Raw genomic sequence first — 57,671 nt, 5'->3', positions numbered from 1 at the left:
ATACCTGAATAATGATATTTGCCTTTTGTTAAAGTATAGGCATAATCTAGAGCTATTTCTCCATTAGGCTTTAATGTCCATTTAAGAGTATCAAAACCTTTAGTATTTGTTGCTTCAATTATAAATTGATTTTCTTGTTTTGTAATAGTTGCTTTTGATGTTGATGATGTCTGGTTCTTTATAGATACATCGTCTGCTTTAAAGGTAAGAAAAGGGAAATTGGCTAAACTCGTTGCTTTATCATTATCTAAAACGGATACTAATATTCCACTAGACTCATCAAAACGAAGTGTTGTTTTTCCTCTATGAAATGTAAAAGCATCTTTTTTATCTTGCACAAATGCTTTATTTTCTGATACTCTAAAACTATTTTTAGGTTCTGTAATAGGTAAGCGTTTATCATACACTAAGCGACCTTGGTTATCAAATACTTCGATAACAAGTGCATCATTTTTAATAAATGACTTTGGCAATGCGACTACTAATTGTCCTTTTTCTCCTGCCTTTATATTCGCTTTATTTACTGTTCCTGTTTTTATAGTTCTATGTCCGTTACTTGCAGCATCTGGGTTTGCAAAGTCAATCAATTTCCAATTAATGGTGCATTGGTTAAGATTAACAAATGAAAATTTATTATGTACTTGTAAAGAGCCATCAAAATTGGCATCGATTTTATTGTTTGCTATTACAACTGGCGACCAAATTTCACGCACAGCATCAGAGCTCCCTTTTTTCTCGGCACTAGGACCAGCAATACCATCGGCAGCTTTATTGTCTTGATTATCGACTGTATATCCCAAATCATTTCTCATCAACCCTTCATCATAAAGTGCCCAAATAGTCATACCACCACCTACTTTAGATTTTTCAAACAAATCCCAATAGGTTTTTAGGTTTGCAGCCCCACCGCCATCATACAAGGCATGCAATACCTCGTTGGGAAGATATACGTGATTTTCTTCAAAGAGATTTTTCTTTATCGATTCGTAATCTGGATAATAAGTGGTATTTACAATATCCCACTTAGGGTTATAATTTGCAAAAATATCATTTGCTTTCGCTTCATTTTTTAAAGGTCTTCTGTTTTGAATATCCCATTTGGCAAATAACTCATCAAATTCTGGTGTATGTGCCATATGATTACCGTTACCCCATAAAATGATACTTGGATGATTTACATCTCGCACCACTAATTCTTTTAATATTTTGGGTCCAACTTCTTTATCTAATGGTCGCCACCAACCAGGTAATTCATCTAGTACCAGTAACCCAAGAGAATCACATAAATCAAAGAAATGGGTATCTGCAGGATAACAAACGGAACGTACAAAATTGAAATTTAAGTCTTTCATAAACTGAACATTGTCTTCCATATCTTGTTTAGAAAGTGTACGTCCTGTTTCTGGACGAAAACTATGCATACTTGCGCCTTTAAGTAAAATTCGTTTATTGTTTAGATAAAAACCATCATGATCCCGAACTTCAAAAGTTCTAAAACCAAATTTTTGTTTGTATGTATGTACTATTTCTTTCTTATTTTTTAATGCTATTTCTACAGTATAAAGATTAGGAAATTCGTGAGACCAAAGTTTTATATTATTAAAATTACCTTTAACAACAGTGTAGTTGTCTGATATTTTGGTTTCTATAGGTGCACCTACTTTATTGTTATTGGCATCGTAAATTTGTGCTAACACTGTTTTAGCGTTTTTAATACCTTTAGTAAAAACGTTCATAGTAAAATCACCTGTCATTTGGGCATCGATCGCTACGCGTTCTACAAATTCTTTAGGCACCTCCTCGATATAAACAGGACGAAAAATTCCGCTAAACAACCAATAGTCTGCAAATCTTTCGGCAGCATTTATTGATTCATTTAAAGATGCGTTATTAACGTTAACCTCAAGAAGGTTTGTCCCTTCTTTTAGATAATTTGTTATTTCAAATTTAAACTCCGTATGCCCACCTTGATGGAAACCTACTTCTTTTTTATTTAGGATTACTTTTGTATCGGTCATTGATCCTTGAAAGGTGATAAAATATCTTTTATTAGATGTTTTCTTAAAATCGAATTCATGACGATAATTACCAATACTAGTTATTCGTTGTTCTACCTTATCCATACCATACAAGTAAAACCCAAAACCTTCCATTTCCCAATTAGAAGGAACAGGAATGGTGGTCCAAAAACCACTGTTACGGCCTTTATCTATTTTAAAATCCCAATTTACAGCTGTAGTAGCGTCTTCTCCAGAAAGGTATATTTTGCGCTGGGCTTGAATACTAAAACAAAGTATGGTACTAAAAAGGAATAGGGTTAAGTGATGCCATTGATGTTTTTTCATTTTAATAATTATTTAATATTTATGATTTTTATTTTTTTACAAGTCCATTTTGTTATAGATATATTTTATTTCAATCCCCTATTATCATCTTTTACCTAAGCTGTCTTGCAATAATATAAGATCATTTAATCTATTGGTTATAGTAAATAATATGGAAATTAAAAAAAGCCCGAAAGTTTTTAAAACAGAACTTTCGAGCTCTCAAAACTAAATTGTGCTCCATTAGAAGTTCCTTTCTCTATAATATTAGCACCCGGTAAAGCCATACCAGAAGCTTCAGTTACTTTACCAGTTAAGGTAACACCTTGTGGTACAGCTAATATCTTATTTTCAACAGCAATTATTTGTTTTTCTTTTACTTTTATCGGATTTTCCGTCGAAAAGCTAAATGCTGTGCTGCATAATAAGAATATAAATATTCTCATAATAACAATTAGTTCGGTCTTTCTCATGAAAAACAGCGTCTTAGTTAAGTTAATATTAATTTTAAAATTCAAAATATTCTTTAGCGTTGTAATAAGATATATCCTGAATAATTTTACCTAGCCATTTTTCATCTGCTGGTAATTCACCATTAGCAACATCCTTACCAATTAAATTGCATAGTATTCTTCTAAAATATTCATGTCTGGGAAAAGACATAAAGCTTCTAGAATCAGTCAACATTCCAATAAAGCAACTTAGTAATCCCATATTTGATAAAGCGTTCATTTGTTTTTCCATGCCATCTTTTTGGTCTAAAAACCACCATCCAGAACCAAACTGAATTTTCCCTTTTATACTACCATCATTAAAATTCCCTATCATGGTTGCTATCAATTCATTATCAGCTGGATTTAAATTGTAAAGTATTGATTTAGTCAGTTGATTTGTTGTGTCTAAATAATTTAAAAACTGTCCTAATGAACGTGCTTGTGAAAAATCACCAATAGAATCCCATCCAGAATCCCGACCTCTCAGATTCAACATTCTAGAATTTACACTTCGTAAGGCTCCTAAGTGAAATTGTTGTACCCAGCCTCTTTTATGGTATGCTTTGCAAAGGTGTTTTAGTGTCTCACATTTAAAATAATTAATTTCATCTTGAGTAAGGTTTTTATGATTTTTAATCTTACTAAATAGTGCTTTAATATCAAAAGCGCCTGTTTCATAAAAAGGCAAAAATTCCAGACCATGATCAGAAAGGCGGCAACCGTTTTCATGGAAATAAGCAATTCTACTGTCTAAAGCCTCTAATAAATCATCAAAAGTTGAAATAGAAATATGAGACACTTGTTCTAATTGTTCTAAATATTCTAAAAAAGATTGACTATTCTCGACAGCAAAAGCTTTATCTGGTCTAAAAGCGGTAGACATTTTAAGAGAAACATCTTGGGATTTTAAATTTTTATGGTGTTTTAAGTCATCTATAGGGTCTTCTGTAGTACAAATTAATTCTACATTTTGCATGTCTAGTAAACCTCTTACACTATGAGAATTTAACTTTAATTGACGTGCTGTTTCAACATAAATGTTATTAGCGTTTTTTTCATTAAGTGATTCATCAATACCAAAATAACGTTGTAATTCTAAATGACTCCAATGGAATAAGGGATTACGCACTGTATAGGGTAATGTTTCTCCCCATTTTTTAAATTTTTCTTTATCGGGAGCATCACCAGTAATGTATTTTTCATCTATACCTAATGTTCTCATAGCGCGCCATTTGTAATGATCTCCTGCCAACCAAACTTGTGAGCAATTTTCAAATTGATGATTATTAGCAACGTAATCTGGAGGTAAATGATTGTGATAATCTATAATTGGAAGATTTTTCGCGTAATTATGATATAATGTTTTTGCAAACTCTGAATTAAGTAAGAAGTTGTCATTAAAAATTGATGTCTGATTTAAAATCATGCTCATAACGAATTAAATTTAGTGGTATATTATAAATTTAGTTTAAACAAAAATAAACCAGTAACACAGATTTAAGAAACCATTTTTCGTACTTTTACATCCATATCGTGCATATCGCTTAACATATTTTACATATATTAAATAAACATTCATTAATGAAAAAGGTTTTTGTTCAACTTGAATCAGGTCGAGGTTATGGTCGTGACTTACTAAAGGGAATTCATGAGTACAATAATCAATTTTCTAATTGGGAAATTATTTTTGAACCTGCCTATTACCTCAAAACATCAAAAACAAAGAATACTAGTAAAATAATATCTCTTATGAAACCAGACGGTTGTATTATAGAAAACATTGAAGATATTGCTATGGTTACGAAATTAGGTATTCCGATAATACGAGTCAACAGCATATTAGGCCCTATTGACTGTGGTCCCTATTTAAAAGGCAATTATGAATTAGATGGACAAGTAGCAGTCAATTATTTTTTATCTCTTGGGTTTAAAAGATTTGCTTTTTTTGGTGTAAAGGGTTTATCATGGTCTGATGTTAGGTATGCTAGTTTTAAACAACAAGCGAATTTAAACGGCATTGAAGTTTTTAATTATTTAGCTAATATTAATTATAAAAAAGGATTAAGACATGAATTTGAGCATATTGTTTCTTGGCTTAAGTCCTTGCCAAAACCCATAGGTATTTTATGTTGTAATGATGATTTTGGTCAAATGTTAATTAATGCATGTTCTTTAGGCAATATAAAAATACCCTATGAAATAGCTGTATTGGGTATTGATAATGATGAACTATTATGCAATTTAACACACCCAAAACTATCTAGCATAGCGAGAAATCATACCAAAGCAGCATTTAATGCCTGTAAAATACTAGATAGAATGATGAATAATGAAATTGTTAAAGATTTTATTATTCCAACAGAACCTCTTGATGTTGTTGAACGTACTTCTACAGATACTATAGCTTGTGATGATGAAGAAGTTATTAAGGCTCTTCATTACATTAGAAATAATACCCATTTAAATTTAACTGTTGAAAATGTGGTTGAAATAACTAATATTAGTCGAAGAAGTTTGTATACCCGTTTTAAAAAAGTGACTAAAAAAACTATATTAGAAGAAATACAATTTCACAAACTCAAAAAATTTAAAGAATTACTCAAAAATCAAAATTTATCTGTAAAAGAAATAGCCTATAGTCTTGGTTTTGATGATGCTACTCATATTAGCAGATGGTTTTCAGGTATTGAGGGGGTACCACCTGTTAAATGGCGAAATGAAAACATTTAATTATAAATTGCAGTTTTTCTTGCCATACTCAAAATATTTATAACCTAAACCAAACTCTTGATGTCCTAACTGTTCGGATTTTGTTTTTTCTCCGTTAATCACATTTTTGATTAGTGCTACTATTTCGTCACCAAGTGCGTCCAGCGAAGTTCCTTCTGTAATTATTTTACCAGAGTTGATATCCATATCGCCTGAAAGATTTTGGTATGTTTTAGGATTTCCGCACACTTTAATTACTGGAGATATTGCTGATCCAACAACAGAGCCACGACCTGTAGAGAATAGAATAATTTGGCATCCACTAGCAATCATTTCTACAATCTCGGTATTGTCGTTAATGTTAGGAAAACCCCATAAAGCTTCTCCATCTGGCACCACATCCATAAAGTACAAACCTGATTCCGTTGGTATTTCTCCTGGTTTTATTAAAGCTTTTATAGGTAAACTTCCACTTTTTGAATACGATCCTAAAGATTTTTCTTCAATGGTTGTTAATCCACCAACAGCATTTCCAGCAGAGAAACTATCATGTCCCATTTTTTTATAATACTTATCTGCCTTTTTTATACAAGCCACTAACTCTTTACCTACCGTTTCGTTTTCAGCGCGTTCCGCCATTAAATGTTCGCACCCCATAAGTTCTCCTGGCTCTTCAAACATACAAATAGCGCCTTGAGCAACTAATTTATCAAATGCTTTTCCTATAGAAGGATTTGCCGTAAATCCACTGGTAGCATCAGAACCACCGCAAATAGTCCCCACCATCAAGTCTGTAAGTTTAAAGTCTACTTTATCTACGTTTTTCAATTCAGAAATAAATCCACTTATAATTTCCTTTCCTTTTTCTACAGATGTGAATGTGCCACCACATTCCTGTATCACCAGTTTTTCAACGGGTCTACCTGTTTCTGAAATGTACTTTTCTAAACCGTGTCTATTAAAATTTTCGCAGCCTAAAGACATTAATAATACAGCGCCTACATTGGGATGTGTACAAAGGTTTTCCATCATCTTATGGGCATAATCATTAGGAGCGCAGCCACTAAAACCTATTAAATGCACTTCTTGACCTTTAAATTCTGAAACAATTTGACGAGCTACATGATGCGCACATTCTACTAAATAAGCAACAACTATAACATTGCGAATTCCTTTTCTACCGTCTTTTCTTAAATATCCTTTCATTATAGATTTCAATTTTAAGCTAATATATTTCTAAAGACTCATTAAATAATCTGTTTCCATATTATGACTATGCACATGTTCACCTGGACTAATTTCTTGTGTAGCACTTCCTATAGATAGCCCATATTTTAATATTTTATCCTTTTTTTTGATAGATTTTATCGCAATTTTATGACCAAAATCAATAGCTCCTTTCAATTTAATATCTACTCCATTTACAGTAATAATCGTGTTTGCCTCATAGTTTCTTAAGGCAATTACAATAGTATCCATAGGATGTAATTGAACAAATTTTTCCATTATTATATATTATCAATAGGTTTTATTTGAGGAATCATAATTTTCAATATCAACCAAGCGAGCAAATACATAGAACTTGCAATAACAAAAATAAGGGTATAACTTCCACTAATATCTAAAACAAGGCCTACAAATGATGCGGCTAAAGCGCCGCCTATTGCTCCTGTAAAACCAGAAAGCCCTACCATTGTAGCAACGGCTTTTTTGGGATAAATATCGGACACTACTGTAAAAATGTTAGACGCCCATCCTTGATGTGCAGCCGTTGCAAGACCAATAATTACAACTACCAGCCAAAGATTATCGAATTTTGTTGCAAAAATTAAAGGTAAAACCATGATGGCACAAACTAATATGGCTGTTTTTCTAGCATAATCAATTGTTTTCCCAATTTTTATAAATCGAGATGACAAAGCACCTCCAAAAACCCCTCCAATACTTGCCATGGTATAAATAATAATAAGTGGCAAAATAGAATCCTTTAAATCAATATTTTGTGTTTTATTTAGAAAATCTGGCGCCCAAAAAAGGAAAAACCACCAAACCCAATCAGTAAAAAAACGCGACATACATATTGCATAGGTTTGCCTGTGTTTAAACAACGACTTCCACGTAATTCCATTGTCATCCGTAGATTCTACTACAGACTCGTTGTCAGATAATATATAAGCTAATTCGGTACTGGAAACTCTTTTATGTTTTTCAGGAGTTCTATAAATTAAAAGCCAAAAAATAATCCAAATAAACCCTAATAATCCTGTGATAATAAATGCCCATTTCCAGTTTAAAGTAATCGTAATTCCAACCACAATTAAAGGCGCTACAATGGCACCGATGTTTGAACCAGAATTAAAAATACCCGTGGCTAATGCGCGTTCTTTTTTGGGAAACCACTCGGCTACCGTTTTTACAGCTGCCGGAAAATTGGCAGCTTCACCAACCCCTAAAATAGATCGTACAATACCAAAACCCAAAACTGAATACACAAAAGCATGCAAAAACGCACCAACACTCCATATAATAATGGCCACGGTATATCCTAATCGAGAACCTAATTTATCTAGCATCCGCCCACTGATTAAAAGTCCGATGGCATAGGCTATTTGGAAGGCTGTAACAATATATCCATAATCAGCCTCAGTCCAATGCAAATCTTTTTCTATAAAAGGTTTTAGCAGTCCAATTACTTGCCTATCTATATAATTGATTGTCGTTGCAAAAAATAATAAAGCGACTATAACCCACCTTATTTTAGAGTCTTTGACCTTTGGATTTGCAGTTACTGTATTTGTTTTAGTTGGCATTTGTTTTAGTATTTTGTTAAATTTAGAAACCTCCAGCAGCACCACCGTCTATAGGTAGAAAAACGCCATTTACATATTTACCAGCATCAGAGGCTAAATAAAGTGCGGCATTCCCAATATCTTCTGGCTGACCAAATTTACTTGACGGGATTCTGCTTAAAATTTTAGTTTTTCTTGGTAAATCATTTCCAATCGCTTTATGAAGCATTGGAGATTCTATCCATCCAGGGGCAATCGTGTTAATTCGAACATTATCAATAGCCAATTCCGAAACCATACTTCTCATTAAACCTACAACAGCTGTTTTAGCTGTTGAATAAGCGACTACTTGTTTCATTCCCATAACCGCTGTCATAGAACTAATCATAATAATAACCCCTTGTTGTCTTGGTATCATCACTTTTGAAAACTCTCTAGTAAGGGCAAATACACTTAATAGATGCACATTTAACACCTGCAAGAATTCGCTATCTGAAGTTTCAACTGCATTTTTTTTCAAATGGGTTCCTGCACAGTTTATCAAAATATCAACCTGACCCCAACTCGTTTCTGTTTCAGTAACAAAATTTGGAACCTTATCTAAATCAGTTACATCAAATGCTTTGTAGCTACAATTTGCTCCCAGTTCTCTTTGAGCATCTATTAATTTTTCTTCGTTTCTACCAACAATTAAAACTTGAGCTCCAGCTGCTATAAATGTTTTGGCAATGCCAAGACCTATACCACTTCCTCCACCTGTAATAACCGCTTTTTTTCCTTGTAAACTAAATACTTTCATTTTATTATTTTTTACATTATTCCAAATTTATTAAAAGCTTCTACAGTGGTCATTCCTTTTTGTAAAGCTTCTAAAACTAATTTTTCTCCACGTGCTTTTTCCAAAGCTTTATGAAAAACTTCATCTTGAATTTCCTGAGGGACAATCACTACTCCATCCAAATCTCCGTAAATAATATCTCCCGGATTGATTCTAACTTTATCAATTTCTATAGGAACTCTATAATCAATAACCTTTCCTCTAGGGCCTTGGTCTTGTGCATAAGTCCCCATACTAAATACAGGAAAACCTAATCTTAACACTTCGTTTGTATCTCTAGAATAGCCATATACTACTGCTCCTGAAGCCTTAAGTTTCATTGCTCGCGTGCTCATTAATCCTCCCCAAAGTGCATAACGCAGTGATGAACCCGTACAGACATATACCTCATCTTGCTGCAAACTATCCAAAGCTTCAAACATGATTCCGAAAGGTTTGTTAAGAAAGCTATTATTAGATTTGTCTAATTGCTCCCCAAAAACATCGGCTTCAACTACTGGCATGGCTTTACCAAAAACAATTGACTTCGAATCCACCGGTTTCAATTGTGCGGGCAAAAATTGATGCAGATACCCCATTTTATCCATTACATCTCCTACCAAGGCAGTAAAAAGCTCGGTGTGTGCCAATTCTTTTAGTTCTTTGAAACTGTTGTAATATTTCATTGAATTTTATCTTAGAGTTAAATATTTTTTATTGTGCTATTTAATTTCCAAAAATAAAGACAGTAGCCATTTTAACACTAACCTATTTTCGATATTTTACATCCATTTTGTGCAAAAAAAAAAAAAAAAAAATACCCTAATAGTGAAAAATAACAAAAGGAAATCCAACCTATAAATTGAATTGCCTTTTAAAAATATTTATTATTTTATTTAAAAAGTACAGGTTTTACTCTACCTCTACATCAACTCGCTTTGCTTTTACTAAGGGTTTATTCCAGTTCACATACATAGAAACCGCCCCTTTAATTTGTCCATTTATTTTATGAGGTTGTGCATCTGGTCCAAACTCGGTTGCTGTTTTCCATTTAGACCCCACTGAATCTATATAGTCAAAAAAGAAAAAGCCATCTTCTTTAGGATACTGCCAAGCAGCTTTTTTTGCTCCTTTACCATTTACAGGATTTAATACACCTAAAGTTACATTTGTACTGTTTTTAAAAGCTAGGTTTAAATTATCTTTTAAATAAAACACAGCCCAATTCCATGGAGCAAAACAGCCTTCAAACTCTGGTGAGTTATACACTTGTCCGGGAATATTTACTTGCTTTTCAACTGCATACACATCTAATATTCCTCCTTCTGTTCTATTATTCCATATCCTTGTAGGCCCTTCTCCTAACCATCGTTTTCGTAACACATCTTTAGCATCTACCGCCATACCAATACCCGCATAATTATACGCGCCAGAAGGCAAGGTATATGCATAATCTAAAACAATTTCTCCTCCAGAATGAAGTGTCCATTTTAAATAATCAAACCCTTTTGTATTTTTAACCTCTATTACCCATTTATTACCAGATTTAGTAACAGTTGCTTTTGATAATTGGTTTGCATTATTTGTAGCTACAGAATCTACAGACTTAAAAGTTAAAAATGGAAAATTTTTAATACTTGTTGCTTTCCCATTATCTTTTACTGATAAAAGCACAGCACTTTTTGTATCGAACTTAAATGTTGTTTTATCATAATAAAAAGTAAATTTATCTTCTTTATCTTGTAAAAACATATTGTTTATAGAGGTTCTAAAAGTTGGTCGTTTAGCAGTTTTAATTGGAATGTTTTTACTGTACACCAATCCTCCTTTAGGATCATAAACCTCAATAGAAAGGGCATCATTATTTACAAACGAAGCTGGTAATAATACGTTAAGTTTACCTGTATTACCTGCTAGCACATTACCACTTACCTTACCTTTAGCTACGGTACGATGTCCGTTTATTGTACCATCTGGATTTGCAAAATTAATAAGTTTCCATTTTATATTACATTGATTAAGATTTGTAAAATAAAATTTATTAATAAAATCTAAATCTCCATTAAAATCGGCTTTAATTTTATCATTTTCTATAAACACTGGCGACCAAATTTCTCTTACCGCATAAAAGCTACCATCTTTTTCGCCATGAGGTCCAACAATACCATCAGAAGCTTTACTAAATTGATTATCGGCAACATACCCCATATCTGTGCGCATCAACCCTTCATCATTTAAAGCCCAAATCATAAGACCACCACCTACTTTAGATTTTTCAAATAAATCCCAATAGGTTTTTAGGTTTGCTCCTCCTCCTCCATCATACAAAGCATGTAAGGTTTCGTTTGGAAGATAAATATGATTGTCTTTAAATAAAGCGCGGTTAATGGTTTTATAATTGGGGTAATATGTGGTGTTTACAATATCCCAATCTGGATTATAATTGGCAAAAATATCATTGTTTTTTGCTTCATTTTTTAGCGGTCTTCTTTTTTGTATATCCCACTCAATAAATACAGGGTCTAATTCTGGATTATGCGCTATGTGATTTCCGTTACTCCAAAGAATTACAGATGGATGATTTACATCTCTCGTTACTATTTCTTTTACAATCTTTGTGCCTATTTGAGTGTCTAACGGACGGTACCACCCTGTAGTTTCATCCATAGATAACATACCTAAAGAATCGCAAAGTTCAAAGAAATAAGAGTCTGGTGGGTAATGACAAGGACGAACACAATTAAAGTTTAAATCTTGCATTAAACGTAGGGTTTCCTCCATATCAGTTTTACTAAGTGTACGACCCGTTTCTGGTCTAAAACTATGCATGTTAGCGCCTTTTAATAAAATACGTTTTCCGTTTAAGTAAAAACCATCATGGTCTCGTACCTCAAAAGTTCTAAAGCCAAATGTTTGTTTGTAAGTATGTAATACTTTTGTTTTACTTTTTAATTCGATTTTAACAGAATACAAGTTTGGAAATTCGTTAGACCAAAGATTAACTCCTTTAAAACTTGATGCTAATATTGTTTTATCTTTAGAGATTTTAGTTTTAAAAGGCTTACCAACTTTGTTATGTGCCTTATCATAAACTTGGGCGGTTATTGTTTTAGCTTCTTTAATACCATTGGTATACACCCACATATTAAAATCTCCCGTCATTTGTGCATCTATTGCTACATGCTCTATAAACTCAGCAGATACTTCTTCTATAAATACAGGTCTAAAAATACCACTAAACATCCAAAAATCGGCAAAACGTTCTGCTTCTACAATAGATTTATTAGATGATGAACTATTTACTTCAACTTCAAGATTATTTTTACCTTCTTTGAGTGCATTTGTTATTTCAAACTTAAACTCTGTAAATCCACCTTGGTGGAAACCTATATTTTTTCCATTTAAAGTTACTTTAGTATCTGTCATGGCACCTTGAAACACCATAAAATATCGCTTTGTAGATACTTTAGAAAAATTGAATGTATGTCTATAGAATCCAATAGGAGTAGTTCTCTTTTCCATTTTATCCATACCATATAGATAATAACCAAATCCTTCGGTTTCCCAATTAGAAGGAACAGGGATGGTGGTCCAAAAACCACTATTACGACCGCCACTAATTTTAAACTCCCAATCTACCGCAGTGCTAGCATCTTCGCCAGACAAATACACTTTTTTTTGAGCATTTGTTTTTAATGAAAACAAAGCTATTATAAAAAAAGCTAGAATACTTTTTCTCATTCTAAAATTATAATATTTCAAAATATCTTTTTTATTTTTAACATTAAAAAAGCAACTATAAACACCAAAGATTCTATACATTTTATTTTGCTAGCTCAACTATTTTACTAGCTTTAAAACCAATTCGATGTGCTTTTACTTTTAATAAGCTGCCTTTAGGTAATAAAAATGGTTTTTGATATATAGACCATGTTATAGGGGCTTTACTTTCTTTAGAAACAATTTGATAACCAATAGAAGCACCTTCTGTGGCACAACTAATGGTAATTAATTCTTTAGATGAATTAATTACAGGAATAGAGGTTACAGGTTGATGATCGTTTCCTGCCCAAAGTTGTTCTATAAGTTCATTTTCTGGTAAATTTGGTGTATCTCCTATTTGCTTTAACCAGTTATCCATTTCACCTCGTAACTCTTTTAATTTTTCTTGATATTCTGGGTTACTTGCTAAATTGTTTATCTCAAAAGGATCTGCTTTACAATCAAACAATTCTTCTTTAGGTTTATGATCTCTAAACCATTGCATTTGAACAGCATTTAGTTTGCCTTCATCTCGCAACCTTAACAATTCTTGCATTGTTGGTATTTTTTCTCTGTAACCAAGCGGTAAATAATATCCTTGTTCTGGTCTGTAATTTCTTATATATTTAAACTGATCGTCTCTTACTGCTCTTATAGCATCGGTTACTTCATCAAAACGATCTGCTGCTCCATAAATATAAGTACGTTCTTTTTTGGCTTTATACTTTCCTAAAAAGGCTTGACCTTGCATATATTTTGGTGGTTCTACACCTATTAAAGATAATAATGTTGGTGCAAAATCTACAAAACTAATTAGTTGATTATCTTTTTTACCTGAATTCATTTTTTTAGGAAAACGAACAATCATTGGCGTATTTAATCCAGAATCATAAATTAAACGTTTTTCTCTAGGTAACGGTCCTCCATGATCTCCATAAAAAACAATAATTGTATTTTCTAACAATCCATCATCTTCTAATTGTTTTAAAACAGCACCAACTTGCCTGTCCATTTCACCAATATTGTTATACAGTTTCCACATATCGTTACGCACAATATCTGTATCTGGTAAATATGGCGGAATATTAAACTTAGTATCTTTAGATAAATACTTAGGTGTTTCTGCTTCCGTCATTCTATTTTTAGCATCTGGTTTTCCGTTCTGTATCCATTTATAATTACGGTCACCTTCGTGGTAATGTCTTGTTTCTATTTGTCTAAACCCGTAAGGTTCAAACAACCCAGATTCATGTGTTTCTGTAAAATTAAAAACAGAAAAAAATGGTTGTCCTTCTTTTCTATTTCTCCAATGCGCATAAGCACTACTTTCATCCCAAGCAGTTGCTGGTGCTCTAAACTGATAATCTTCCTTGTAATTATTACTACAGTAATAACCTTGTAAGCGCATTAATTCGCTAATCATTTTTACATTAGAAGGCGGTACTGCTTCATACGCAGGTAAACCTGTTTGTTTAGTATTAGAGTTGGTTCTCATATGATTTGCACCAATACTAGAAGGGTACATACCTGTTGCTATGGCAGCTCTACTTGGTGCACAAACTCCAGAGGTTGAGTATAAATTAGGATAAATTACGCCTTCGTTTGCTAAACGTGATAAATTAGGCGTTTTTACTGTTAAATCTCCAAAGGGAGGAATATAAGCTCCCATGTCTTCTGTTACCAACCATAAAATATTAGGCCTTTGAGGTGCTTCTAAATTAGAAGTATCTTCTTTTTTTTCTGATGTTTTACAGCTTGTTATTAATAAACAAGCTGTAAATATTATCGATAAAACTCTCATATCTAATTTTATTTAATTTTCTAACACAAAACATGGAAGATTATACAACTATTTAGCTCTTAAACTAGCTGTTTGTAAATCTTTTTCCATAGAAGAAGTTCCAACAGAAATTGTAAAAGTACCAGGCTCTACAACTTTTTTCATTTGTTGATTTAAAACATTTAATTCATTAAAACCTAAATTAAAGCTTACTGTTTTTGTTTCTCCTGGTTTTAAAGTAATACGTTTAAAACCTTTTAACATTTTAAGATAACGCCCCACAGAAGCATAATCATCTCTAACATACATTTGTACCACTTCATCTCCTTCTCTTTCCCCTGTATTGGTTACTTCTACAGAAACAGAAGTAGTACCATCTATAGCAATTGTAGTGTTTTCTAATTTAGGAGTACCAAGTTTAAATTTTGTATAACTTAAACCATAACCAAAAGGAAATAATGGTGTTTTATCTACATCTCTAAATAGACCTTTACCTGATCCAATAAAATCTGGACGTTCTAAATAAGTTACCGGTAATTGCCCCACAGATCTAGGAAAAGAAACTGTTAATTTACCACCTGGATTTACGTCTCCAAAAAGAGCATCTGCAATAGCATCTCCAGAACGCATACCTAAATACCAAGTTTCTAAAACAGAAGGCATATTTTCTGCTATGTAGTTAATAGATAATGGACGCCCATTAATTAAAACAACAATAACAGGTTTTCCTGTTTTATGAATCGCTTCTACCAATTCATTTTGAACTCCATATAAATTTAAATCTGCTCTATCTGCACCTTCACCACCTGTTCTACGAGATCCACCAACAACAAGTACAACGGCATCAGAATTTTTAGCTGCGGCAACTGCGTTAGAAAAATCTGCTTTTGAGTTATTTAATAAATCACACCCTTTTGCATAATTAATTTTTACATTTTCTCCTACTTTACTTTTTAATCCATCTAAAACAGAAACATAATAAGGAGGTAAACCAGAGTAGCCACCTAATAAAGAATAAGTACCTTTTTCTGGTCTATTTTCATGTGCATTTGGTCCTATAACGGCTAATGATTTAATTTTAGACATATCTAATGGCAATAAATTATTATCATTTTTTAACAAAATAATTGCCTTTTTAGCCATTTCATAAGCAAATTCTTGATGCTCTTTTTTACTAACTACTGCATCTTTTTTATATCCTTTAATATTAGATTCAAACAAACCTAATTTATACTTAGCTGTTAAAATTCTAGATGTAGACTCATCTATATATTTTACTAAAGAAGAATTTTTAGTTAAAGTATCTTTTAAAACAGTAGAATGATATGTGTATAATTCTAATGGCTTACCTAAAACCAAATCCATATCTACCCCTGCTTTTAAACCAAGTATTGCTGCTTCTTGTCTAGTTTCTGGTATAAAATGCATGGTTTGTAATCTACCAACATCATTATTATCTGACACTAAAAAACCATCAAAACCTAACTCATCTCTTAAAACATCTTTTAATAACCACTCATTCATATGACATGGCACACCGTTAAAATCTTGATGCCCTGGCATAATACATCCTACTTTTGCTTCTTTTACTGCTGCCTCAAAAGGAGGTAAATATATTTCTCTTAATCTACGCTCAGACATATCACTAAAACCACCGTTTATACCACGACGATTTTCTGGATAACCAATAAAATGTTTTGCTGTTGTTAAAACATGGTTTTTATCAAATCTCTCATCTCCCATCCCTTGCATTCCTTGTATAAAGGCAACACCCATTCTAGAAACTAAATAAGGATCTTCTCCATAAGATTCTTCTACTCTACCATATCTACCATCTCCAGAAATTACATCTAAATTAGGAGAATAAATATGTGTTACATTTTTTGCTCTTGCTTCTAAAGCTGTTTGAGAAGCCATTTTTTTCACTAACTCTGGGTCCCAAGTAGAACCTGCTGCAATTGCTTGTGGATAAACCGTAACTCCATCCATCCATAAACCATGTAAACCTTCTCCAAATTTCATAAAAGGTATCCCTAAACGCTCATTTGCAGGTGCATCTTGAGTCATTTCTGCAATTTTTTCATCTAAAGTCATTTTGCTTACTAAGCTTTTAACTTTTGCAGCAATTTCTGAATCTTCTTTACTTAAAGATTGGCTTTCGTTTTTTGTTGAATTACAGCCAATTAATGCGACTAGGGCAAAACCTACTAAAACTATTTTTCTCATTAATCTAATTTATTATAATTAATTGTTTTTATTTACTTTAGACTTCTTTTAAGAAGTATCTTTTTAAGATAAACTGCAAATTAATTGATATCATTAAAATGATATCAAAATCTAAAAAATGTCACTTCATCGAAATTTAATGCAAGATAAATTTCATAAACTAAAATAGCACCCTGCACTGTACTGCTCCATACTGTATAAGTAATCTAAAATATTAAAATAAAAAAGGCCGAAATAAAAAATATTTCGACCTTTAAAAATTAATTTAAATTAATAGTTACCTATACCCATTATTTGTTGGGTCAAATTCTAATAAATTTGGGTTTAATTCTAACTCTTGTAATGGAATTGGTAATTTAACATGGTAAGGTTTAATGTTTTCATTTGGTTTCCAAAAACGGTATTCAAGATTCTGAACAACATCTAACAAAATTCCCCATCTAATTAAATCATATCTTCTATTTGCTTCTCCGGCTAATTCCCATTTACGTTCATCATAAATTGCTTCTCTAAACGATTGCTGAGAAAGCCCTTTAAGTTCAGATTCTGCTTTTGTAGCAAATGCGCGTTCTCTAATTTTATTAATATATTGATACGCATTACCTGGTCCATTTAACTCATTTTCAGACTCTGCAGCCATTAAATAAACATCTGCCAATCTAAACACCATTCTATTATCAGAATGATTAAAACGCGGAGATGAATCTATTTTTAAGTTCATCCATTTTGCCATGTACGGAAAATTTAAATCGAACCCTAAATAATTATCCATTATATTTAATGGTCTTCTTAAATCATTTAAAGGAAATTTTTCTGCAAAATCTTTAGATGCTACTTGTAAACCTGTACCATTAAAGGCTTCTCCTCTTGCTTTTAATGCATCACTTAATGCTGTTCTTTCAGAAGTATTGGCTGGCTCATCTCTTAAACGAGGATTAAATATACTTGGTCTCCAGTTTCCATTACCAAAAGCACTCGCTAGCGTACCATCTGCTTTTACTGTACCTTCTTCAAATTGACCTCTAATATCTTTTGCAAAATCTAAAGACCAAATAATTTCTGCATTATATTCATTAGAAGGATCAAAAACTGCCGCATAAGATGGTAAAATTTCATGCCCAGATTTATTAATAATTTCTAAGCACATATTTAATGCTAAATCCCACTCTTTTTGTTGCATATAAATTTTAGCCATTACCATTGCTGCAACCCATTTTGATGCACGCCCACTTTCTTCTCCGTTATAAGAACTTTTCAAATTATCCATCGCAAATTTTAAGTCAACTAAAATTCCGCTTAATATTGTAGCTTCATCCGTTCTACCTAATATTTTAATTTCATCTAATTTAAGTTCTTCTGTATAATATGGTGCTGCTCCCCAAAGGTTTGTTATATGCCAATAGCATAAAGATCTAATTAGTTTTGCATCTGCAATAATATCTGTTTGAGCTGCTTTAGATATTGCTTTATTATCAGTAACACGATTAATAATAATATTGGCATTAAAAATTACTCTATACAAATCTTTCCATGTGTCTGATACACTCATTTTCTGAACAGATACATCTGCCAAAGCTTCATTCATTGAATAATTACCTATTGGTTCTACAAAATTTGCAGAACGATTAGGTTCTATAATATCTGCTCCGTTATCATAAAAATGATCTAATCCTACTTGACCGTAAATAGAATTATTTTTTAAAATAGCATACATACCATTAACAGCTTGTCTTGCATCATTTTCTGAAGCAAAAAACGTTTCTGGAGCAATAAGAGCTCTTGGATCTTCTTCTAAGAAATTCTCACAACTAAAAAAAGAGAATATCGCGAATACGAATAAAATTATATTTTTTGTTTTCATATTTCTTTTATTAAAAATTTACGTTTATACCAAATGTTAGTACTCTTGGGTTAGGATACTCTCCATTAGCATAACCTTGCGCTATATTGCCTAAACCATTTTTACCAAAACTACTTGTTTCTGGGTCTATCAACCTAAAATTAGAAAAAAGCAACAAGTTAGTTCCAGAAAAATAGATAGTTGCATTTTTTACACCTCCAAGACCAAATTTATCTACAGGTAAATTATAAGCTAATCTTGCTGTTTTAAGACGAACGTGAGATCCATCTTCTACGTATTCTGAATTACTTGGTGTATTGGTTACAGAATCTGCACCTGCTCTAGGAATGTTTGATGTTGGGTTTTCTGGTGTCCAACGATTTGCTAACTCTGCAAATTTAGTAGTCTCTCCACGATTAAAATAATGATTACGGGTTCTTAAATTAAACACATCATTACCTACAGTTCCTTGAAAATAGAATGATAAATCCCAATTTTTATATGTAAATGAGTTTTCAAAACCAAAAATTAAATCTGGTGTAGGGTCTCCTAAAACAACATTATCTTCTGTAGAAATAATTCCGTCTCCGTTTAAATCTTCAAATTTTGGACCTCCAACAACTTGTGGGTCTGTATACCCAGAGGCATCTATTTCTTCTTGACTTTTCCAGGTTCCTAAGTAATTAACTCCGGTAAAAACAGGTACAGATTCTCCTACAATTAATCTAGTATTTCCAGATCCTAAAATAGCATCTACAGTAACATCAATAAAATCTACACCACCTAAATCTAAAATTTTATTTTTATTTGCTGATAATGATAAGGTAGAATTCCAACTAAAATTATCTGTTCTAATGTTTTTAGAATTTATTAAAAACTCCCATCCTTTATTTTCTAATGATCCTACATTTTGTAATTGACTCGTAAAACCTGTTTGTCTAGGGATACTTACATCTAACAATAAATCATTTGTTTTTTTATAGTAGTAATTTAATTCTGTAAAAATTCTACCATTAAATATGGATGCTTCTAATGCTAAATCAAAAGAATTAGTAGTTTCCCATTGTAAATTTGGATTAGAAGGTCTACCTAATGTTAACCCCGTAACTTCTTTTCCGTCTAGTGTAGTATTTGCTTCTGTTAGTAACGCAAGGGTTCTGTAAGGCCCAATTGCTTGGTTACCTGATTTACCATAACTTGCTCTTAATTTAAGATCTTTAAATACATCTTGATCTTTCATAAATGCTTCTTCAGAAATTTTCCAAGCTCCTGCTATAGATGGATAAAACTCGTACTTGTTTCCTGCTGCAAAAACAGAACTACCATCTGTTCTACCAACCAAAGTTAATAGATACTTATCTTTGTAGCTATAATTTAATCGCCCAAAAAAGGATGCTATTTGAAAACTAGTATAATCACTACTTACTACAGCTCTCTTTGGATCTGAGTTTGCTAAATTATTAAAACCTGTAGCATCACTTGTTATACCAAATGCTTCTGCTTGTGTAATTTCTGTAGATACTTTTTGAAAAGAAGCTCCTGCTAATGCTGTTACACTATGGTTTTCTCCAAAATCAGATTGATATTGTACCGTGTTTTCGTTATTCCAACCTTGGCTAGCAACTGTTCTTACACTTGCTCTACCTAAATCTTCTACAACAAGCAAATCTGGACTCTGACTAGAGGTAAATCTATTTTGTTTTGTATTATTAAGTTCTGGACTAAATGTAGAACGAATAACCCAATTTGATGCAGGACTATATTCTAAATAAGCTGTTGCTAATAAATTATTAGAAAATGTTTCGTTGGTATTTAACGCTACATTTGCTACTGGGTTAGAAAACGGAGCGCCAATAACATCATCAAATCCATTATACGTGCCATCTTCATTATAAATAGGCTGTGTAGGTAAAGTTACAAAAGCATTACTAAAAGCGGTTAAACCGTTTTCTTGATTAATTCTTGAATAATTTACTCTAAAACCTGTTTTTAAGTTATCTGTTAATTTAATATCTAAATTAGATCTAAAAATAAATTTTTCGATACCAGAACTAATAACTAACCCTTTTTGATTAAAGTAATTTAAAGAATTGTAGTAATTTACATTTCCGTTTTCTGATGAACCTGCAATAGAAACATCTGCATTATGTATTGGTGCCTCATTTAAAATGATATCATACCAGTCATTATTTGCATAGGTAGACGGATCATTAGGAAAAGGTTCTGCTGCAGATCTAAAGGTTGCACTTTCATTTGTAAACGCTATTTGCTCTGCTTGAGAAAGCATTTTTGGTAATTCTGGTACAAGTTGCATACTTGTATATAAGTTTACACTTACCTGTGGTTTACCAGAACCTGCATTTGTACCACTTTTTGTAGACACTAAAACAACTCCATTGGCTCCTCTAGAACCATAAATTGCAATAGATGATGCGTCTTTTAAAATTTCAATAGATTTAATATCATTACTGTTAATATTATTTAGGTTAAAGTTTGTACCCACTACAATACCATCAATAACCCAAAGAGGTTCATTACTACCAGTTATAGAGTTACCTCCTCTTACCCTAATTACTGTTCCTGCTCCTGGCGCACCATTTGTTTGTGTTACCTGAACACCTGCGGCTCTACCTTGTAACGCTTGGTCTACTCTAGATACAGGTACTTCTGCAATATCTTTTGCACTTACACTAGAAACAGAACCTGTTAAGTCTGATTTTTTTTGTGTACCATACCCAATAACAACAATTTCATCAAGTTGGTTGTCTTGTTCTAAGATTATATTAATTTGGGTTTGCTTACCTACAACAACTTCTTTAGATGCGTACCCTAAATAAGAAAATATTAAGGTTGTTCCAGAGTTAAGATTAACAGAATAATTACCATCAAAATCTGTAACTGTTCCATTAGATGTTCCTTTTACCAAAACAGAAGCTCCTGGTAATGGTTCTCCATCGGCAGATACCGTACCTTTAACTGTTTGGGCACTCGATATCCCTATACAACATAAAGCTAACATAAAGAATAGCCACCTTTTTTTAAATCTCAGGCATTTGCTTGAAAAAATTTTTAAATTCATAAAATATTGGTTTAATTGTTAATAATATCTAAATATATTGTGATAATTTTTACGAACTATCCTGCACTAGTCTTTGGTATCCTGTACATACCTGCAAGCAATTATTGTTTGTTTTTTTATATCAGTTCTAATTTCTAATACAATAATGGAGTTCTTTTTTAAAAACTAGTAAACTCATTTTTAACAAATAACAATCACAGTCATAAAAAAATCCTGTAAGACTAATATTGTCTTACAGGATTAAAATTTTGTGCTTTTTATTTAGAGTATCTAATGTAAAAAAAGTCTAATTATTCATAAAATTTATAATTTAAATAAAAACTTCTCAAATCTAAAAAACTATATTTTGATTATTTTTTTTACAAAATTATTTTTATTATCATTATTTGAAATAAAATAAACGCCCGGTTCTAAATCACTTATATCAATTGTATTCTTAATATCTTTTGTAATTATTGTACGAATAATTGCCCCATAAATATTATAAATTACCAAACTAGAATTTAATGGTAAATTTTTAATATCTACTTTACCCTTTGTTGGATTTGGGTATATTTTTATTTGATTATTTTTTTTTTGATCTTCTGTTGATAAGGAAGCGTCATAACAAGAAGATTCGCTGTTAGATAAATTAAACGCTGCACTATCTGAAATATCATTTCTTCTTAAAACCATTTTATCAATAAACAAATAAGAAGATCTAGCATCTACAGTAATCGTATACACTTTGGCTTCGTTAAAAGTTACAAAAACTCTATGTGCAACGTGGTCATTTGTATTGGTTACAAAACCGTAATCTAATCTATTACCAAATGCTTTAATATAATTATTAACAGAAGTACCAGCTGCACAAGTTAAATCTGTACTAGAATTACAGTAAGGTTTTGGATACACTTTAGCTCCATTTTTAATTCCGTAAAAATCTTCTGCATCTATTTTTAACCAAGCATCATTGTGTTCACCTTTACTAGTTCCTTTTCCTACTCTCATTCTCCAAGCAAATCTGTAAGTTCCAGGTGTATTTATTTTAATCTTATACTCTATGGGTGCACCTGAAAGTGCATTAAAAGATTCTGCTCCTGTCCAATGTAAATATTTTATTTCTTCATTATTAATAGTTTCTGTTCCTATTTTCCATCGGTTATCTTTTATAATACCAGATTCCATTTCTATGGTTAAAAGTCCATCTTTCTCTTCAAAAGGTAAAGTACCATTACATGTTGTTGTTTGAGAGAATAGTTGCGAAGAAACTATTGTTAGTAATAAAAGAGAAATTATTAATGCATTTTTTTTCATCATCTAGAAATGTTGTTGTTTAATTACAATGATAAAAAATAAGCCTCTTTATAGTATCCTGCTCTATAAGGGGTGTTTCATTTACATGAATACAATTTTTTTACTTTTTATTATTAACTAACATTATCCAAAATTAAATTCAGATAGTTTATAGTATTTCTTTTTTAAATCAGTGTAATTTATTAGTTGATTTTAAACTTAAAAAAACTGCAAATAAAATAATCAATACTAACATAAAATTAAAAACTCAGAATTTAATAAATTCTGAGTTTTTAAAACTTACACACTTTGTATGAGGTTTAGTCTTTATCTTTTGAATATTCAATTTTATAGTTTCCTGAGCCTAACATTACTGATTTTTCTTGTATTTCAATACCATTGTCTTTCTTATAGTCTTTAACAGAGATGCCATTAATTTTAACAGACTTTAATTCATTATCGGTTAAAACAACTTTTGCTTTGGTGTTAAATGGCACTTTAAGATCCATAGATAAAACATTTTCTTTTAAAGACCAGTCATTTTTAATATCTCCATAAGGTGTTGGTACGGTAACTGAAGTTGATGTAACTTTCTTTGGAAATTCTGGGTTTACTGTAAATACTTTATAACCTACATTATCTTTTGATGATTTAATTCCTCCTAAAGATTCATAAAAATAAGCAGCAAAACCACTATGCATAGGATGGTTTAAAGAATTAGATGGTCCTTCCATAGTTTCCCATTCAAACTGGCGCTCTGGCCAAGTGGTAAAACCATTATTCATTACATACGTTTGACTAGGAAAATCTGGTGTTGTTAAAATTTGATACGCCAAATCTGCTTTTCCATATTTAGTTAAAACAGTGTAAATATATCTATTACCATGAATACCTGTAGAATGATGCCCTCCTTTTACTTCTGTAATATCATACACCAAACCATTTACTACTTGCTCTATTTCTAATTCTGGAACCATACCAAACTGTAATGCTTGTACAGTTGCTGTTTGACTACCATACCATTTTAAGTTTGTTTTTGGTATAGCAACTAAAAAGGTTTTATTAAAAGCGGCTTTTAATTGCTCTTTTTCCTTTTTCATTTCAGCTTCAAAAGCAGCGTCCTTATTTATTTTTGCAAAACCTTCCATAACACCTAAAATATCATAGAAATAAGCATTGGCAGAAATAATTGGGTCGCACTCCATAGCACCTGGGTTCTTTCTTCTATCCCACCTTGGTGGACACCAATCTCCCATTCCGTCTTGAATAATTCCATTTTCATCTTTAAATGAAAGATAAAAATTTGTAAGACCTTTCATTTCTTTATAGTAGTCTTTTACAATAGCATCATCTCCATAATACAAATAATTATACCAAGGTAAATACATTGTTGCCACACCCCAATCTAGTTTTGCATAAGAAGATGTTCTTTTACCTGGCGCAATCATGGTTGGTACTTGAAATTTAATTTCAGGATTATTATGTCCTTTAGTTGGTCTCATTTGAGTACGAATATCTTCCATGTATTTTTTATAGAAATCATACATGTCATAATTATATAATGCATATTCACAAAACGCGTGTGCATCTCCTAACCAACCACATTTTTCGCGATGCGGACAATCTTCTGGAATACCATGTACATTATCAACAATAGTCCATTTACTAATGCTATGCATTTTATTAAATAAAGGTTCTGATGAACTAAAACTTCCTTTTTCTTGAATGTCTGTAGCCACTAAAACAGCTTTAATCATGTTACTGTCTGGTTTTGTAGACACACCTTTTATTTTAGCATAACGAAATCCGTGATAACTAAACTTTGGTTCCCAAGATTCTAAGTTGTTTCCTTTACAGATATATTTATAAATTTGAGCCATACCATTTGCTCCACCACCTGTAGAACCTTGAAAAACATCTTTACCATTTCTTAACAAAGATTCTGTAGTTGTAATTTCTATAAGTTGGCCTTCTTTTTCTTTTACATTTATCTTTACCCAACCAGCAATATTTTGACCGAAATCTACAATCCAATCTCCATTTGGAGCTTTAAATACATTTTGAGGCACAAATTCTTTTAATTTTTTAATTGCAGGAATTTGTTGTGAACTAATCTTCTTTAATTTTGGCGAAACAACTTTTGCATTCCCCCATTTTTCATCATTATAATTTAAAGTATTCCAACCATTAATTTCATAACGAGCATCATAAGTATCACCTCCATAAATATTATTAAATACTATTGGCCCCGTAGATTCTTTCCAATTTTCATCTGTATAAAAATCTTTTTTGCTACCATCTTTATAGGTTACTTTAATTAAAAAACGAACCGTTGGTGGGCCGTAAGACATATCTTTATCTGATTCTGGGTCTCTTTTCCAAGAAATATCTTGCCCATAGAAACCATTCCCTAAAATGATTCCAAAAGCATTTTTACCTAATTTTAGTTGTTCTGAAATATCATAATTTACATAATAGGCTTGTTTATCGTAATTAGAAGGAGCAGGATCTAAAACATGATCGCCTACTTTAGCACCATTTAAATAAAGTTCATAATACCCCAATCCACAAATATAAGCTTGTGCATTTTCTATTTCTTTTTCTGTATTAATAACATTTCTAAAATAAGATGCTGCTTGCCCATTAACCATAATAGGTGCTTTCATTGGCCCTGTTTTGTATTCACGAAAACTATGTTCTGATGTTCTTGTATCTTTATTTAGGCTTATCCATTTTGAGTCTCCCCAATTTGCTTCATCTATCAACCCCATTTGAAAACTTTGAGTTTCAGACCAATCTGATTCTTGTTTTTTCTCGTCCCAAATTTTTACTTTCCAGTAATACGCAGTTACTGCATTAAGTTTTGTTCCTTTATATTTTACGTAAGTTGATTTAGCTTCTTCCGTTTTACCAGAATTCCATAAATCTCCCTGATTGTTATTTAATTTTTCTAAACTTGATGCTACTAATATTTGATAAGCAGATTGCGATTTATTGTTACCTTCTACAGCTACAATCCATGAAAAAATTGGTTGTTTACTTTCAATAGCTGTTGGGTTTATTTTGGTATTACAAGTTAACGACTGAAACGTTACTGATGCTAATTTATCTACCTTTTCTTGGTTGCAAGATGTGTTTAAAAAAGGAATTAACAAGAGTGCTAATAAAAATTTAATTTTATGCATTTTTAATATTTTAATTTTATAAAAATTGAAATTAATCTTATAATTTTATACCATCGTCCTGTACTGTACTGAGATTTTTTTTATCCGATTAATCTTAACATTTTATTTTGTTTTTACTTTTAAAACAAGATCGATCTTATTGTCTTTTTCTATAACTACTTACATAAAATTTCAGCTTTAAAAAAACAACAATTTGTTAAATATATTCAATTTAAGGAATAATATATCTTGTAAATAGGCTTAAAAAACATTTATTCTTATTTAATTTCTAATTTTTGTGTAGCATTTTCTTAAATCAACAAAAAAACAAACACAAAAGCTTTTTATTGTTTCAATTATTCTAAAGTAACCTACACAACCAAATACAATTAGGTACAGACAGTACAGGATATTCTTAAAAAAATAGTACTGTAATTTAGATCTGTTAAGATTTATAACTAAATTAAACTTAAAATGATAAACAAATTTCAATTATTAACAGTAACAAAACTCAGTAAAGTCTTGTTACTCTTTACGTCCATTTCTCTTAAAAATTATTTAGAAAAGGCAACACATAAACAAAGATCTAAACAGTATATTGCTACTGCAGATTCAAAATTCAGTTACTCTAACCTAACCAAAAATTTAAAATATTTTGACAGAAAGCCACAATTTTATTCGTATTCTTATTAAAGCTAGAAAATATTAAATTTTATAGGATGGTGTTAATCAAATAAACATCCCTATACAATAATTTTCTATATTATCTATTTAACAAGTTTTAATCAGACTTACTTATTGGTATAGAGCACCCCTCAACTGCACTATATCAAAATTATTATATAACAACTAACCCTATAAATCTTAACACTTTTAAAAGAAAAATTATTTTAAACTAGTATTTTTCTTTCTGATTAAACTTCAGAATCTTTAGTTACTAATTAAAAAAGTACTACAAGGTTTACAACAAATAGTTAATACCATAAATAAATTTTATTAATTAACTTAAACTAAATGAAATGAAAAAATTAGTAAACAGTATTATTCTTGCAGTTCTTTTGTTTTTTGCAGGAAATAATATTTTAATTGCCCAAGTATCTGCTGTATACGGCGGAGGCGCTATTTATAATAGCAACACTTCTATTAATGAATTACGAAGCTCTGGCTTTAACACAGTTATTGTTTGGACTTTACATATTGAATCTACTGGTAAAATTAATTTTAATTATGATTTTGACCTTATTGATAATGGTCAATATATTGGAGGTAATGATCCAGAAAGTGGCAATTTTGTAAACAACCTTGCACGCTTAAAACAAGCACCAACAAGTGTAAATCGTATAGAATTTGGTATTGGTGCGGCAGGAGCTCAAACATTTAACGTACTTAAAAGCTTTTATGAATCGGAAGGGTTTGGCCCTGGAACAACCATTTATAAAAATTTTAAAAAGTTAAGAGAAACTTTTCCTATGGTAGATGCCATTAATAATGATGATGAAGTTACTTACGACTTAGCGTCTACCGTTGCTTTTACCAAAATGTTGGCTAGTTTAGGATTTAAAAATGCTATTGTACCATACAATAGAGATAGTTTTTGGAGAAGCTTAGTACAGCAAGTTAATGCCGCATACCCAGGTAATGTAGATAGAAATTACATTCAGTGTTATGCAGGTGGTGCTGGTAATAACCCTTGCCAAACTAAATGGGATTTTGGTATTACTAATATTGGTGGTAGATGGGGAGCTTCTAACAGAGAAAGCCCTTCTCAAATTCAAAATGTAATGCAAAACTGGAAAAACTCATGTAGCTCTAAAGCTGGTGGTGGTTTTATTTGGATATATGATGAGTTTGATAATACACCACAAACCGCTCAATATGCTAATGCTATTAATACAGCATTTCAAAACACACCTCCACCTCCACCAACAAATACTAGTGGAAATTTAGCGCGTAGTGCTCAAGTTTCTGTATCCTCTCAATATTCTGCAAACTATTCTGGTTCTAAAGCAATAGATGGAATAAAACAACAGCACAATAATGGAGAATGGGCTAGTAATGGTGAAAAGTTACCTAAAATTAGACTTACTTGGAATCAACCTGTTTCTGTAAACAAGATTATTCTTTATGACAGACCAAATGCTACTGATGGTGTTGGTGGTGGTATTCTATATTTTAGCGATGGAAGTCAAGTTCCTGTAGATTTTTTATTTAATAATGGTCAAGGAAAAGAATTTACTTTTAATTCTAAAACGATTACTTGGGTACAACTAGATGTAACCGATGGTATAAATAGTTTAAACAATGGGTTGTCTGAATTTGAAGTGTATGGCTCTTCTGGAGGCTCTAGTAGTAGCAGCAACGTTGCTCTTAACAACAGCAGTATTACTGCATCTTCACAGTATCCTAATAATGCTTTTTCTAAAGAAAAAGTAGCAGACGGTATTGTTGGCAAACATGGAAATGGTGAATGGGCTAGTAACGGAGAATCAAACCCTTACGTTCAAATAAATTGGAATTCTGCTTATACTATTAACAAAGTTGTTTTGTTTGATAGACCAAATGCTACCGATAAAATTAACGGCGGTACACTTACATTTAGTGATGGTTCTAGAATAAATGTAGCTGCTTTACCAAACAACGGAGCTGCAAAAGAAATTACATTTGCTAATAAAACCGTAACGGCTGTTCGTTTTACAGTTACAAATGGATCTGGTTATAATGTTGGCTTATCTGAGTTTCAAGTTTTTGGTACAAACGCACTTCGTAAATCTCAACAACCAAAACAAGAAACTATTACAGAAAACACAAACCAAACTAATAGTAAAGTTTCAACATTTCCAAATCCTTTTAAGAACCTTGTTAATGTAATGCTACCTGTTAATAAAAAATATACCTCAGCTGAAGTATATAACCTAACAGGACAATTAATCTTAAAGCAAACAATTTCTGAGGGGCAAAATGCACTTGAATTTAATTTTAAAAACGTAGCAAGATCTAGTATCTATTTATTACGTTTAACAAATGATAAAGAATCAACAATGCATAAATTGATTAGAAAATAAGATAAACAAATTATTAAATAAAAATAAACTCACCTTTTCTAATATTATAAAATTAGAATTGGTGAGTTTTTATATTTATGTATAATTCTCGGTAAAATTTCTATCTACTTTTATTTTTTTAAAATAAAAATCTAAGTTTGGTATTCTGTATTTTCAAAAAAAAATAAAACATTAAGAATTTAATATTACCAATAACAATTATCATAAATACCCATTTTAAATTTTAAATAGAATTCCCTATTCCTACTAAAACTACAGATAAAAGAATCACTAAAATTCCGGCTGTAATGGTATATTTTGTTTTCTTAGCAACACCAGCCCATTCCTTTCTATAAACACCCCAAAGGTTTGCAGTTAAAATAATGGTAGACATATGTAAAATCCAAGAACTAGCACCATTACCCAATTTACTTTCTCCCATTCCATAGAAAAAGAATTGTAAAAACCAGATGGTTCCTGCCAATGCAGAAAACATAATATTTTTTGATATTGGTGTGCTTTTATTTGTAAAATCTTTATATGATTTATTTTTGATACTCAATATTGTAGTCCATACTAAATTAGAAACCAACCCTCCCCAAAGAATAACAACAAATGTAACATTGTTAGAATATAAATGATCGAAGCCTGCAGCTACAGCAGCATCTGCTAAAGGTTTTCCTGCTTCTATACCAAAGCTAAAAAAAGAACTTAAAATACCCGAAAGCACAGCTACTATTAGCCCTTTTACCAAATTAAATTCTGATACACTTTTCTTTTTTTCTTCATCGGATAGTTCCTTTTCTTTTAGAACTCCTGCTTTTCCACAAATTGCAATTCCTAACACACACACTAAAACACCAAGTAATACAACTTGTCCGCCAGAATCGGCCAACATATCTGTAAAAGATGTTTTTCCTGCTTCAGGATTAATATTGTAATAAATAGAAGGTACTATAGCTCCAAAAGCAGCACAAAAACCAAGTACTACAGAATTCCCCAAGGACATCCCTAAGTAACGTACACCAAGCCCGTAAGACAAACCTCCAACACCCCAAAGTAATCCCATTACAAATGTAATTAACAAGATTGTATTTGAACTTGCAGCTATTATTTCTGCAAAACCTGGTACGGTTAACCAAGCTGCTATAGGTGGCACTATAAGCCAAGACATAACGCCACCAACCATCCAATAGGTTTCCCAAGACCAACCTTTTACTTTATTATAAGGCATGTAAAAACTACCTGCGGCCACACCGCCTAACGAATGAAATAAAACTCCTAATATTGCTTGCATTTTTTATGTTTTAAATTTTTAATTAATTCTATTTTAACAGATGTTAACCACTTTTAAATTTAATAATTTACCCAGTTTATCAATTTTATTAGCAATATGACCTACTCCAATAGCACAATGATGCGATGGTCCTTGTTTAGACCACTCATTCATAAAAGCTCTTGCTCCTATTGAAAAACGATAACGGCTATTTGTATTTCCAATTTGCAAAATAGGTCCTTCTACAGATTCGCCTTCTGCTACTAATAAAAATACTTCATCTTTACCTTCTACTACAGACAACAAGGTTACCGGACCATGTTTTACTGTCATTTGAATAGACAATCCTTTACCTGGTTTACCATGATAAACAGGCAGTGGCACTAGTTGTACATTACCTTCTGCAATAGCAAAATGTGCAGGACCATCATGACCTAACATCACAATATCATCATTAAAATCCATGGCATAAAACTCAGAAAAAGAACCACCAACACCAAAGGCATCCATAATTTTCATGGCTTGTGCATTTTTAACTTCATACTCGCCAGCTACAGGTATATTTCTTCCTGTTAATAAGGTGTTTCCTGCAATAACAGAGGTTACAATGTTTTCATATTCATTCCCAGATTCTCCTTCATAATAATAGGCTAAAGAACCAAGGTTATGAGCATCTACTAATTTATCAAGTGCTACCGATGTTTTAGCGGCGCGAATCAATTCTGATTCTTCACATTCTTCAACAACCTCAAAAGTATTGTAAAATTCTTTAATTTTTGCTTGCACTTCTACTTCCGTGGCGTCATCTCTGTATTTTTTTACTTCGCACATTTCAACAACTTCTATATGCGTACCAAAAGCTGCCGATTGCTTCGTTAAATCTGAATATACATCTAACATTCCGCAGTAATAATGCCCTAGAACACCTAGTCGATTATTATTCATAACAGAAGCCACGTTAGCTGCATCTATCCAATCTTGAATATCATCCCAAACTGTTTGCTCACCTAAATATCCTGTTACAAATTCGTAATCTAACCCAGAACGATTAAATACATTTGCTATTTCTGGTGCAGAACATGCCTGACAATGTGCAAGCCACTCCCCCGTCATTAACCCACGGTCTCCCATTTTATTAAATTTGTCATAATCAATGGCAGCAACTGGTTGAATATTTAATATAACTATGGGGCATTTTAATTTTTGTACAACCGGTAAAACCGTAGAGGATAACGCATACGTAGAAACGTATAAAAACACAATATCTACATCATTTTTCTTTAAATCATCTGCTGCTACTCTTGCTTTTACAGGCGAATCAATTAAACCAACATTTACTACATCTGCACCAAATGTTTCCATTTTATCAGCTATCTGTTTTTGATAACCTTCTAAACGTTCTAAAAGCCCATCAAATTGCGGCCAATAAGTATCTAAGCCTATACCGAAAAGACCTACTTTTATTCCACTTTCTTTTTTAATATTCATTTTTAAACTTTTTATTTTCTATTATTTTTTTATTATTCGAGATACTTTTAACACCACAGGCCCTACCAATCCTGCAGGTATGGTTTCATCTCCTTTTTTGTAAAAAGGAAATGTTGTAAATGTAGAACGCTGCTTTAAAGGTGGTGGTTCATTATTTAAATACCAATCTGGCATATATTCATTTTTTCTACTCATACCCGATTCACTTGGAAAATTTTCATCTCCAATTAAACGGTTTGTCCACTGGTTAGTGACTTCTATTTGAATGGTGTTTTTTCCTTTTACTAAAGCTTTAGTAACATCTAAAACATAAGGAGGCATCCAACTTATACCTAAATCTTTTCCGTTAACAATTACTTTAGCAGCAATATTTACGACTCCTAAATCTAGTGTTACTTTGTTGTTTTCTTCTAAATAATTTTTACCTACAACAAACTCATTTTTATAAATTGCTGTTCCCGAATAGTATTTTATTTGTTCGTTTTTATGCGAAGTCCAATCTATTAATTTAGGAAAAGAAAAGTTTTTCTCTTTGGCTTTAACATCAGGAAAATCGACGCTCCAAGTTCCTGAAACAGTTATTTGTTCTGGAAGGTTTTTTACTTTAATTGCTTTTAAACTTCCGTCATTTAATTTAAAATTATAATTTCCGTTCGCCTTAACTTCAACATCTATGGTATTATCGTTTGTTAAAGTTGTAGTTACATCTTCATTACTTTTTAAACTTTTTGGCACTATAGACTGTATTCCTTTTGATGATTCTCTAAACACAACAAATACAGAGCCTTCTGCAGGTAAACTTATTAACGCTTTTGTTTGTCCGTTTTCGCTTGTAAAAGCAGCCAGTTTAGTGACTTCACCTGTCATTTGGTTCCATAATTCCGGAATTTTACCTTCTATATTAAAGGTGCACAGATATGTACGCGCTTCATTTTCTGGATTATAAAAAAAGTAAACATCTTCATTTTCTGTTTTTCTATGTATATAATTAATGTCTTTTCCGCCTTCTATAAACAAGTCTGTTGGTATATTATTTGCTTTAAAAATAGTATCCCAATCTCCAGATAAATAAGTTGTTTTTCGAGTCCAAATTTGATCTACTAACTTATTAAACTCTATTTTATCTTTTTCAGAAACCGCATAGCTTCCTAATTTTTGTGGTTTTTCTCCAATAATTACAACGCCTTTATTGGCTAATTCGGCTATTCTTTTTAAAGTTTTTAATTTAATTTCTTTTATATTTTTAAGATATAAAGCTTGGTATTGTATTCCGTTTGGCAATACCATTTTATTTTCTTTTGCTTCCACTCTATGCAACAAAGCATCAGCATTTATACAATCGTAATTAATGTGTTTAGGCAAAGCCGGACTAAACATATGTTCTTTTATAATTGAATTTGGAGATCCATCACCAACAAAGACTAATAAATCTGAAACAGGAATCCCTTTGCGCAACATATATTGCCCACGAGCTAAATACTTAAACCAAGCACTACCTGCATTGTACCACCAAGTTTGTGTACGATCTATATGAGAACCCCATTGACTCATTGTCATCCCTGGTTTTACGTGTGTATTGGCTTGGTGCGCAAAACGATGAAACATAAATTCGTTAATACCTAAAGTCCACGCTTTGTCTCCTGTTAATTTTAAGCTTCCAGGATGTCCTTTCCAGTTTATCTCTGGTCTTGCAGAAAATGCTTCTGCAGACACCACATTTTTTCCGTAAATACGCGCTCCAGAAACAGCCGTTCCTGCTTGATAACGTTGATGCATCCAGAATTCACCCATCGTAATATCTACTTTACGTGCTGCATCTAACTCATTAAAATCGCCATTAAAACTATAAGGTTCTACGTAACTAATTAATCCATCTTCATGACATAACTCTGTAAAATAATCGAAATAATTATCGGTAATCATTTTACTATTAAAGTTTCTAATATCCCATAAAACCTGATCACTAGTATCTTTATTATCAACATATTTACCAGCATAAAGAGGTAAAAAACTTACTAAATCGTATCCTAATTCTTTTTTAAAAGCCTGTTCGTAATCTTTAGTCCAGTTCTGGCCACCAACTTCATAACTATCAATCTCTGTGTATTGTAATGCATTTGGCGCAACAGCTCTTGTTGCATCAATTACATTTCTAACATAACCATCGTAAAATATTTTAAAAGACTCTTTACTCATTTTATCTACTTCCCAACCTGTACCTTCTTCTGATGCAGGCACATTAAAAGCAGCTGTTATGGTATAACCAAATCGCATAATTGTCCATTTTCCTTTTGGCAAACTAGCGTTAAGGTTTCCTTTATCATCCATAAAATCCGTTAGGTTGATAACCTCATCTTTATTGATAATGCTTGATGGATTTACATTTTTAATTGTTGGCATTTTATAGTTTTCTATTTTAAACAGAGAGGTACGTGCCAACGTGTTATTTATACGTTTAAGGTTGCTTAAACTAATTTCTGTTAATTGTAATGGCACTTCAGATTCTATTCTAAAATATTTTGAGGTAATGTTTCTAAAATCTAATTCTACCGCACGTTCGAACTTTACAATATTCATAGGTTTTATTTCCTTTATGATCTTGTAAGTAATGCCGTCTTCTGAAGTTTTTAAATAGATTTTTCCTTTTTTTCTTGGTGGTTGATAAAAACTCATTGCTAATGAATTCATTGTAAAAGGTTTGCCATAGTTAAAATCTATCCATTGCGGTTTCTTTTGGGTTCCCTCTAAATTTGTTTCAACATCTATTCTTTGATCTACCAAAAGGTTTAGTTTAAGGCTTTTTTGAGAACTTTTTAGTGTAGGTTTATTTTCATAATCCTCTATATCCGACGCCAACGCTGGATATGCTAAAACAGCCACATCTTTATAAAAACCACCACGTTGCGATGGTGTTTCTAACTGTAGTTTTACGTTACCTCCGTTTACAATAGCCTGATTATAAGTTACACGTTTCATAGCGTGTTCTGGCGCTACCCACGGCCCTCCACTAGAAGTCCAACCATCACAATTATGCACTCCAAAACTTAAGCCTAAACGTTCACATTCTGCCGCCGCATGCGCAGTCATTTCTATATGTTCATCAGAATTAAAAATAACTTTACCCTTAGGCACATAATGTGTTACATTAAATAAAATGATACCACCAATACCTACATCTGCTATGGCTTCTAAATCTTTAGTTAAACCTACTTTACTCATATTTCCACTCATAGCATGCATCCACGTTCTTGGACGATTCTCTGGTGATGGATTTTTAAATAATTGTTCTGAAATAGGATTCTCTTGCTTCTGCGCATAACTAGAGCATCCTAGCAATAGTATTCCTATTAAAATTTTTAGTTTATTCATTGTATTATAACCAATAGTAATAACTTCTTTATATAATTTTTATAGTACCTTAATCTAAACTCCTAACATTATCTGATAGATTGAAAGGAAAATTGGTTTCGATGATTTATCTACTACTTGTTTATTTGTTGTTTTTTCATTATTCTAATTAATGACTATTTTTAGTTTTATAAATGTCATGAGGTTTTGGACCATTAATAGGATATGGCATAGTGTATACGTCTTTATTATCGGCCTGTTCTTTTAACCAATCATCAAGTAATAAACGCATGGCTTTAATTTTTTGCTGATGTTTTTCACTAAAAATAAGGTTAACTTGTTCATCAGGATCATTTGCTAAATCATAAAACTCTTCAGCTGGACGCACATAATATTTTTGAATAATGGCTGCGGCTCTTGGGTCTTTTTCTGCTTTTTTATCCCAAGAATCCCAATACCCATCAGAATTTGGTCGTCTTAAAATATCTGAATGATTAGAATGATATGTATTAGGACGTAAATTTAGTATGAATTTAAATTGTGTATCTCTAACACTTCGTATAGGATATACATTTTTAGTTTGATCGCCCGTATGGGTTGTAAAAATTAAATCGCGGTGCTTATCTGCTTTTCCTTCCAATACATTTTTAAACGATTTACCATCTATCTCTTTTGGTATTTCAGAATTGGTAATATCTAATAAAGTTGGTAAAATATCAATCCAACTTACCATAGCGTCTGTTCTAGTATTTGGTTTAATATGTTTTGGCCAAACAGCTATCATAGGTACTTTTATGCCTTTATCATACAAATTCCATTTATGAAAAGGCCACTGCGCACCATGATCTGCCGTATAAATAAAGATAAAATTATCGCCAAATTTCTTTTGTGCTAGTTTATAAACTTTCCCCATTTCATCATCCATTCCTGTTATATCAGAATAGTATTGCGCCCAATGTTGACGCGTACTTTTGGTATCTATAAAAGATGGAGGTAATGTTAACTCGTTAGGGTTATAAATATTATTGGTTGTCCAAGGTACATGTGGCCGACGATCACCGACCATTAAACAAATAGGTCCTTTTGTATTATTAGCATCAAAGTACTCGGTAACATTTTTGTACAAATCTACTTTAGGACTCGATTGATAGTCAAATCTGCCATCTTTTCCCATCTCTTCATTCATACTTCCGTGAGCCACTTTACCAAAGCTTAGTATTTGATAACCTGCTTTCTGAAGATTTTCTGTTAATACTAATTTACTAGGCGAAGGATATGTATGGTTACATTCGGCACCATTTTTGGCAGGCATTAATCCTGTTAAAAAAGCACCTCTACTTGGTGCGCAAGATGGTGATGCCACAAAAGCATTATTAAAAGTAATACCTGCTTTTGCTAATTTATCGGCTGTGGGTGTTTTTAATATTTTAGCACCGTAAACAGAACCATCTGCTTGACTTTGATCATCTGCTAAATAAATTACAATATTGGGTAGATTTTGCGCTATTACCTTGTAAAAACTTCCTAAATTAAAAATTGTAAAAAAGATGAAAATACTTAATTTTTTCATATTATTATTATTTAATTGCTTTAGGCGATTGCACTACTCCTTTTCCCTCATCAAAACTCCACCAATCTACAGCTCTTCTTTTTTCATCAAACGTATAATTCCATTTTTTTAAATAATACGCTCGTGTTTTAAATTCATCACCTATATTATTTAGAGCTATATTAAGTTTATCATCTAAACTTTTTTGAAGTTCTGTAAACTCTGGTTTATCTAATAAGTTATTCATTTGATAAGGATCGTTTACATTATCAAAAAGCTTACTAGCTCCTTCCGGAGTTCTTGCGTACGTATATTGTTTTGTTCTAATACCTCTGTACGGAGGGTCTTTAAAATTAGCTCCAAAAGGTGCTACCCCCATTACTAAAGCTGCTCGATCTGCATTTGGATCTGGATTTTTTATTAATGTAGCAATATTTTCTCCTTCTATACTTTCTGGTATTTTAAGATTTGATAACCCTAATAAAGAGGGTAAAATATCGGGAGTTGTTAAAGGTGCATTAACTACAGCCCCTTTATTTTCTCCAATAGATGGATAACTTATTAAAAAAGGTACTCTAACAGCCTCATCCCAAGCTAATTGTTTTACAAAAGGTTTTACCCCATGCGCTCCCATCATTTCTCCGTGGTCTGCAGAAAATACAATAATGGTGTTATCTACTAAGTTTAATTCTTTAAGTTTTGCCAATACATTCCCTATTGCTTCATCTGTAGCTGTTGCATGTGCATAATAACCTTGTAATTCTTTACGTGTTCTTTGCTCTAAACTTTCTGGTACATTAGGATTTATTGTTAACGCCTCTGGCGGATACATCTCTTTATATTTTTTAGGTGCTGTTTGATGCGGATAATGAGGTGTAGCAATAGAAATCATCATTAAAAAAGGTTTTTCATCTTTTGCATGATTGGTTAAATATTGGTTTGCATCTTTTGTTATGGCAAAAGGAGAATACTCTTTCCAATATTTAATGTTCGTATCCTCGTTATCATAATAAGGCATTTTTGTATAATTATGAGAACATTCTAATGCTTTCCAATAATCAAAACCTTGGCGTCTTTCTTTTGGTATATAGGTAGATCTACCATGACCATCTAAATGCCACTTACCCCAATAAGCGGTACTATAGCCTTCTGCTTTAAAAATTTCGGCCATACATAATTCTTCTGATGGTAAATACAAATCGTTTATAAACATCCCTGTAGATGTAGGGAATTTACCTGTAAGTAATGCGGCTCTGTGCGGTGTACAAACGGGTGTTACCGAAACGGCATTTGTAAAATTTACAGCCTCTTTAGCAAACTTATCTAGATTGGGTGTTTTAACATCTGGGTTACCTGCATACCCTAATGCAGAACCTCTCCATTGATCGGTTAAAATATAAACGATATTAGGCTTTTTTTTAGACTCGATTGTTAATTTAGAATTCTTATTTTTTTTAACACTATCACAACTTGATAATGCTATGGCTAAGGTTAAAAAACCTAATATCTTATTTATATTCATTGTTTTTAATTTACAATTGTTCTTATCAATTTTAATATGTTAAAAGCTTTACAGGCCCTTCGATACCTGTTGGTACTAAATCTTTGTATCGTTTAGTCCAACCAATGGTCATTTTATTATTTTTAAGCGATTTTGCGTAGTTTGCCAATACTGTGGTATAATGAATTTCTATTTCATTATTGCCTTTTTTAAGATAATCTTCTATATTATAAAGCGCTTTTCCGTACCAACGTTTCCCTACTTTTTGTCCATTTATGTACAACTCTGTAACTCCTTCGTTTACATCACCTAAATCTAGGTGTGTAAAACCTGCTGTGTTACTTACCGTTGTTTTATAAATTATTTTTCCACCAAAACCACTTTGTGTGCTATCATTAGATTTGCTAAAATCGATAAGTTCTTTCATTTGCCACGTAAAAGTTTGCTTATCTATTTGATTTCCTGTTACGGTCCAATTAACATCTAATACTTTAGAATCTTTTATTTTAGTGCTTACAGGAACAGCTTTTACAGATGGTTTTTCGTCTTCAAAAATTAATAATAAAGATTCTAAAGGATTTAAACTGATGCTTAACTCATTTGTTTTAGAAGCATAATAATACGGTGTTCTTTCTCCTGTTTCAGGATTCCAAACCCAAGGGTATTTCCCTTCAACAGGAAATTTAGCATCAAAATTGGTGGTTTCGAATCTGTGTATATTCGTAAAGAAGTAAATATCTTTATCTGCAGTAAACTGATGTAATTGATACACCTTTTTAGTTGGATTGCTAATGACAACATCTGCAGCAATTTTAGATTCTTTTAAGATCTGTTCTGTCCATGGCAATAAGTCATCTAAAGTCTTTGGTTCTTTTACCTGAATAAAAGATTTAGGATTTTCTGCCAACAACTTATCTAAAGTACTTTTTACAATGTTATCATTTTTTTCAAAATCTTTAAAATGTAATGATTTTGTAGGCATTTGATCTACAACTACTACTTTTCCTCCAGATTCTACATAGTTTTTTATAATGATTGTAGCCTCAGGACTAATCGATTTTAAGCTTGCTAAAACAAGTAAATCATAAGTCATATCACCAAAAGAAATTGTCCCTTCATTAATTACAGCCCCTTCTAAAACTCTTTGATTGATGTATTCACACGAATATCCTAACTGACTAATAGGCTCCCATAATTTATACAAATACCCTAAGTTGTTTTGTAGTTTGCCACGGTTTAATCCGTAATCTCCCCAGACATCTGCAGTTGGACCAAGAATAGCCACCGATTTTTCTGCTTGCGAATTTTGAAATACATGAGATAAACGTGCATTATAATCTGTCCAATGACTTAAATGCTCCCACCATGTATTTCGTTCACTAAAATAAGTACCGAAACGCACCCATCCTGGAAACTCAACTTCGGGTGGCGAATAATTATAACCATGCACTACAGTATGATTAATTCCTGTAATAAAATTCATATCATCATGTTGCTTTATCTCTTCAAGGGTTGCTTTAAAAACCCCATGTAAATTGGTAAATGCTTCACTACTTGTAATTTTCTTTCCTGTTAAGTGTGCCCCTGCTGATGCGTGCATGTTCCAAAGCATATACCCATGACTTTCTTTCCATTTCCAGATAGAATCTTTCATTTCAACGGTATAAATCCAGTTATTACTTTCTGGAATATCTGGTATCATATTACCATCTAACAGCCCCATTAAAAATGGTGTTCCGTAAGCTTGGTAACGACATAGTACATTATTTTCTTCACAAAAATCTTTATAAGTTTGGGTAAAGTTTTTTAAGAATGTTTCTACCAATAGTTTATTATAATCATAACGTACACGCTTTAATTGATCTTTAAACTCTGGTGTGAAATTTTTAGAATATTTATCTTTTGAATAATCATCATAGGCTAAATAAAATACAAAAGGCATCCAATTATCTAACTTATAACCATACGCTTTATAAAAAATATCAGCAAAACCATCGGTCCAGTTTGCTCCAGAAACTTCTATACTATCGCAAAATAAAGCTCTTATTAAATCGCTTAAAGGATATCCAGATCGCTCAGATATTTTCTTTAATCTATTTAAATACGCTAAGGTCATTTCTTTTTTATAATGATCCATTACAGGTCCTGCACCACCTGGCGCACCTAATGTTACATCTCTAAAATTTTGTTGTACTAAGCCATAGCTTAAAAAATAATTCCCTTCTTTTTCTATCTTGTAAGATAATTTTCCGTTGCTATCTATATGCTTTTTAAGATCTATCACCTCATTGGCATTCTCGCAATTTTCTGGTACTAACGTTACATGCGATAGTTTGTAAGTTGTACGCTCGCTAATGTGTTTTTGAGCACGGTAGTTTTTATATTTTTCTTTATATAAATTGATAAGAAAAGGCTCGTCTACAGAAATAGTTTCGCCACCTTTATACACCACATTATCGGAAACCATACGTTGGCAAGTTTCGTCATCTTTAAGAAACTCTCCACCAAATGGCCAACCTGTACCGGCAATCATATCGGTAATCATGCCTAAATCTTTGGCTTTTTTACTAGCATGTACTACCATATCTATCCATTCGTCACTCATCCAAACTAAAGACTTATCGCCATTATCAGGAGCTGCTGGCATACCAATAGGGTTAATTTCTACACCACCAAAACCAACACTATGAAGCGACTCTAATTCTCTATCTAATTCTTTCGCTTTAATTTTATCTCCGTTCCACCACCAACGTACAAACGGACGTGCTTGGGCTGGTGGATTTTGAAAACTACTGTAAAGATCTGGACTTGTTTTTTTAATATCAACGTTTTTATTGCTTGAATTCTGGCTACTACTACACCCCTGTAGCGCACACATTGCCAAAACAATAAAAGTGCTTGTAACTACATTTTTGTAGTTAGCGTAAGTAGATAATCTCTTTAATTTATGCATTTCTATATTTATTATGATAATTTTAAACAATTTAATTCTTAAAATTAATTATAAAGTAGCTTTTTAAACGTACTTCCTATTTTTAATATATACATCCCTTTTGAAAATGAAGATATATCAACTTTATCGCCATTACCTATTAAAATTTTATTGCCTGTAATACTATAAACTTCCCAACTTTGATCTAGAGGTGTATTTATAGTAAAAATACCATCATTACTAGGATTAGGATATACCGCTATATTATTAAGCGAATTTTCTTTTACAGATAAAGTTTTTTTAATAAAAACTGCTTTTATATTTAAATCTGAATTTACTGTTAAATTAAACGGATTATCTGTACTTATTATATCTCCTGTCCAGCTTTGAAATTCCCAACCTTCGTTAGCAATGGCACTTAAACTAAACTCCTGTCCGGAAAAAGCAGTTCCACTGGTATAATTTAACAATCCATTACCTTCTTGTGTAAGTGTAATATTGTATGTAGAAGCCGTTTCTAAAGGAATAAACGCCATAGAATCTATTTCTAAGGTTCCCGTTTTTACACTATTGTATATTTTAAATTCGGTTATAGTACCTGTCCAAAGAGCCCAATTAGTAAGATCTACATCAATTGTTCTCCATTCATTATCATTAGGAATAGTTATCTTTTTTCTACTTGCCGAAAACCCACTACCTGGCACATTGGCGGCCATTTGTACATTACTTTTTTCTGTACTATTTCTAACAACCATTCTTAATGTTCCAAAAAGCTCTGAATTAATATTTAATCCTGTAATAGCCGACATTGGAAAAGCAAATCCATCAGAAAAACTTAAGCTAAGTTTATCATTATCTGCATTTACTACAACCCCACTAGTTACAGCAGCCCAAGGTGAAAAATCTTCAGTGGTTGTCCATACTACAGACGTTGGCGCTATAGGTTTTACAAAAAATGCATCCGATCTAAATTCAAATTTCTGAAAAGCAAAAGACGGTAGTTCTGTGTTTAAAGCTATAACAGAACCACTTCCACCATCTGTACGAGATGTAGTTACTACAGCTGTCCATTCACTATACTCATGCGGATTTGGATTTACATATGAATTATAAGCTGTTAAACCTGCCTCTGTTAATATACGACTTGCATCACCTCTATTATTAAAACCAGATTTAACCGTATTAGGATTTTCTTTTAAAAAGTTTTGAAGTTTATTATTGTCTTCTCCGTACGATAAGCTTCGGTAATAATAAGTTGTTCCTACTGGTAAGTCGGTAGTAAAAGAAAGGTTTACAGCCTCATTGTCCATATAAGCTAATGTATTTGAGTTATAATTATAAATCAAAGCATCATACTCGTCAGTCTCTTCATTTTTAGTAAAAATGGCATCTAATTCATTGGTTGATGTATTTGGCAAACCTGACTGTTCAGTAGTATAATGTGTTAAACCATTCATTGTATTTAATGTTGCTATAGCTGGTGGATCTTGAGTACCCGATCCATTTCCCCATCTATAAACAAACTCTAAACCTTTGTCTTTATTTTTATAAAAAATATTAGAAAAAGCTAATTCTACAATTTCTGCATGCGAGGTTGCATTATTTATAAACCCCTTACCATCAGCTCCATTCATAGTCGTTGTAGTAGCATATTCCATCAAATCTATTTTGGTATTTGTATTCCATTTTGGGTGATCTACTAATCCTGCAAAAAGATGATCGTATTTGTCCTTCATGTTTCTTAAAGAACTATTGCCAATAATTACATAATCTGATATTCCCCAAAAATCATATTTTAAATTATTATCAAAAGAATACTCGATAAGATCGTCAGAAAATGATGCAAAAGGTTCTCCTTTATAATTTAATTCGGTTCCGTTTTTAAATAAAAAACCTGGAGCTCTTGTATGAAGCCCAATAATAGCATTAGGTAATATGGATCTAATAGCTTTTTCGGTATTTTCAAAATGCTCTATAAAATCTTGTTTTGTACCAAACCAATGATCTGGTGTTTCAATCTCAGACCCTACTCTAAAACGCCATTTTAAAACCTGATCTTCTCCATAGGTTTCCACTAATTTAGTCATTAAAGCCTTTATAAAATCATGATAAGCTTGTTTATTAGCAGGAGGTAATGAGTTCCCATAAATAGACATCTTTTCGTTTTCACGGAAATTTATATTATCTCTAGTTCCTTCTGGAATAAATGTATAACCATGCTGAAAAGCCCATGGCGGTTGATCTAATGCTATTTGAAGAATCTCTGTTTGAGAGTTTACCACTTTATTAAGTCTTTCAATAAGTGGTTCCCATCTATAAACGTAAGTGTTATTTATTGAATCGTAAAGACATGGATCGAAATCTAAATCTTTTTGAGAAACCCCATTAACAACTTTTCTAATACCACCAACCATTCTAACAATATTCATTTTAAGACCAGGTCTTATGTTAGATCCGTTTGTAGGACTTATACGATTGGCAACATCCCAAATATTGTGCAAAGGTTCATTTTTATAACTATTATCTGTAAAATCTGTAGACAGCGTTACTTGGGCTTCTATAAAGAAAAAGCTTAGGCAAAATAACACAGAAGTGATAATTTTTATTAATTGATTCATTTTATTCATTTTAAAATTATACATTGATTTTATTTAAACAGAAGATATATCTAGATTAATTTAATTAACAATAATTTTATGTATTGATATGTTGTTATTATTCTTTATTTTAAGAATATATATCCCCTTTTTGTCACTCTTTAATCGAATCGTTTCTTCAGATACAAATTGCCCTTTTTGAATTTCTCCCCCTGTAATTGAATAGATTCTATATTGAGATTGCTCTGCATTTGTAGTTTTTATTTTAAACTCACCCTTATTTGGATTAGGGCTTACCACTATAATAGGCTTTTTTGTATAGCTATTATTAGATAATATTGTGTTAGATAACTCAATAGTATTTATAGAAAACTTAGGCAACATAATTTTTTCATCCCCTTCATTAATTAATGTTAAAGGATCTACATCAAAGCCTAAAGCTCTTTCTTCGTCCATACTAGAAAAAGATAATGCTTTGTGTTTGTATGTTTTATCATATATAACACCATCTATATTTACGGTAAAAGGAACTTCTTTATTTGTAAGATTTAAAACAAAAACAATAGTCTTATCATCTTTATTAACAACTCTTACGCTTACCGCTTTTACGCCATCTACAAGATTTGCTACTTGCACATCACTATCTATTAATATACTATTTTCTAATACTGAGCGCGTAATTTCATAAGCAGACCCAAATAATGATTTCTCTAAAGGATATTTTATTCTATCTTTTATTTTTCCATTAGACGCTGTATATTTTTCCCAAACTAACATGGTGTTTAATTTGCCATTAACACTAAACCAATTTGCACGCTCAAAAACATCTTGATTTTCACTCATATATAAAAAACAATCTATGGCACCAAGTGCAGATACAGCATTTGGCCCACCAGATTTTACACCCCACTCTGTTAACCAAATAGGTTTATTGGGTGCTACTTTTTTTGCATAATCATTTATTGAACTTGCTAAAAGTTTACGAGCAATAAGTGATGTACCATAGGCTTCATCACTATCGGCTGCATTATCTGGATCTGACCCAACATACGTATGAACCGAAACTGCATCAAAATAAGATAAATCTGCTGTTAAATCTTTGTTCCAATTTGGGTTAGCCCAACTGCTTTTTCTTAGTAAAGGTATTGAAACTCTTATTTCTGGATCTTGTGCTTTTAAAGCTGCAGACATCGATTTTGCTCTAGCAATATAATCTTCAGCATTAGGAATAATAGAACTTCTTTGTCCAGGGTAAAAACATTCGTTACCCATCTCAATCGCTTTTACTTCAAATCCACGACTAATTAAATCATTATATCTTAATATACTTTCAGGGCTTCCGTTATTAAAATCTGTACCATCTGCACTCATATTAAAAGTCCACATCATATCATAGCCTTTACCCGTTTCTGTTTTTTTGTCTGTATTTAAACCGGTTAAGCCATCTATTCCTACTTTTATGTTCGCACTATCAAATATTTTTATGGTTGAAAGTAAACCAACTTCTACATTTTTAATACTACCATTAGTTCCTTGCTTATAATCAAATTTCTCCTCTCCATAAAGACGACTTACATCACGTCTCCAATCGTACCAATTAGACCATAAACCATGTGGAAACCGTACTGTAATAGGATCAAAAAGTTTTATAAAATTCTTTTCCGTAGTGCTCGTAAAATGATGAATATTTGTTCCTAACAATAAATTATTATACGTTTCTGTAGAGGCACTATTTATATTAACTGTAGCCTCTAGGTTATCTGGTAAATTAAAAGGATAATCTTGTGCGTTTACGGTTATGGTGGTAACAATTAAAAAGAAATAGTTTAGTAGTTTTTTATTCATATTTTTTAGTTTAATTTAGTTGTATTCGTATTGTTTTATTCAAAATATTTAATAATCTCATTAGCAATTAACTCATGTCCTTTTTTATTAGGATGATTTATTTGTGCCATGTATTTTTTTAGTTCTTCTGAATCGCTATAAAGAAATTCGAACGCTTTATAACTATCTACTAAACCGACATTATATTTTTTGGCTAGTAACCTAATTTGATTTGTAAGCTGTTTTAATTCGTTTTCAGGGTTATTATAATCAACTCTCGTGTCTGGAGAAGGTGTTAATAATATAACAAGTATATCATTTTTTAATGCCTTTACTATCATGTACTCCCACGCTTTTTTAGCTTTTTCTAAACCAACACGTCTATCATTTAAAGCGTAGTCTATAAAAAGCACATCTGGTTTGTGGTTTAAAACAGTATTTTTAAACCTAGCAACACCCTTTACAGAGTTTTCTCCACCAATACCTGTTACAATTGTATTTATTACCGCATACGGATATTTTTCTTTTAACTTTTCTAAAACCAAATGCGGATACGCAGCTAGTGTATTTACATTTGGTGTTTTAAAATACCCCGACGGCACACTATGACCGTGAAATACAATGTTTATGGTTTTATTATCTGGCCACTTTTTTAAAAGTTCTTGTTTTACTTTAGACAAATAATTATATGCATCTACATCTTTAGCAATTAAAGAACGAGACGCTGTGCAACCACAAAAAAGGGCTACACAACATAAAGTGATAAAATACCTAAATCTTAAGACCACCATTTTCTTTAATTAGATTGATATATTTTTATTTCTGAAATCGACGGCGCTTTTTTAGCATCAATAATATAAATTCTACATTTTGTAGCAGTAATAGCATCAAATTTATGCGTTTTATTTGCACCACAAGTGGTATCACTTACAAGATCTTTCCATTTGCCATTTTCCCAGTATTGTAATTTATATGAGGTAATATTATTCTCATATTCATCAATAATAATTTTATTAAATGTTTGTGGCTTTACCCACTCTAGTTCTAGGTATTGATTTTTGGTTTCTGTAGCCAACCAACGCGTTTCTTCATCTTCATCATTCACTCTAAAAGCTTCAAAAACGGGTAATTTTTCTGTTTGAATAAACATAGAGGATGCATTCATTCTACCTAATTTTGCCAAATTCTCTGTGTTTTGTAACGGTTCTGGAAATTGAGTTACAGGCAATTCATCTACTTTAAAATTGTAAACTCCTGAGGTAACATTATAAATCACATAATTACCAACAGCTTTATTTTTTTCTGTTCCTACATAGGTTATGTTTTCAGTATTCTCAGCTAAAACACCGCTTTCTTTTATAACCTCTTTACTTATTGCTGGCAAAAACACTTTTGCTGTTGTATTTACAGGAACTTCAATATGAAACGTAGCTGTGTTTGCTTTCTTTGTCCAATTAACAACCACATTACCATACATCGATTCATATGTTGTATTGGCATAGGTTAAATCGCCAACAGGAGCTGGTTTTATAATCATATTTTGCATTCCTAAACTTTCCGGATTTGGTCTAATTCCACCAAAACCTTTAATAAAATACCCACCAATACCTGTGTAACAAGTGTGAATTTGACTATTTCCTACCGCAGACCAACGCTCTGGCCATACCGTTTTACCTTGTTCTATAAAATAGCCATAACTAGGATGGTGTTTGTCTCTTAACAACTCATAAATTAAATCCATACGCTCACCAGACTCTGTAAAATAGCGTGTATAAAGGGCTTGCCCAGAACTACCTGTATCGTAATATGGAAAATCATACAACACATTATTAACCAATTGCGCCTCTGCTTTTTCTTTTTCTGATGCTGGTGTTACTCCCGATAAAAGTGCAAAAGCTTGATCTACTTGATACCCCTTTAAATATTTACCCGTTTCTGGATTGTAAGACAGTTTATGGGTAGCTTCTTGCTGCACTTTCAATCTATTTTTATAAGCTAGCGCATCTTCAGTTTTATTCAGTGCCTCTGAAATATGCATCGCATTTTCTAACATAAAAGCATATAAACAATTGTTAAAATGTGCTGCGTCTGGAGAATTACTACTTGTCCAGAAATTACCACGTGGCGTACACCAATCTCCCAAACCTGGCATTTCTCTTTTTCCTTGTTCACCAATTATTAAAGCACCACCAGTTTTGTAATTAGAATGCTCATACAACCAAGTCATCCATTTTTGCATCGATACGTAATTATCTTCTAGTACTTTTTTATCGCCTAACATTCTGTAAGTTTCCCAAACTGTTAGTGGGTTATTTGCTTTCCACATTAAAAACGGACGATCTTCTTCATTTAATACGGCTCTAGTTTGACCATCTGGAAATTGTGCATCTCTAGTATATTGTAAATATTGATCCATATACGCGCCACTTTCAAAATTGGGCAACGCATCACCATACATTGCAGCTACAGTAACTTCTCCCCAACCACGTCGTTCACGGTGTGGACAATCGACCAAAATACCATCCATAGTATTGGCTAAATAGGTATTTAAATTAACTTGATAAATTTGATTTAATTGCGCACTTGAAGATTCAAATTTGCTGATTTGCTTACGATTGTTAGTCACAACATAACCTCTTGCATCTGCTATTTTAGGTTCATATTTTAACCCATAAACGGTAACCCAACGTCCTCCTGCAACATTAAACCGGTTGGAAAACTTTCCTTTTCCTGATTTCCCAAAAATATATTTACTTTTTTGACTCCAATTCATAATTCTTTCGGTCTGATCACTAATTTCAAACAAAATAGAATCACCTTCCTTTCCATTATACAAATCCATTTCAAAAAAACCTGTATAGTTTTCTCCTAAATCAATACGATAGGTTCCATCATCATTTTTAGCAACCCCAATAGCTTTTATGGTCTTAAATTTTACTTGAGGCTCTACCATTTGAGCGCTTAACTCAGCTTTTATTGGGCTATACAACGCACGAACTTCTCTGTTTTTATTACTGTTTAAGGCAAAACTTATATTGTTACCTTCAGGTATTTTAGCATTTAAAACTTCATAATCGTACACACTTGCATTCATCCAATTGCTGTCATTATATTGTGCAGTATTCCAATCGTCTTCTCTTTTGCTATCATCAATCGTTTCACCTCCAAAACGCAGAATATCCCAATCTCCATAATATTCAGAATTACTTTTTTTAGTTTTCCAAGTTTCATCTGTTTTTAAAGTAATATTTTCTCCTCCTGCAACAATTTCGGCTTGTGCTTTAAATACAAACGGAACCATTCTATATTCTCGAATACGTGTCCAACGTGCCCAACCAGCAGCGTGCCATACCGCAATAACATTGTTTCCTTTTTTTAATTTATCAGCAATATCATACGTTAAATAAGGAATCCTTTTTTTCATATAAGATGCCACAGGATTCATTACATTTTCTGTTATTTTTTCTCCATTTACATACAATTCATGATAACCAAAAGATCCTACGTGTACAAAAGCCGAAGTAGCATTTTCTGAAAGTGTAAACGTTTTTCTATACCAGTTATGATCGGTCTTTTTTTGATCTGCTTTGTAAATCCAATCCCCTTTCCAATCTTCTGATTTTAAAAGTCCCATTGAAAATTTACCAGAATCACTCCAATTAGATTCCTTGTTTGCAGCATCCCAAACTTTTACTTTCCAAAAACAGGCTTGGTTAGATGCTAATTTTTTACCCGCGTAAACATTATTTACAGACGCATTGGTTTCCGTTTTACCAGAATCCCATAAATCGCCAATATTATTGTTCAAATTATCTAAACTACTCGCAACAAGTATTTGAAATGCTGTTTGTTTTTGTCCTCTTTTTTGATATTGATCAACTAACTTCCAACTTAATCTTGGCGCAGTATTATCTATACCTAAAGGATTTATGCGGTATTCGCAACGCAAATCATTCACTTCAAGTATTTCTGAATTATCAGATTTACAACTCAAAATAAACAGCGTACATATTAAACTTATAGAAATTAACAATCTATTTCTCATTCTTGTTATTATTTAAATATCGTTAGAATTATTATTTATTATTTGTGGTAATTTCTAAATTATCAAATAGGTTTTCATCGTAAGAACTCACAAGCATAACATAGCCCTTGGTCTTTTGATGTGATACGTTTACCACCGAAACTTCATCTACAAAAGCTTCTATTTCTTTATTTTGAAATGTTATTTTAAGGGAATGCCATTGCGCTCCATCAAAATCAGAAATAACACCTTTTTTAAGTACCTCCTTATCAAACATCAATTTCCAATTCCCATTTTTTGTTACTTGAAAACGGTATCCCTTTAGGTAACTTCCTTTAACACGTCCTCCTAATTCTACATTGCCACCTTCTATAAACACATCAACCTTACAGGTGTAATTTTCCCAGTTTACATCGCCCACCAATGTATTTGGTTTTATATTAGAACGTCTATACACACGCATCCAATCGTATCCCTGTTCGGGTATAATTTGTTTTAAACATTGAGATCCATCTTCTTTTAAAGCGATTTCAAAACTTCCTGTTTGGTCTGAATGGTATTTAGGAAGATCTCCTGCTTTTCTACCTTCATAATTTTCTTTATAAGGAAAAGGAAATGCTGCTTCTTCTGGAATTTCATAAGTTCCTTTTTGTTGCCCTGTGGTAGTGGTTAATGAATAAATAGATTTTGGATCTAATGAAAGCCTAAGCACACCGTTTTTTGGCACTACAGATTCTTGCTTTATAAACTGCTCATTTTCATCTGATTTCCAAACACTAACAATACCTAACGAAAGACCTTCTTCTATTATTACTTCTATATCTTCTTGATTTTCTGTACAAATAATCATACTCCAATTTGGCCCATTTTTTTCCTTTAAGGCAACACTACTACCTTTATAAGTTCCTCCATCAAAAAGACCACAAGCACTATTTAAATAGTGCCAATTTTCAGGCTCTGTAAATTGCGTAGTATGTGCTGTAGCCCATATAGTTGGCCATACTTCATAATACCCACTCCAAGGACTATTCGCTTTCATAGCACCTGCTTTATCCCAAGTTACTGATTTATAAATAGACCCTATAGGTGCCCAAATTAGTGTTTTGGTAATTCGGTCTCGTATGTAAAATTTGTTATACATACGTGCTAAATTTAATGCTCCTGCACCACCCCAATCTTTACCTGTCCAGCTCCAATCTTCACTAGCCCATAACGGTTTGCCACTATTTTTAGCTTTTTCGGTTGTTGGACGACCTCTACCATCCACCATATTTTCGTTAAATTCTCTACCAGTTACATAATGGTAACCGACCGCTTCTACCACATTGTCAAAGACTTTATCTTTTTCAAATTCGTTAAATATTTTCCAATCGCCACTATTGTCATCCGGTCCTTGAATTTTTACATTTTTGTAACCTCTAGCATCTAATAAAGGGCGTACTTGATTTACAAGCCAATCGCGATTAGTGCCATTTTCATTTTCTGCAGCAGCAACCCAATCAATGTTCATGTCCCATTGATTTTTAGCTACATCTAAAAATGAAACAAAATACTCGGCAGATTCCTCAGTAAAAATATTTGGTTTTAAATATGCAGGAAAACTCCAAGGCAGGTATTCTAAAATAACATTTGGGTTTCTATTTTTGGCTTCTTTCATCAACCAAAATTCATACCCTCTTGATACTGGGTTTTTTAACTCTTCTCGTGTAATGGCATGCGATGGTTCTGATCCGCAAGTTGAGTTTTCTCCACCTCCCATTTCTACTTTTAAATGCTGAAAACCAGCACCAAATTTAGGTTTAAATAATACATCTAAAATTTGACTTTTTATTGGGTCTTCATAGTCGTACAACAAATCGGTTGAAGCTCCTGCACTTACACCTCCAATACCTTCAAAAGTTCGTCCTTTATCATTTCCGTTTAACTTTATTTGAACAACACCTTTTGTTTTTGGAAACACATAAGGCTGAAAAGGAGTTTCTGGGTTTACAATATCTCCCATCTCAAACCACGCAGGTTCGCTATGCTTTGCTCCACGATTGTTGCCCCAAACAATTACTTTCCAGTAAATACGTTGTCCTGATTTTAAAGGCGCTCCTGAATATTTAAAAGGCCCTGTTTCTGATGTGCTTGTTGGTCCAGTATCCCAAACATCTGGGTATTTAAGTTTTTCTATAGAAGTTGCCATACAAATACGATAGCCACCTTGTTTTGAGCTTTTTTCATCTCCAACAAATGTCCAACTAAATTGAGGCATTGCATTAACAATACCTGTTGGATTTATTTTAGAATTGCACTTTAAATCTTTTACATCTAGTGCAAAAACTAAAGAACTAAAGAATAGTAAAAACCCTAAAATAATGATATTGTAACTTTTCGATGGTATTTTCATATTTCTATATTTATAGTCTTTTAGCATTCATAAAAAAGTAAACCTGATGAACAAACTCCATTTATTTTTGATACACTTCAAATTCTGAAACGCTAGGTTTATTTTTAGCGCTAGTGATAAATAATCTACATTTTTTAGATGTAACCGTTTCAAAATTGAATGTTTTAAGATCTCCAATAGAAGTTCCGTTAGCAAGATCTACCCATTGGTTTTCTTTTAAATATTGAATTTTATAATTGGTGATATGCTTGTCTATTTCTTTAAGTACAATAGTATTGAAAGTTACAGGCTTCACCCATTCTATCTCTAACCATTCCTTTTCTAAACCACTTGCTTTCCAATGCGTTTCAGTATTTTCATCATTCGCTCTAAAAGCTTCAAAAACTGGTAATTTATCAGATTTAATAGTCATTGAAGACGCATTCATTCGTGCTATTAAAGCTAAATTTTCTTGTTGATTTAAGGGCTCTGGATAGGTTGTTTTTGGAAGTTGCGTCACGTTAAAATTGTACACACCAGAACTAACTTCATAAATAACATAATTTCCAACGGCATCACTTTTTTCTGTGCCTATATAATTAATTCCATCAACATCTTCTGCAATAACATTACCTTCTAAAACATCTTGACTTGAAGTAGCCGGAATGTATATTTTAGCTGATGTATTTACAGGAACTTCAACTTGAAAAACTGCTGAATTATCCGTTTTTTTCCAATTTACAGCAATATCGCCATACATTGATGTGTAAGCTGTGTTAGCGTACGTTAAATCGCCTACCGGAGCAGGTTTTACAATAAAACGTTTCATTCCAAATGTTTCAGAATCGGGTCTTATACCTCCAAAACCTTTGATAAAATAACCACCAATACCTGTGTAACACGTGTGTATTTGACTGCCACCTACCGCAGACCATCGCTCTGGCCATACCGTTTTTCCTTGCTCAATAAAGTACCCATAACTTGGGTGACGTTTATCTTGAAGTAGTTCGTAAATTAAATCCATACGTTCGCCGTACTCGGTAAAATAACGCGTGTAAAGTGCCTGACCAGAACTACCTGTATCATAATATGGAAATTTATACAATACTTGGTCTACCAAATTATCATATACCTTTTGTTTTTCTGATTCTGGCGTAATACCTGCAATTAATGCAAAAGCCTGATTTACTTGATGACCTTCGCCATATTTGCCTGTTTCAGGATTGTAAAGTTCTTTATGAGTAGCCTTACGTTGCACCTCTAAACGGCTTGCAAAAACTTTTTCATCTTCATCTTTATCTAATGCTTCGGCAATATTTTTTGCTGCATCTAACATAAAAGCGTACACACAATTGTTAAAATGAGCTGATTCTGGCGAATTACTTGAAGTCCAGAAATTACCTCTTGGTGTACACCAATCTCCTAAACCAGGAAAAGCCATAGAACCTTGCTTCCCTATTTTTAACGCTCCGCCTGTGTTGTAATTTGAATGTTCGTATAGCCAATTCATCCATTTTTTTAATGCTGGATAATGGTTGTTAAGTAATTTTTTATCGCCCAACATTCTATACGTTTCCCAAATGGTAATTGGGCTGTTTGCCATCCACATTAAAAAGTTAAAATCATCACCATTAATTACGGCTCTCATTTTACCATTATCTGCTTGGGCATCTTGCATAAACTGTGCGTATTGCTCCATATAAGCACCGCTTTCAAAATTAGGTAAAGCATCACCGTACATAGCTGCTACGGTAACTTCTCCCCAACCACGTCTTTCACGATGCGGACAATCTACCAAAATACCATCAATAGTATTTGCGATATAAGTGTCTAAATTAATTTTGTAAATTTTATTTAAAAGTTCGCTAGAGCTTTCAAATTTGCTAATCTGTTTACGATCATTTGTAATTACGTACCCCTTAATATCTTTTAATTCTGGTTTGTAATTTATCCCCTGAATAGTAACCCAACGACCACCTGCTAAATTAAAACGATTGGTAAAATGACCTTTACCAGATTTATCAAAAATATACATACTTCTTTGTTGCCAAGAAGAAGTTTGCCCTAATTGGTCGCTAATTTCGAAGGTAACTGTATCGCCTTCTGAACCGTTAAATAAATTCATCTCGAAGAAACCTGTGTAGTTTTCTCCCATATCTACCACGTAAGTACCATCGCTATTTTTTTGAACACCAATTGGTTTTACCTCTTTAAACTTAACTTGAGGTTCTACCATTTGCGCACTTAGAGTCGCGGTTATTTTACTTGTTGGCGGATTATTATCGGTGCTTTCTACAACTTTAGCTCCTTTTAAGCCCAAATAAATATCGGCTTTACCAATTTCTTTTGCATCAGACTGATTGAAAACAACGGCATTTGCCCAATTGCTATCGTCATAATCTGCTTTGTTCCAATCATCTTCACGTAAACGCTCATCAATGACTTCTCCTCCAAAATTTAAAATATCCCAAGGCCCGTAATACGCGCTGTAACTTTTTTTACATTTCCAGGTTGTATCTGTTGCTAAAACCAAATTATTACCTGCAACAGAAATATTAGCTTGCGCTTTAAATACAAACGGCGCATCGTGATACTCAACCATTCTTCCCCATCTAGCCCAACCTGCAGCGTGCCAAATACCAATAACGTTATCTCCTTTTTTAAGGTGATTTTTTATATCATAAGTTAAATACGGTAAACGTTTTTTCATCACCGAATACACCGGATTCATAACAGCATTACTTACTTTTTCGCCATTAACATAAACTTCGTGGTATCCAAAAGAAGCCACGTGTATAAGTCCAGATTCTGGAACATCAGTAAGTGTTACGTTTTTTCTGTACCAGTTATGATCTTTTTTTGTTTGGTCGTTTTTGTAAATCCAATCGCCTGTCCAATCTTTTTCGTTTAACAATCCCATTGCAAATTTGGCTGGCTCACTCCAATTAGAAACGCTACCAGATGCATCCCAAACACGAACTTTCCAATAACAAATTTGTCCGGAAGTTAATGCTTTACCTTTGTATATATTATTAACAGATTGCGCATCTGAAACCTGACCAGAATCCCATACATCACCTTTATTTGCGTTTAGGTTTTCTATACTATTGGCTACTATTATTTGAAACCCTGTTTGCTTTTGACCACGGGTTTTATTTTTATCTATAATTTTCCAACTTAATCTTGGTTGTACATTATCTATTCCTAACGGATCTACACGGTATTCGCATTTAAGATCTATTGGCGTAACCTCGCTTTTAGTTTTTGAATTACAACTGATTATTGTTAACATAAAAACGGTAACAATAACAACTTTAAAAACGGAATTAAATGGACTTAATAATTTATTTTTCATTTGTAATATTTTTAAATAATCTTATATTTTTATTCAATTTAAGCAACTCATTATTTATTTAAACCGTGTACCTGAAATTCGGCTATTGATGCAGGTTTTGTTGCCGTAGTAATAAATAATCTGCATTTTGTAGTTGTAACAGCATCAAATACTACTTCTTTATTGCTTCCGCACATACTACCTTTAACTACATCTATCCAATTGGTGCCATCCCAATATTCAATTTTAAAACTTGTTATATTATTTTCTAACTCATTTATAACAACTTTGCTTATTTTTTGAGGTTCCATCCATTCCATTTCTAACCATTCCTCATTTTTATTTTTTGCGCTCCACCAACTTTTATCATCATTATCATTCGCTCTAAATGATTCAAAACCTGGGTTTTGAGCATCTGTAAAGTACATAGAAGAAGCACTAGCTCTGGCTATTAAAGATAAATTACTCCCCTTGTATTGTGGTTTTGCATAATTTACTTGAGGCAATTTATTAGAAGTAAAATTATAAACACCCGATTGAACCTCATAAATGATATATTGCCCAACAGCATCATTTTTTTCAACTCCTACATATTTTATTCCTTCTGCTTTTGATGCTAATATATTTCCTTCCAAAACTTCATCAGCACTTGTGGCTGGTATATATACTTTAGAACTCGTATTTACTGGAATTTCGATATGTAAAGTTGCTTTACCTTCTGTTTTAGTCCAATTGCTTATAATTTTACCGTACATAGATTCATGCATCGTATTAGCATAAGTTAACTTACCAACAAGCGCAGGTTTAATTAAAAATTTTTGAAACCCATAATTCTCTGGATCTATACGAATTCCTCCAAATCCTTTTATAAAATAACCACCAATACCTGTATAACACGTATGTATTCTACTAGCCCCTGTACTAGACCATAATTCTGGCCACGTAGTTTCTCCTTGCGCTATGAAATAGCCATAACTTGGATGCCTTTTATCGATTAACAACTCATAAATAAGATCCATACGTTCCCCTTCTTCAATAAAATATCTTGTGTATAGCGACTGCCCAGAACTACCAACATCGTAATAAGGAAAACCATAAAGCATCTTATCTACTAAATTATCATACACTTTTTGTTTTTCTGATGCTGGAGTAACTCCAGAAAACAATGCAAAAATTTGATCTACCTGACGCCCCGTTCTATAATTTCCTGTATTAGAATCATACGTATTGGCGTGTGTAGCTTTGCGTTGTACTTTTAAGCGATCTGCATATTTGGCAACATCTTCCTTTTCTCCTAACTCTTCCGCAACTTGCTTTGCAATAGCTAACATATAGGCATATAAGCTATTATTAAAATGAACGGCATCTGGAGAATTCATACTTCTAAAATCGTTACCATGAGGAGTTGCCCAATCTCCTAAACCAGGAAATGCACGTTTCCCTTCTTCCCCTGTAATTAAGGAACCACCATTCTGAAAATCTGAATGATTTAATAACCATGTCATCCATTTTTCCATAGATTTATAGTTATCCTTCAATATTTTAATATCTCCAAAGGTTCTGTAGGTTTCCCAAATAGTAAGCGGATTATTAGCTTGCCACATTAAAAATGGTCTGTCGGCTTCATTTACAATACCACGCGTTCTACCATCAGAAAATTGTGCGTCTCTCATATACTGCATATATTGATCCATATAAGCGCCACTTTCAAAATTAGGCAAAGCATCGCCATACATAGCTGCAACAGTAACCTCTCCCCAACCACGTCTTTCTCTATGCGGGCAATCCATCATAATACCATCTAGTGTATTGGCTAACAAGGTTCTAATATTCATTTCATAAATTTCATTTATCAATTTATTAGAACTTTCAAACGCACTTATTCTCTTTCGGTTACTTGTTATTGTATATCCTTTTATGTCATTAATATTAGGTTTATAATTTAAACCCGATAAGGTAAACCAACGTCCGCCTGCGTAATTAAAACGATTTGTAAAAGTTCCAGATCCACTTTTATCAAATACGTATTTACTACGTTGGCTTTTATTACATCTTACCTCTTTTATATCACTTATTTCTATAGTAACGGTATCTCCAACAGCACCATTTTTAAGGTTTATTTCAAAA

Annotated in this window: 30 protein-coding genes (2 of these 30 running past the window's edge); 2 read left to right on the top strand and 28 right to left on the bottom strand. The window is 32.4% G+C overall.

The genetic code is table 11. The annotated features are described in order from the left end of the window. The 3 genes from WG951_RS00940 to uxaC form a co-directional block, all read right to left on the bottom strand. On the bottom strand, positions 1 to 2,345 hold the 5' portion of the coding sequence (locus WG951_RS00940) for a glycoside hydrolase family 2 TIM barrel-domain containing protein (RefSeq protein ID WP_105048346.1). Its footprint begins 496 nt before the window's first position; only the first 2,345 of its 2,841 coding nucleotides appear in the window; it begins with the start codon at positions 2,343 to 2,345; the stop codon falls past the left edge of the window. Positions 2,346 to 2,524: 179 nt separating this feature from the next. Further along, complete coding sequence (locus tag WG951_RS00935; protein WP_170062843.1) at positions 2,525 to 2,770, bottom strand: hypothetical protein; 246 nt, start codon at positions 2,768 to 2,770, stop codon at positions 2,525 to 2,527. Between the two features lie 61 nt (positions 2,771 to 2,831). After that, on the bottom strand, positions 2,832 to 4,250 hold the full coding sequence (gene uxaC, locus WG951_RS00930) for a glucuronate isomerase (protein ID WP_105048344.1): 1,419 nt from the start codon (positions 4,248 to 4,250) through the stop codon (positions 2,832 to 2,834). Between the two features lie 149 nt (positions 4,251 to 4,399). On the opposite strand from uxaC, the gene WG951_RS00925 reads away from it, so the two are divergent. Next, the gene (locus tag WG951_RS00925) at positions 4,400 to 5,548 is read left to right on the top strand and encodes a DNA-binding transcriptional regulator (RefSeq protein WP_105048343.1); all 1,149 of its coding nucleotides are present in this window, start codon (positions 4,400 to 4,402) and stop codon (positions 5,546 to 5,548) included. On the opposite strand, the gene WG951_RS00920 is transcribed toward WG951_RS00925, so the two are convergent. From WG951_RS00920 to WG951_RS00865, 12 genes are all read right to left on the bottom strand, one after another. Beyond that, positions 5,549 to 6,733, bottom strand: coding sequence for a UxaA family hydrolase (locus tag WG951_RS00920; RefSeq protein WP_105048342.1), 1,185 nt, complete (start codon positions 6,731 to 6,733; stop codon positions 5,549 to 5,551). A 30-nt stretch (positions 6,734 to 6,763) separates the two neighbouring features. After that, positions 6,764 to 7,006, bottom strand: a complete 243-nt coding sequence (locus WG951_RS00915) for an SAF domain-containing protein (RefSeq protein ID WP_170062876.1) — start codon at positions 7,004 to 7,006, stop codon at positions 6,764 to 6,766. Positions 7,007 to 7,035: 29 nt separating this feature from the next. Then, the gene (locus WG951_RS00910; RefSeq protein ID WP_105048340.1) at positions 7,036 to 8,337 is read right to left on the bottom strand and encodes an MFS transporter; all 1,302 of its coding nucleotides are present in this window, start codon (positions 8,335 to 8,337) and stop codon (positions 7,036 to 7,038) included. Positions 8,338 to 8,359: 22 nt separating this feature from the next. Further along, positions 8,360 to 9,115, bottom strand: a complete 756-nt coding sequence (locus tag WG951_RS00905; RefSeq protein ID WP_105048339.1) for an SDR family NAD(P)-dependent oxidoreductase — start codon at positions 9,113 to 9,115, stop codon at positions 8,360 to 8,362. 11 nt (positions 9,116 to 9,126) lie between these two features. After that, complete coding sequence (locus tag WG951_RS00900; RefSeq protein ID WP_245893477.1) at positions 9,127 to 9,783, bottom strand: RraA family protein; 657 nt, start codon at positions 9,781 to 9,783, stop codon at positions 9,127 to 9,129. Between the two features lie 262 nt (positions 9,784 to 10,045). After that, a complete protein-coding gene (locus WG951_RS00895) occupies positions 10,046 to 12,874 on the bottom strand; it encodes a glycoside hydrolase family 2 protein (protein WP_170062875.1) in 2,829 nt (942 codons plus the stop codon). 82 nt (positions 12,875 to 12,956) lie between these two features. Continuing rightward, the gene (locus WG951_RS00890) at positions 12,957 to 14,696 is read right to left on the bottom strand and encodes a sulfatase family protein (RefSeq protein WP_105048336.1); all 1,740 of its coding nucleotides are present in this window, start codon (positions 14,694 to 14,696) and stop codon (positions 12,957 to 12,959) included. A 48-nt stretch (positions 14,697 to 14,744) separates the two neighbouring features. Further along, positions 14,745 to 16,901 (bottom strand): beta-xylosidase, encoded by a 2,157-nt coding sequence (locus WG951_RS00885; protein WP_105048335.1) that lies wholly within the window; start codon positions 16,899 to 16,901, stop codon positions 14,745 to 14,747. A 277-nt stretch (positions 16,902 to 17,178) separates the two neighbouring features. Beyond that, the gene (locus WG951_RS00880) at positions 17,179 to 18,762 is read right to left on the bottom strand and encodes a RagB/SusD family nutrient uptake outer membrane protein (protein ID WP_105048334.1); all 1,584 of its coding nucleotides are present in this window, start codon (positions 18,760 to 18,762) and stop codon (positions 17,179 to 17,181) included. A 10-nt stretch (positions 18,763 to 18,772) separates the two neighbouring features. Further along, entirely contained in the window at positions 18,773 to 21,760 is a 2,988-nt protein-coding gene (locus WG951_RS00875; protein WP_105048333.1) for a SusC/RagA family TonB-linked outer membrane protein, read from the bottom strand. Between the two features lie 399 nt (positions 21,761 to 22,159). After that, positions 22,160 to 23,119: a T9SS type A sorting domain-containing protein gene (locus WG951_RS00870; RefSeq protein ID WP_105048332.1), complete on the bottom strand. Its 960-nt coding sequence runs from the start codon at positions 23,117 to 23,119 to the stop codon at positions 22,160 to 22,162. A gap of 296 nt (positions 23,120 to 23,415) precedes the next feature. Further along, on the bottom strand, positions 23,416 to 26,280 hold the full coding sequence (locus WG951_RS00865) for an alpha-L-rhamnosidase (RefSeq protein WP_105048331.1): 2,865 nt from the start codon (positions 26,278 to 26,280) through the stop codon (positions 23,416 to 23,418). A gap of 998 nt (positions 26,281 to 27,278) precedes the next feature. Here WG951_RS00865 and WG951_RS00860 point away from each other — a divergent pair. Then, entirely contained in the window at positions 27,279 to 29,321 is a 2,043-nt protein-coding gene (locus WG951_RS00860; RefSeq protein ID WP_105048330.1) for a DUF7402 domain-containing protein, read from the top strand. Between the two features lie 223 nt (positions 29,322 to 29,544). On the opposite strand, the gene rhaT is transcribed toward WG951_RS00860, so the two are convergent. The 13 genes from rhaT to WG951_RS00795 all read right to left on the bottom strand — a co-directional run. Next, entirely contained in the window at positions 29,545 to 30,597 is a 1,053-nt protein-coding gene (rhaT, locus tag WG951_RS00855; protein WP_105048329.1) for an L-rhamnose/proton symporter RhaT, read from the bottom strand. A 33-nt stretch (positions 30,598 to 30,630) separates the two neighbouring features. Beyond that, the gene (locus tag WG951_RS00850) at positions 30,631 to 32,064 is read right to left on the bottom strand and encodes an L-fucose/L-arabinose isomerase family protein (RefSeq protein ID WP_105048328.1); all 1,434 of its coding nucleotides are present in this window, start codon (positions 32,062 to 32,064) and stop codon (positions 30,631 to 30,633) included. A 21-nt stretch (positions 32,065 to 32,085) separates the two neighbouring features. Continuing rightward, positions 32,086 to 35,433 carry a glycosyl hydrolase gene (locus tag WG951_RS00845; protein ID WP_105048327.1) on the bottom strand — a complete coding sequence of 1,116 codons (3,348 nt, stop codon included), beginning with the start codon at positions 35,431 to 35,433 and terminating at the stop codon, positions 32,086 to 32,088. Between the two features lie 148 nt (positions 35,434 to 35,581). Then, positions 35,582 to 36,982 (bottom strand): sulfatase family protein, encoded by a 1,401-nt coding sequence (locus tag WG951_RS00840; protein ID WP_105048326.1) that lies wholly within the window; start codon positions 36,980 to 36,982, stop codon positions 35,582 to 35,584. A gap of 7 nt (positions 36,983 to 36,989) precedes the next feature. Beyond that, a complete protein-coding gene (locus tag WG951_RS00835) occupies positions 36,990 to 38,483 on the bottom strand; it encodes a sulfatase family protein (RefSeq protein WP_105048325.1) in 1,494 nt (497 codons plus the stop codon). A gap of 31 nt (positions 38,484 to 38,514) precedes the next feature. Continuing rightward, positions 38,515 to 41,415 carry a glycosyl hydrolase gene (locus WG951_RS00830; RefSeq protein WP_105048324.1) on the bottom strand — a complete coding sequence of 967 codons (2,901 nt, stop codon included), beginning with the start codon at positions 41,413 to 41,415 and terminating at the stop codon, positions 38,515 to 38,517. Positions 41,416 to 41,459: 44 nt separating this feature from the next. After that, positions 41,460 to 44,012, bottom strand: a complete 2,553-nt coding sequence (locus WG951_RS00825; RefSeq protein WP_170062874.1) for an InlB B-repeat-containing protein — start codon at positions 44,010 to 44,012, stop codon at positions 41,460 to 41,462. A gap of 60 nt (positions 44,013 to 44,072) precedes the next feature. Then, the gene (locus tag WG951_RS00820) at positions 44,073 to 45,836 is read right to left on the bottom strand and encodes a T9SS type A sorting domain-containing protein (RefSeq protein WP_105048322.1); all 1,764 of its coding nucleotides are present in this window, start codon (positions 45,834 to 45,836) and stop codon (positions 44,073 to 44,075) included. 35 nt (positions 45,837 to 45,871) lie between these two features. After that, the gene (locus tag WG951_RS00815; RefSeq protein ID WP_105048321.1) at positions 45,872 to 46,606 is read right to left on the bottom strand and encodes an SGNH/GDSL hydrolase family protein; all 735 of its coding nucleotides are present in this window, start codon (positions 46,604 to 46,606) and stop codon (positions 45,872 to 45,874) included. A gap of 5 nt (positions 46,607 to 46,611) precedes the next feature. Then, on the bottom strand, positions 46,612 to 49,860 hold the full coding sequence (locus tag WG951_RS00810) for a family 78 glycoside hydrolase catalytic domain (protein ID WP_105048320.1): 3,249 nt from the start codon (positions 49,858 to 49,860) through the stop codon (positions 46,612 to 46,614). 31 nt (positions 49,861 to 49,891) lie between these two features. Next, positions 49,892 to 52,231 carry a hypothetical protein gene (locus WG951_RS00805; RefSeq protein ID WP_170062872.1) on the bottom strand — a complete coding sequence of 780 codons (2,340 nt, stop codon included), beginning with the start codon at positions 52,229 to 52,231 and terminating at the stop codon, positions 49,892 to 49,894. Positions 52,232 to 52,292: 61 nt separating this feature from the next. After that, the gene (locus tag WG951_RS00800; RefSeq protein ID WP_105048318.1) at positions 52,293 to 55,565 is read right to left on the bottom strand and encodes a family 78 glycoside hydrolase catalytic domain; all 3,273 of its coding nucleotides are present in this window, start codon (positions 55,563 to 55,565) and stop codon (positions 52,293 to 52,295) included. Positions 55,566 to 55,615: 50 nt separating this feature from the next. After that, positions 55,616 to 57,671, bottom strand: partial view of a family 78 glycoside hydrolase catalytic domain gene (locus WG951_RS00795; RefSeq protein ID WP_105048317.1) — the 3' portion only. The gene runs 1,142 nt beyond the window's last position; only the last 2,056 of its 3,198 coding nucleotides appear in the window; its start codon lies beyond the right edge, outside the window — the gene reads right to left on this strand; its stop codon occupies positions 55,616 to 55,618.

It is taken from the genome of Polaribacter butkevichii (assembly GCF_038024105.1).
Classification (GTDB): domain Bacteria; phylum Bacteroidota; class Bacteroidia; order Flavobacteriales; family Flavobacteriaceae; genus Polaribacter; species Polaribacter butkevichii.
Note: the sequence above shows the minus strand (reverse complement) of the source record. Positions and strands in the feature narration are given on the sequence as shown.

Coding starts and splice junctions, on each gene's coding strand:
- WG951_RS00825 (WP_170062874.1), bottom strand. CDS start 44,012: ATGAATCAATTAATAAAAATTATCACTTCTGTGTTATTTTGCCTAAGC.
- WG951_RS00865 (WP_105048331.1), bottom strand. CDS start 26,280: ATGCATAAAATTAAATTTTTATTAGCACTCTTGTTAATTCCTTTTTTA.
- uxaC (WP_105048344.1), bottom strand. CDS start 4,250: ATGAGCATGATTTTAAATCAGACATCAATTTTTAATGACAACTTCTTA.
- WG951_RS00835 (WP_105048325.1), bottom strand. CDS start 38,483: ATGAATATAAATAAGATATTAGGTTTTTTAACCTTAGCCATAGCATTA.
- WG951_RS00875 (WP_105048333.1), bottom strand. CDS start 21,760: ATGTTAGCTTTATGTTGTATAGGGATATCGAGTGCCCAAACAGTTAAA.
- WG951_RS00910 (WP_105048340.1), bottom strand. CDS start 8,337: ATGCCAACTAAAACAAATACAGTAACTGCAAATCCAAAGGTCAAAGAC.
- WG951_RS00860 (WP_105048330.1), top strand. CDS start 27,279: ATGAAAAAATTAGTAAACAGTATTATTCTTGCAGTTCTTTTGTTTTTT.
- WG951_RS00810 (WP_105048320.1), bottom strand. CDS start 49,860: ATGAGAAATAGATTGTTAATTTCTATAAGTTTAATATGTACGCTGTTT.
- WG951_RS00880 (WP_105048334.1), bottom strand. CDS start 18,762: ATGAAAACAAAAAATATAATTTTATTCGTATTCGCGATATTCTCTTTT.
- WG951_RS00885 (WP_105048335.1), bottom strand. CDS start 16,901: ATGAGAAAAATAGTTTTAGTAGGTTTTGCCCTAGTCGCATTAATTGGC.
- WG951_RS00935 (WP_170062843.1), bottom strand. CDS start 2,770: ATGAGAATATTTATATTCTTATTATGCAGCACAGCATTTAGCTTTTCG.
- WG951_RS00870 (WP_105048332.1), bottom strand. CDS start 23,119: ATGATGAAAAAAAATGCATTAATAATTTCTCTTTTATTACTAACAATA.
- WG951_RS00800 (WP_105048318.1), bottom strand. CDS start 55,565: ATGAAAAATAAATTATTAAGTCCATTTAATTCCGTTTTTAAAGTTGTT.
- WG951_RS00895 (WP_170062875.1), bottom strand. CDS start 12,874: ATGAGAAAAAGTATTCTAGCTTTTTTTATAATAGCTTTGTTTTCATTA.
- WG951_RS00820 (WP_105048322.1), bottom strand. CDS start 45,836: ATGAATAAAAAACTACTAAACTATTTCTTTTTAATTGTTACCACCATA.
- WG951_RS00915 (WP_170062876.1), bottom strand. CDS start 7,006: ATGGATACTATTGTAATTGCCTTAAGAAACTATGAGGCAAACACGATT.
- WG951_RS00890 (WP_105048336.1), bottom strand. CDS start 14,696: ATGAGAGTTTTATCGATAATATTTACAGCTTGTTTATTAATAACAAGC.
- WG951_RS00905 (WP_105048339.1), bottom strand. CDS start 9,115: ATGAAAGTATTTAGTTTACAAGGAAAAAAAGCGGTTATTACAGGTGGA.
- WG951_RS00850 (WP_105048328.1), bottom strand. CDS start 32,064: ATGAATATTAAAAAAGAAAGTGGAATAAAAGTAGGTCTTTTCGGTATA.
- WG951_RS00920 (WP_105048342.1), bottom strand. CDS start 6,733: ATGAAAGGATATTTAAGAAAAGACGGTAGAAAAGGAATTCGCAATGTT.
- WG951_RS00845 (WP_105048327.1), bottom strand. CDS start 35,433: ATGAATAAACTAAAAATTTTAATAGGAATACTATTGCTAGGATGCTCT.
- WG951_RS00815 (WP_105048321.1), bottom strand. CDS start 46,606: ATGGTGGTCTTAAGATTTAGGTATTTTATCACTTTATGTTGTGTAGCC.
- WG951_RS00830 (WP_105048324.1), bottom strand. CDS start 41,415: ATGCATAAATTAAAGAGATTATCTACTTACGCTAACTACAAAAATGTA.
- WG951_RS00805 (WP_170062872.1), bottom strand. CDS start 52,231: ATGAAAATACCATCGAAAAGTTACAATATCATTATTTTAGGGTTTTTA.
- WG951_RS00840 (WP_105048326.1), bottom strand. CDS start 36,982: ATGAAAAAATTAAGTATTTTCATCTTTTTTACAATTTTTAATTTAGGA.
- rhaT (WP_105048329.1), bottom strand. CDS start 30,597: ATGCAAGCAATATTAGGAGTTTTATTTCATTCGTTAGGCGGTGTGGCC.
- WG951_RS00925 (WP_105048343.1), top strand. CDS start 4,400: ATGAAAAAGGTTTTTGTTCAACTTGAATCAGGTCGAGGTTATGGTCGT.